Here is a 55438-nt window from a genome sequence, read left to right as displayed (position 1 = left end):
CATTCCCGATATTAACCGCTGGCTCGAGGTTTTTACCCGCGAAAGGATTGATCTCAATACAGTTTGGCGGAGACTCATATCCGGGAACCCGGCGAAGCCGAAACTGGCAACTTCATGAAGTCGATAAAAGCGCGCATCGCCGCCGGCATATGTCGCCGACCGGAGAAATAGAGATGAAAGCCAATGAACGGCTTGCACCAAAGATCCAGCACGCGAATGAGTGCTCCAGCCTCAATATGGGGCAGCGCCACACCCTCAGTCAGATAGGCAAGCCCCACACCCTGCAGGGCGGCCGACAGCAGCATGTCGGTGTCGTTCACCGTCAACGCGCTTTTCACATTGACCTCAAAAGCGCCATCGGGCCCTTCGAACCGCCAGGGTTGTAATACACCGGTTTCGAGCCAGCGATAGGTGAGGCATGGTAGTCTGGTCAGATCGGCAGGAGACTCAAGCTTTGTGTGTGCGCTCAGAAAGTCTGGCGTCGCGACGACGACCATGCGAAGATCCGGTGTCAGTGGCACCGAGATCATGTCCTGATCGACGATCGCGCCGGACCGAACTCCAGCATCATAACCCTTGGCGATAACGTCCGTGAGGGCATCGTCTATCGCAAGATCGAGACTGATTTCAGGATAGGCCTCCCGAAAGGCGGCCAGCCGGGGCATTATGATAAGTTGTGCCGCTGCGCGTGGCAGGTTGATCCGTAAACGACCGCGCGGCCGTTGTTGAGAGACTGTAACATCGTGCACAGCGGCGTCGACCTCGGCAACCGCGGGGCGAAGTCGATCAAGCAGGGCTTGCCCGGCTTCGGTCGGAGCGACGCTGCGGGTCGTACGATGAAGCAACCGAGCACCGATACGCTCCTCCAGTGCACGCAGACTATGGCTCAATGCGGACGGAGAGATGCTCAGGCGGCGAGCCGCCGCACGAAAGCTGCGCTCCTGTGCAATCGCCATAAAGGCCATCAGTTCCGCATATTCCGAACCGCGCATACTGGTGATTCCTGTTCAACACCCCGTTCACTTTATATATCATTAATACATCTATCGATCAGCGTCATATTCATCGTCGTTGCCCACTTCAGAGGGCCGATTTGGGATAAATGATGACAATGAAACAATGGGAAATGACTGGTATCGGGCGCGAACAACTCGTTCTTTGTGAACGTCCGATACCAGTGCCGGGACCACGTGACGTGCTTGTGAAGGTCCGTGCAGTTGCGCTCAATCATCGCGACAAGATGGTTATCGAAAGCGGGCGGGGCCTGCCTTTGCAGTTCCCGTTCACTCCGGGATCCGATCTGGCTGGTGAAGTGATATCTCTGGGTGAGGCAACGGACCGCTTTTCTGTCGGCGACCGTGTGATCTCCTGCTTCACGCCGGAGTGGATTGACGGCACTCGGCCTGGGACGGGGCGGATACCCGCGTATCGGACGCTTGGCGGGTTCTATCCGGGCGTGCTTGCGGAGTACGTTGTCCTGTCCCAAGAATGGCTGACAGCAGCGCCTGCCACGCTTGACGACGCGCACGCCTGTACGCTCCCGTGCGCGGGCGTCACCGCGTGGTTCGCGTTGGCCGAGCGCGGCCGGGTGCGTGCTGGCGAAACAGTGCTGATTCTGGGAACGGGCGGTGTTGCCCTGTTCGGTTTGATGTTTGCCAAGCTGCAGGGGGCAGAGGTGATCGTGTCGACGGTCCCGGATAAGGTCGACCGCGTACGCGCGCTCGGTGCGGATCAGATCGTGGACCGAAACCGAACTGACTGGCTCGATGACATATACGCACTGACTGATAATCGAGGTGTGGATCACATCCTTGAGACGGTCGGTGGCAATCATCTCGGCTGCTCAGTCGAGGCGGCAGCAATAGGCGGACATATCTATCAAATCGGGGCGCTGGCCGGCTTTGATATCTCCTCGCCTGTTATGCCGTTGCTGATGAAGGACGTTACGATCCATGGCATAGCCACGGGACATCGTCGCGCTCTCGAGAACATGGTGCGTGCCATTGATCGCAATCATGCTGTACCTGTGATCGACAGCCGTTTTTCTCTCGCCAGTCTTCCGCTGGCTCTGGATCGTCTCGACAACGGACCGTTCGGCAAGATCGTAATCGAGTTGCCTGACGAAGTGCGATGTCAGGAAAATTTCTGATGCCGACTTTTTCTGAAGATTGATGATCAAGGCATCTGATTATTAAGTCTCTCAAGACACGAAGTCAGCCAGCGCACCACGCAACTTCTCGCCAGCATACCGTAAACGGCGGCTTTTTTGTCCAAACGAAAGAAAGGCGACCTTCCGCTCTCCCCCCCAGAGCTACCTATATCCGCACTGTAGCCTTTGAGCGGTCAGGCCGCAGTCGCCACCGTGCCAGATGCGAGCTGAAGTTGCTTGATGTCATTGCCGTGAGCAGACATATCATCATTGATTTTCCTTTCGCGTCGTCGGTTCGATGTTCCTTCCGGGGGCGGTTTGTTGCCTTCCGATTAGAGGCAGCAGGCGCAGAGGAAAGCAGCGGGGTCAATGTTTTAAACTGCGCGGCCCCGACCTTCACGATCTGATCTGAGGTGCGACACGATGTCCGTATTTAGATTACACGTTCGCCCTGGCGGCGGGTTTGCGTCGATGGCTGATACCTTCGCTTACTGCCTAAAACAGGGCATCTTGGGCGTTGGTTGGCTGGTGGATGAGATTCAAGAAACGGCGGACTGGGATACGTTCTATAAGGTTGCCGTAAACATCCACAAAGATCTAAAGACCTGCGCCTACATCAGGGAGCGCGTCCAGAAAGACGATCTCGTCTGGACCCGCGACACCCAAGGAAACTACTATCTGGCTCGCGTCCTCTCCGGCTGGGAGTACTTCACCACTAACGAGTCCAAGGACAGTGGGATCGACATAGGCAACATTTTCAGGGTCACCTTTGAGCGTCTGACTATCGATGAAGTGCCTGGGAAGGTTGTTGCCTGCTTTAGGCCCAACCGGACGATTCAAGCAATCCACGATCCGACGGCGGTAGCTTATACTAAGTTCATCTGGAATCGGAAAACAGGGGGTGCGATCTATAAATTCGACCTGAAACTGATCGATAACCCCGACATCTTCTCTTTGCTCGACTCAGAAGAGGTAGAGGACTTGGTATTTCTTTATCTCCAATCGCAACGTTGGTATGTGGTTCCGAATTCTCGCAAGGCAGACAAGATAGCCTTCGAGTATGAAGTGATTTCTCCTGAGACCGGCAAGCATGCACAGGTTCAGGTAAAAACCGGAAATACCTCCCTAAACGTCGATGAGTATAGGAACATGACCTTCCCGGTCATCTTATTCCAAAGTAACGACCGATACCATGGTAAGCCGACACCTAACGTGACATGCATATCGCGAGGTGAGTTGGAAGGTTTCCTCAAGCAGACTGAGTGGTTGCCTGCACGCTATCGACACAAGATGAATATGTTAAATGCCCTGGACGAAGAGGAGTGAAGCTCAATCGTTTCGCGTTGAACCGAGAAATCGAGCTTCGCGCCGGAGCGTCTGCTAATGTCGCTTGAACAATCTATAGCGGACAGTCCACTCCCCCCTCTTAGCTGCCCACAGGTGGCTATGTATCGTGATGAAAAACCGGCCATTTAGCGTGAACATTCACAGCTAGGAGGCCCCATGAAGCGCGATCGCAGATGTAGGGTCTGTCGGGAAACAGATGTTTTTCGACAGGGAATAATAATTTTTAGCTGTCTTGCACTGGCAATCTGTCCTCGGTTGAGGTCTGCCGCTGTCTCAGGATATCCATAGCGATAATTCAGTTTTGGCGCGTCGCGTACCGTTGGACAGAACGCAGCCTATAAATATAGATATTGTTTCGAGTGCTTCTGTAAAAGATAAGTGTTCCCTCACCCCTGAGGCATAGTCTGATAGGTATTTTGGAGAGCGTAATGGACTCAGCAAAAGTGATAGCCTGCCACGTACCGTGGGTTTCGGCTCATGGCTTCGCGATTTTATCCGGGATATGGGCCGTCATAACTGGAACACTTGCATATAATAATGCCCAAAAAGCAGCTCTCTACGATGCTGTCCTACAAGATAGAGTGAACAACAGCAGCAATAATAGCACTGGCAGTATCACCGAAGAGGATAAATTAAAAAAGAGATTCTCCAAAATAAGTTCGCTGGATTATAGGTATTTCATGCCTGTATCCATGATTGTTGCTCTTGGGGCAGCCACGTTCTTAAGCGACGGTTTAAAGTCCCTATATGCTTATATCGGACTCCGATATTGGATATGTACTGTAGTTATTATTTCCTTGGCAGTTGCCGGTTTTTTTTGGTTTATTGACGCAACGACGGAAGAAAACTCTAGAAAGAGAAAAATCTTTCTCGGTTTAGCGTTGGCAATAATTACTCTTGTGCTTGTATTTTCCGTACCGTTATTTACGGGAATAAGTCCCCTTCAACAATTCCTTTATAAGGTCATCGGAATATTCGTTGTTTCAGTTCTGGGTTTCTTGGGGTACTACGTTTTTCAGGCGATCAATCCGTATTACAACAAGCATAAGTGGATTTTTTTCTATGCCACCCAAATTTTCAATACGATAGTCTACACTAGTGTTCTATACGGAATTACAATATTTGCGTACAATGTAGCTAAAAAATATATACACTAACAAATGCTAATTCGAAACAAAAATAAAATCACTCGCGTTATAAGGTATAAATATCATCAGGCAGAAGACAAAGGATTGACCGAAGGTCAGATGATGAACTGGCATGTGGCACTCCTCAATTTGATTTCCGGTACATCGAAGACCTCTAAATCCGACTGAAGACACTGCTGGCTTAGCTTTTCGATATCTTTGTCAGTCGCACAATGCTGCCCGACTATCCTCCTGTGATCAAACAGGAGGATCAGAAATGACAGATACAGAGAGCAGTGGGCAGCGCGTGTTGGAGATCACGATATATGGGGTCGTGTTGAATGTTCTTCTCGATAACGTAGATGCCGTCATGGAGGCCGAGCCTGACGAAGACATGCCAGAGAATCTGTTAGCTCTGCTGTCGCTCCGGAACCAGCCGTTTATGATTCACGCGGTCCTGGACAATTACATCCTGAACAAGCTCGGAAAAGAGTTTGGAGCGCCGGTAAGCGCAGACGAGATCCTCTCGATCGCAGAAGAAGACGATCCGTATTTCGGCACGTTGCTTGCTGCCGCTGCGGGTTCAGACATCATCACGCATCCAGATCCGTCCGCTACACCTTATTCGAACGCTCGGGTCTCAGTCGTAGAGCTTGAAGCGCCGGCAACTCGCCAATGAATGTCGAAAACCTGTCGGAGAACGCGGTATGACCGATCAGGCGATCCTCATGGCTCCCGATGAGGCATCACTCAAGGCCCAATATATCTCGGCGTTAGAGCGCTTCGTCGACGATACGAATGCGATCCACAAGGCGGTAGAGGCAGACTTGTGCTGGTTTCCGGATATGCTTGCCCTTGCTGGACGAGCCAGAGTGATTGCCGAGGACCTGGAGAGAAAACAGACTGATTCCTTTGACCCATGCGATTTCGGTAATCACCCTGTTTGAGGGGCGGCATCGAGCGCAAAGCCTGTGGATTTATGGACAGCCGTTCCACGGCCGCTCGCGTCCTGCTGGACAGCCCTTTCGGCTGACCACAGGCGCGGCTCTGCCCACAAGTCCACAGGTTCAACATCAACAGGAATCTCTCTATTTTTGAAATAAGATCGGTCGAACCGATTACGCTTCCTATCGAAAGTCCCGAGCCTTCAGCAGCTCCGATCCCTGAAGCAACGGCGTTCGGTCTTCCAGACTGAGCACAACAACATGGATCACATCGCCCTCTTTCTGAAGCCTGCCCTTACAGGCCAGAAGACGGGACGCGAGAAGAGGAAGCCGGTGCTTCTCCTGCACGTCTTTCCAGACAATCAGATTGGCCGTGCCGGTTTCATCTTCGATCGTGACGAACATGGTGCCGTTCGCCGTTCCCGGCCTCTGCCGCATCAGGACAAGACCCGTGAGCTGGATCCGGCGCCCATCCCGCAGGTACGGCAAATCTCCACAGCGCACGATCCCCTCTTTTCGTAAGCCTTCTCGGAGAAACGCGACGGGATGCCCGTTCAGACTGAGTCCTGTCGCCCGGTAATCCTCATGCACCAACGCCCGCTCTGACATCTGCGGCAGGACAATCTCCGGCTCGATCACTTCCGGCAGTGGAAAGTTCCGCCCGCGATCCGCCGCGTCGAACAACGGCAGGGCCGTGTCTGCCAACCCCTTGATCGACCAGAGCGCGGCGCGGCGCATCTGACCAAACACCCGGAACGCGTCCGCTTCCGCCAGACATTCCAGGGCCGAGACCGGCACATCGGCACGGCGCCACACATCGTCAATACTCTCATAATCCGGCATCCGAGCCGCAATCAGGGCCGCGCCGTGCCCGTTTGCAAGCCCGCGCACCATACGAAAGCCCATCATTACGGCTTTACGTAAAGACGTACCGCTACGTTCCAGGGTGCAATCCCATCGGGAGGCATTGATACAGATCGGCCGGACCTCGACCCCATGGCGTTGCGCGTCCTGAACAATCTGCGAGGGCGCATAAAACCCCATGGGCTGACTGTTCAGCAGGGCGGCGCAGAACACATCCGGGTAGTGATGTTTCATCCAGGCGGACGCATAGGCGATCAGGGCAAAGGAGGCGGCGTGACTTTCGGGAAAGCCATAGCTGCCAAACCCTTCGAGCTGCGCGAAGGTCTGCTCTGCAAAGTCCTGCTCATACCCGTTGGCCAGCATCCCGTTGACCAACTGGTCCCGGAACGGCGACACGCCCCCTGTCATTTTGAACGTGGCCATGGCGCGACGGAGCTGGTCCGCCTCGCCTGGCGTAAAGCCTGCACAATGGATGGCCACCTGCATTGCCTGTTCTTGGAACAGCGGCACGCCCAGTGTTTTCCCAAGGATCCCGCGCAGGGTCTCGGACGGATAGGTGACAGGCTCCAGTTTCTCTCTCCTGCGGAGATAGGGATGAACCATATCGCCCTGGATCGGTCCCGGCCGGACGATCGCCACCTGAATCACCAGATCATAAAAGGTCCGTGGCTTCATGCGCGGGAGCATCGACATCTGCGCCCGGCTTTCGATCTGGAAGGTGCCGAGCGTGTCCGCTTTCTGGATCATGCGATAGGTCTGTGGATCCTCGGCCGGGATCGAAGCGAGATCCATGCAGGTCTGATACACGGTGTGCAGCAACTCGAACCCGCGACGCAGGCAGCCCAACATTCCCAAACCCAGAACATCCACCTTCATGAAGCGCAGCACGTCAATGTCGTCTTTGTCCCAGACGATGATCTGCCGCCCGTCCATAGCGGTTGGCATCAGGGGGACGAGTTCGTCCAGGCGATCCTCGGTCAGCACAAATCCGCCCGGATGCGTCCCAAGCTGGCGCGGGAAGCCGAGAAGCTGGCGGGCAAGATGATAGGTGAGGCTGAGGCGGCGATCTTTCAGGTTCAGGCCAAGATCGGCCGAACGCGCCTTGCACAGATCGGGATCCGCGAGAGAGGAGGCGATGTGTCTGGAAAGCTGACCCGTCAGATCCTCCGGTAGCCCGAGTACCTTGCCAACTTCTCGCAATGCGCCCTTGGGCTGATAGCGCTGCACCGTCGCGCACAGGGCCGCCCGGTGACGGCCATAATGCCGGTAGATCCACTGGATCACTTCTTCGCGGCGGTCACTCTCGAAATCCACGTCGATGTCGGGCGGTTCCTGCCGTTCGGCCGAGATGAACCGCTCGAACAGCAGGCCCGAGCGAACCGGATCAATACTCGTGATTCCCAGGACGTAGCAGACCGCTGAGTTCGCAGCAGATCCGCGCCCCTGACAGACAATCCCGAGTGAGCGGGCATGACGCACGATCGTATTCACGGTCAGGAAATACGGCGCGTAGGCCAGAGAGCCGATCAGCCTCAGCTCATGGGCGATCTGCGCCTCGACGTCAGGGGGCGCCCCGGCCGGATAGCGTCGCGGTAGTGCGGCTTCGACCAGGCGTGTCAGTGTGTCCTGCGCGCTTTCGCCTGTGCGTTCGGTTTCGGTCGGATACTGATACGTCAGGTCATCGAGACTGAAAGCACAGGCCCCGGCAATCCGTCGCGTGTTGGCCAGGGCGTCCGGAAAAGCGGCGAAGAGGCGTGCCTGTTCTTCCGGGGCTTTCAGATGGCGATCGGCATGAACGTGACGGCGGTTGCCGAGAGCATCGACCGTGCAGCCTTCCCGGATCGCTGTGACCACGTCCTGAAGAACGTGCCGGCGCGCATCGTGGTAGAGAACATCTCCCGTCACAACACAGGCCAGACCGCGCGCTGTGCAGAAGCCCGCGAGCGCGTGAAGCCGCGCCAGATCTCCCGGCTGCCTGAGCACCGTCAGCGCGACAAACCGGGTCTCTTCTTCGCCTGCCCTGTGTCCGGGCAGATCCAGCAGGCTCTGAACGTGCCCGGGAAGTGCTGCCAGATCCTCGGGCGGCAACAGGATCAGGAGGAGATCCGGTGCCGCTCCGACGAGATCTTCCCATCCCAGAAGGAACACCTCCCGCTCGCCCCGATGATGGCCAAGGGTCAGGAGCTGGCACAGACCCGCCCAGCCCGCACGGTTTCGAGGATAGGCCAGGAGCGCACTGCCGTCACGTAGAGCCAAACGGCATCCGGGTAGAAGACGAAGACCGGCCTCGCGCGCTGCCAGATGGGCGCGGATCGCTCCGGCCACAGTGTTCCAGTCGGTCAGACCGATCGTGTCATAGCCCAGGGCTTTCGCCTGAAAGATCAGTTCATCCGGCTGGCTGCCCGAGCGCAAGAACGAAAACGAGGACGTGACCTGCAATTCGACATAAGGCGCGCTCATGGCTCAGCGGCGGTGCGGATGCGGGTGTCGGCTGCTATCAGGCGCGTTGCTGGTGGGAGCGCGCATCACGACAAATCCGGATCGTTCGAGATAGGCGACCAGACGCTCGGCCACCAGACGGGCCATCAGCTCGGCGGCGTCATGCGTGCGCCTGCGTCCATCGTAACACAACGCGTGCATCAGGACTTCGGCCACATCCGAAGTGCTGGCCGGGATCAGATCATCGCGGGAGTCCATCAGAAGACCCCCTGTAGAAACCAGTCGCCCGAACCGGACCAGGCATGGGCTTCGTCGCCTTTGCGAAACAGCCACAGGCGCAGGCCGGTCGTGGTCTCGACCTGCCAGTAGTCGCGGATCGCGCCGTAACTTTCGGACGTCTGCCACCATTCTCCCAGCAGACGTTCGGGGCCATCGGCCGCCGCAATGCGGTGCGTCTGCCGCTTGAGGACGAACTGGCGGGGCGCACCGTCCGGAAGCAGGGCAGTCACCTGCACTCGGACGGGCAGATCGAACACAATGTTCGGCCGCGCCCAGAGCATCTGGCTCGCGAGAGGCGGTTTTGCCATGTCGCCTGGAGAAACGCGAGACTGTCCGTCTTCCGGCCAGGCGGAAAACCGAGGCGCGAGCTGGTGGACAGAAACAATCCCCGGACGGTTCAGCAGCCGGTCGATCAGAGTGGCCGGGAGAGCGTGCTCCGAGGATGCCCCGACGTCCGGCAGGACTGACCGCTCAGGTCCCGCTTCCAGCGGTTCGTTCGCGCTGACAGTCAGGATGACGGTTTCAATTCCGAACTCGGGCGCGATCTGCGGGATCTGGTCCTTCAGCAGGCGCGTCAGACGCATGCCATCAGCCGTCGGATCGGACGTCCCCACGCGGACGGCCTGGATGGATCCGTCCACGCGCACACAGAGAAAGTCGAGCTGCCGCGCCCCCTCTCCGCGTGCCACCAGCTTTTCGCAGACAACCGGCACAAGGGCAGCAATCACCGTGGCAATGGCCTCCGGTGTGCTGATCGGCTCGACCAGAGACCGGGTCAGGGAAATCCGGTCCACAGGTTGAAACACGCTGAGCGGGCTGGCCTGCCGTCCCAGAGCGTCATCAAGACAGCTCAGAAGCTCTGCGCCAAAACGCTTGGCCAGAGGCGCGCGAGGGAGGTCTGCAAGGGCGCCAATCGTGTTCAGTCCAAGTCGGGTGAGGCTGGAGAGTGTCTTTTCTGGCAAAGGAAGCGCTGAACAGGGCAACGGCTGCAGCGCCTCTTTCTGCTGACCGGAAGGCACGAGACAGATCCGGTCGATCGCCGAGCGGGCCAGAGCACGTGAGGCCGCGGCGGTATCGCTCAGCGCCAAGGAGCAGGAATGCCCCCTCGCCTTCAGGCGTTCCCTGACGAGATCCAGCATGGCCGTCTCACCCCCATAAAGATGGGCGCATCCGGTGGTATCGCTGTAGAGACCGTCTGGAGCATCGAACGCGGGCAGCGGCGACAGCCAGATCAACCAGGAGCACAGATCGGTCAGCGCGACCCTCTGTGTGTCGGCGTCCTCTTCTGCGGTCAGAAGATCCGGCACCAGGGAGCGGGCCTGTGCCAGCGGCATTCCGGGTGTCAGTCCGGCCGCGAGTGCAGCCGGGCTGACACCGGTGACGGTGTGGCGGTTATGTGCCAGCGCGTGCACAACGAGCGGCCTGTCGGTCGGGAAGTCTTCCGGGCGGGAGAGCTGGAGGCGCTCGGTGCGCCAGAAGGGCATCCAGAGAGCGAGAAAGCGGCGCATGATCTGTGCAGTCGAGGATCCAGTGAGCAGGGCGGCCTCCCCTCACCCGCAGCAGCGCGGCAGAAAGGCGTCGGGAACCGGGAAGCGGCATGGCCAGTCCCGGAAAAAATCGTGGCGCTGAGGAATGAGAGAGGATCCGCCAGCGCGTGGCGCACGCGCAGGGATCTTTCCCGGGAGCGCGCGTGAGGGGAGCCAAACGCAGGAAGAAGCCTGTGTTGCCACTCGCCTCCACAGCCAGATTAAGGCGACGGATTTCCTTGAGGCTTGGGACGTGGCTTCCTGTGATAACGGCCAGTGCGCGCTCTGGCCCGCGCAACACGTCTTCAGCGACAGCGAGCAGGCTGGCCGGGTCCGTTTCAATGCAGACCAGAGTCTCTGGGGACAGACCGGGCTGGTGCAGTCCCCAGGCATTCAGTTCGGCAGGTGTATCGCTGATCCAGAAGACTGGCCCCCTGCCCTCTTGCAGGATGGGAAGCAGCATGGCGAGACTGGCCCCGATCTCCACAGGATCAGAAATCAGGAAGTCATGCATGCTGCCGGTCTTGAGACCGCCGCCGAGATGAGCATCGACGGCAGAGTGCCCTGTGGCGAGTGTGTCACTATGGGAATGGGACAGGTCTCGACGCTCCAGGCGTCGGACCTGCTCGCGCAGTCGCGCCAGGGCGTCCATTGTCATTTATGTTCTCCTTGCGGAGAACATAAAGAGAACAAATTACCGGATGCAAGCTGATTTTTGTTTCAGCGTTTCCCGTAAGCGGCGTACCTACCGCGCCCCTAAACCGAAGAGAAATGCGCTTTTAGCGATCTCGCCATGGCGTGACCTTGCCGTTCTCTAGGTCTGGGGCAGCCACGAACACACCTTTGTCAGCAATAGCTCTCATAATGAATTGCTTCACACTCATGCCTTCTGCGTCTGCGGCTTTGCCGAGTGCGCGCAAAGTGCTTTTACGAACACGCATGTTATGGTTGACTGCTTTGTCGTCGGGTTCAATTTCAGCAGGTGGCAACCGAGGGTTCACACGCCGCGCGGTATTCAGAGCATTTGTGGCTCGATTAGGTTCAGACGCTACATCGGAGACGGCGACCTTGCTGGTTTCTCCAAGTGCTGCAGCGGTGATGCTGCTGGCATCGGTACGCTTTCTAGGTTTAAGCGTCATTTTTCCACCTCATTGTGGGAAGAGGCAGCACTGGATCTAGGTATCCATCCTATCGTTTTTAATTCATTTATAAGCATCGTTACTTCTGCGGCGGCAGATCCCTTCGAAGGAATTTCCCCTGAGTACGAGATTTCACCAAAAGCTGTTCGATGTGAAATTGTTGCTTCCAACGTAGGGATGCCGGCCTCTCGCAGTTCCCGCTCAGCGTGTTTTGTCAAATTGGTCTTAGATAAACGATTCATTATGGCTCTGACTTCTATTTTGCGCCGTGCAGCCGTCGCCAATCCCTTAGCTTGCTTGATGGTTTCTTCAGCTTGATTGAGATCGGCGGCCCCCGCAGTCAACGGAACCAAAATATGGTCGGCAACTGTCATGGCTACTGCTCCGGCCAGATTTCCGAATCCTGCGGTGTCGATCAGTACGAGATCAGACTTATCGTCTAACCCTAGCGCTAGATCGGCTATCGTCCTTTCTGAAGTCTCCGCAATACAAGTGAATGGCGCGCCTTCGTAGGTATTTTTGTGCCAGTCAGACATAGCCTTGGTCGGGTCTGCGTCGATGACAGCAACAGAGAGGCCGTCCGTAGCGCATTGGGCGGCGATGATTTGGCATAGGGTCGTTTTCCCCGGTCCGCCTTTGAATGAAGCAATCGTCAAAATGGGCATGGTTCAACTCCAGATGATTAAACCGGTATATGTGTCTTTACGTCATTACGCAACTACGGATTTGCGTAATGACGTAAAGACATAAAGGCGTCATCACGTATCTTAGTCTTTACGTATAGGCGTAACGACGTAATGACGTAATGACGTAATGACGTAATGCTAACATGTTGTCGTTTTCGATTAGACACGTATGAGGCGCAGCAGCATCATGATTGCAGGCACCCCAGATCTACGGACGACGATAGAACCAGAAAAAAAACGACTGTGAAGGCGTAAAGCCGTAAAGCCGTAAAGCCGTAAATTCGTAAAGCCAAATACGTGTCTGAATAAAAGAAGGTTATGCTCGCCAGAGCCGGGTGTTCAACGATCATTCAAAAAGATGACGAACCATCTACGGTCATACGGACAAGACGTCATTGTCGGGTTTGTAACTACGTCTTTACGTAAATACATAACGCCGTAAATACGAGGTGTATCTAGAAAAGAGCAAGATGAAGAGGCCAAGGGAGGAAAAAGGCAATGGCTGGCCGGGAGCTGCCCATCCCGCAACAGGTGGGTCAACGCGTGTCCTCGCCATGCTCGCCGGCTGCGCCGTCTGCGCGTGGCTGCGGGCCGCGTTGATCCTGCCGCTGCGCGGCACTGTTGCAGTCTGAACAGCCCCCAGCCGGACGCGACGATGTTCAAAAACCAGAAATGGATCGAGCATCATGCGCCGTCATTACCTTCCTTACGTCCCAACACCACGCGGTCGGCCGCCCATGCGGTGGACCGATACGCAGGAGCCCGTCTCCTGCCGCAAATGCAATGAGCACTGGGCTGGCGGTGATCCGGCCCTGACGATCCCGTGTACGGGCTGCAACGCGCCGGCGCATGAGCCCTGCCGTCGCAGTGCGGGGGGCAATGAGCGGGTGTGTGCGTGCCGGGATGAGGCGGCAACCCAGCTTGGACTCCTCTCACGCTGCGACGGCCTGAGCTGGGGCAACCGGCATGTGAAGCCGCTTCTCCTGCGGGACGCTCCGATCGCCAGTGCCCTGATGTGCCGCTCTGTCCGGACAGGTGCCCCGGTCAGCAGGTTCGTGTCATGACGCCGGATCTGACGTCGTATGACAGCATCATCGTGGCCGTGTCGGGCGGCAAAGACGGCCTCGCCTGCCTTTTCGCCCTCCTCGAAGCCGGTGCCCCGACGGACCGCCTGGAACTGTGGCACCACGAGGTGGACGGGCAGGGGCCATCCTTCATGGACTGGCCCTCCACCTCGCCCTATGTGAGCGCGCTGGCGCGGGACTTCGGCCTGCCGCTCTATCGCTCCTGGCGCGAGGGCGGCTTCGAGCGGGAGATGCTCCGCAAGGACGCACCGACAGCCCCTGTTCTTTTCGAAAGCCCTGAGGGTCTGATCCGCGCAGGCGGGCAGGGGCCGAACGGGACGCGCCTGCGCTTTCCCCAGGTCTCCGCCAGCCTGACGACCCGATGGTGCTCCAGCGTCACCAAGATTGACGTCGCCGATCGCTCCCTACGCGGCCAGGACCGCTTCCTGAACCGCCGCACCCTGTTCGTAACGGGCGAGCGTGCCGAAGAAAGCCCAAACCGTGCCCGCTATGCCGCCTTTGAGCCGCACCGCACGGATACGCGGCATGGCACGCGACGTCGCCGTCATGTCGATCACTGGCGACCCGTCCACCAGTGGAGCGAGGCGCAGGTCTGGGACAGCCTGAGACGCTGGAAGGTGATGCCGGCGCTGCCATACCGCATCGGCTTCTCCAGACTGTCCTGTGCCACCTGTATTTTTGGCGATGCGCGGCAGTTTGCAACGATCCGCTGCCTCGATCCTGCCCGCTTTGACCGTCTCGTGCAGTACGAGCAGCAGTTTGGCTGCACGATCAAGCGCACCGTGTCGCTGGAGCAGATCGCCGAGCAGGGCAGGCCGTATGCCGCCGCTCTGGCAGCGCCCGAGCTGGCCCGTGCGTGCCTCTCGGCGCGTCCGATCCCGACTGTCTTCACACCAGCCTGGGAACTCCCGGCCGGAGCGTTCGGGCAGGGCGGGGGGCCAACCTGAAAAAAAGAAGAAAAAACAGAAGGTTGAAAAAGAAGTAAGCGTCCGATCGTGACACGCTGACGACGGCGAATGGGCTGTGCTTTCTTCCTGGAATTCGGTGTGGAGGAGAGACGACGTGGCGGGTTTTGGCCGGGAGTATTGGCAACAGCATTACGATGCGTGGCAGATGTCCGGCCTTACCCGCGCGGCCTACTGCAGAGAGCACAGTTTGGTACCGCGAAGTTTCCGTCGCGGGGTGGCCTGGATGACGCAGCCCGTAGATGCGCAGGATGCATCCGTAGAAAAACAGCCCGTACCTGCGGTCACCGCCAAGAGACACTGGAGAGACGTCTCTTCATCGTCCCTTGAGGGTGACCGCCCTGTCATCATGGCTCAATTGCTATCGGATCGTCAGTTTCGGCGCCGTAAATGGACCCAGGCCGAGCGACAGGACGTTGTGTGGGATTTGCTGCAATCCGGCATGTCCACCTGGAAATACGCCAAGGCGCATAACCTCGCTCCCAGCATGCTCTATCGCTGGCTCAAGGACCTGGCCGAGCCGATCCCCGGCCCACATCAGCCCGCACCACTTACAGATCCACCACCACTTTTCGCGACCGTGCAACTGACTTCCGACGCGACAGCGTCTTTACCGACAGCGACAACGCCCCCGCCACTGCGCGACGTAAACGCCACGGCGCCCGTTTCTTCTGGACAAGACATGCAGATCGGCTTGCCCAACGGTGCTTTCCTGCGCGTCCCTGTGCAGATTGAACTCGCTTCGCTGCGGGCCATTCTTGATGTTCTGGCGACACCCCGATGATCAGCCTCCCACCCCATATCCGGGTTCATGTGGCCTTGGGCTACACCGATCTGCGCAAGGGGATCGACGGGTTGTCGGTGCTGGTACAGGAGACGCTGCGGGCCGATCCGTTCAGCGGGCATGTGTTTGTGTTTCGCGGCCGGAGGGCCGGACTGATCAAGCTTCTGTATCACGATGGCAACGGCATGTGCCTGTATGCCAAGCGCCTCGATCAGGGGATTTTTACGTGGCCGGTCACGCAGGCCAGCCCCGGAGAGCCAGCGACAGTTCTGCTGACCCCGGCCCGATTGTCGATGCTTCTGGAAGGGTTGGACTGGCGGGCACAGGCCCCCGCGCGACGCATACTGATGGCAGGGTAAAACGCGCAGATTTTTCTTGTATAAACCCGCAGAAAACTGCCATTTTATAGGTATGCGGATCGCCCTCGACAGCCTGCCGTTTGACCCGATCACCCTGCAAACCATGGTGCGGGATCTGGCAGGCGCAGTGGATGAGGGACAGACCGAGATTGATCGCTTGCGGCAGATCATCCGGGAGTTCCAGCGCGCCCGGTTCGGTCGTCGCGCCGAGACACTCGAACCCGATCAGCTCCTGTTGACGCTGGAGGCTGACCAACCGTCCCCTATAACGCCAATCTCCACGACACTACTGGACATCAGCAACACAACGCCGATCGTCAAACCACCTCATCGCACAGCCCTGCCAGAGCACCTGCCGCGCACAGACGTGACGATCGTGCCCGACGTGACATCCTGCCCGTCCTGCGGTGGCGCACTGCACGACGCAGGCACGACCACCAGCGAAATGCTGGACTGGGTTCCGGCCTCGGTGCGGGTCGTGCGGATCAACCGGCCCAAATGCGCTTGTCGCGCCTGCGGGACGCTGCATCAGGCTCCAGCACCTGAGCGCATCGCCGAAGGGTGTCTCGCCACTCCGGGTCTAATCGCGCATGTGCTGACCAGTCGCTATTGCGATCATTTGCCGCTGTATCGCCAAAGCCAGATGTTGGCCCGTCACGGTGTCGCTCTCGCGCGTTCCACGCTGGCCGATTGGGTCAAGGCCGCCGCCTGGTGGCTGGCCCCGCTGCGCGACCAGCTGATGAACCATGTCTGTGCCGCAGAACGGGTTTTCGCAGACGACACCCCACTGCCCATCCTTGATCCAGGACGAGGCCGGACTAAAACCGGGCGGCTCTGGGCTTACACACGCGACGACCGCGCCTTTGGGGGTAATGTCCCGCCAGCCGTGGTGTTTTATGCGACACCGGATCGCACGTCCTCCTGGCCTGCCCGCCATCTGAAGAACTATCGCGGCATTCTGCAAGTTGACGGTTATGCCGGGTTTGAGCAACTGACACGAGACGGAACAGTCCATCTGGCAGCCTGCTGGGCGCACACGCGCCGCAAGTTTTATGAGCTGCACCAGACCGGATCACCAATCGCAACCGAGGCTTTGGTGCAGATCCGGTCTCTGTATGAGATTGAGGCATCCCTTCGGGGGTTGCCGCCCGATCAGCGACGAACCCTTCGGGAGGAGCACAGTCGGCCGCGTGTTGAGGCGCTGGCACTCTGGCTCCGACAAAAACTGACTTTGCTCCCCTCCCGCGCCAGACTGGCCGAAGCGATCCGCTATGCGTTGAACCGCTGGGACGATCTCGCGCGGTTTATCGAAGACGGGCGCATAGATCTCGACACCAACCCGGTGGAACGGGCCATCCGACCTGTCACGCTTGGCCGTAAGAATGCTCTATTCGCGGGCAGCGAGGGCGGCGCTAACCGGTGGGCGATCGTGGCGTCATTAATCGAAACGGCCAAGCTCAATGGGATCGAACCATTTGGCTGGCTGCGTGACGTGCTGACACGCATGATCGATGGATATCCAGCCGCACGTCTCAGCGAACTGCTTCCATTTCCCCAAAGCGCCAACGAATAATATTTTGGACTAAAATTAGTTGTTTTTAGGTTAATACTTAATAATTATATAATTTACCATCTATTAAATACTTTTAAAGACTGTCGAATTGTACTTTCTATGTATGTCGAAAGAGAGCAGTAGAAACGCCACTTTTATTAAAGGTATTATCGCTACCATTTAGGTTTCAGGATATAGCGTGATCTCAATTTGACTTAGCAGCCCTGAGGGAAACTCTTCCGAAAGTGTTCAATGTAAGCTGCTTCGGGTGGAAGGTTCATCTCCGAGCGTCTGGCATCAAGTATTTTCGAGTTGTCACCACCCTTATCCATCGAATAAGGCGCCAGCTGATGATCACGACAGGACAGTTGCGATCCATAGTGTTGTTTTCCTGTCGTCGCGAGCATTACGCGATCAGACAAGAGAGCATAATTCTGCTTCGAAAACTGACCCGACTTCGCCAGAGGTTCGAGTTTTCGAAGTGCCATGACTTGAAAGGCTGGATCCTCATCGGCGTGCTGGACCAGCAACCACATGAGCATTGCCGGCTTTCGGCCAGCTTTGATCGCAGGAGACCATCCCTGCGTTTCCAGAATGTGCCGCCCCCAATGACTGTTGACCCAATCAACATTAACTCCCTCGAGAATGCTCTGCATACGCAAAGCAGACCGAGTTGCTGCATCAATGCCTGATACGTCGTTTAGTGCGGCGCCCATCATGACAAACCGCCACATCTGGTCCGGCACAGTGTGAAGAGTAAGTTGCTCCTCGAACGTGTCTTTATTGGCATCGCTGTCCAAGCTTCGGACGGCCATGTTTACGGCTGATTTATAAGTCTGGAAGTAAGGTTGACTGCGAGCCAATGCATCGTGAAAAGCATCCCAGGTTTTGAAATTTGCGGGCACATCGGACGCAAACGCGATCTGAGTGCACAGATGATCCTGATAACCTCTTTCTTCATCAACCTGAGCATTAACCCCGAGTTTTTTCAGCTCTTCGTTTTCCGAATGAGCAGCCTCTTTCATACACAATGTGCCGTAAGCCTGAAGGGCTTTCCAGTTGGCAAGCTGTTGTGTCGATGCCCCGGCAAAGGCCCCGCGGATAAATGCGTAATCACCAGCTTCGAAATTACCATTATGGATGTACGTCGCCAGAAAGGGTGGCGGTGCTGCCGCAGTCAGAAATGCAGAACAGGTCCCCAAAGCGAGAAAATGATATAGCATGCGGAACTGGGGCATAGTCATATTTTCCTGACGTTGGCGTCATACAGTACGATAGTTTTGTTTTGACTTCAGATCAATGAGATCTGCCTCCTTTATCGAAGATTGATACTATCTTTCACCTCTCGAAGGTTCTGTTACGAACAACGTATTCGCTTGATGAGGTAGTGATCCACGTATCCGGCTTCCGAAAGAAATCTGGCATTTTCAGCTTGGGTCTTAATAATCACCAACACATTCTCCCCAGCCAGACCCGCGCGTTTTCGCGTACCGTCTCCGTAATCTCAAATAGCTCGACTTACGTCCGACATGAGACAAATGCTGCCGTCAATCGTGCGATCGTCGGACGCTTACAAAAAGAAGAAGAGGGGAGGGGGGCAGCACAGGCCAGCCCGCCCTGCAAGAGGTGGGTCCGTCCGTGTCCTCGCTACGCTGCGGGCCGGGCGGTCCCGACGCTGCGCGTCGCTCTGGCAGGTCGTGCTGTCCTGCGCTCGCCGGAGAGGGTCAGGAAAGGAAATAAAGACGATGTCAGAGACCCTCGAACGCCCCGCACAGGCGCACGCTTTCGACCTCAAACAGGCTCACAAGGAAGGCTGGACGCTCCTCGAAGGATGCGGACCCGAGAACGACGAGACGCATCTGGTGGGTCTGCATTGCAGCGATCCGCAGGCCTGGTGGCGCGTGGCGAGGAAGGCAGGCGAGGGTTCGACCTACCACCGTGAGGCGCTGGCCCGCCTCTCCGAGAACGAGCGCGAGCAGATCCGCCTGCGCTTTGGTCCCCTCTGACCCCGCGCTGATCCGGGAGGCCTGACGCCTCTCTCCCCGAACTGATCCTGTTTTCCGGCCCCCCGGTCTGCCTCCGCGCAGTACCGGGCGCTGCCGCTTGTCCGGAGTTTTTCCATGTCCATGTCCCAACTGAGCTTTTTCGATACCTCAGCACTCGGCGGCAGCCAGTCCAATCTCTACTGGGGTGATCTTCCCGGAGACCGCGCCCTTGAGGAAGCCGCCGCTGCGGTTCGACAGGCGACACAGGCCGCCGTCCTGCCGAAAGTGGATTTCGTCCTGAGCGGAACGCGTGGCCTCGCCCAGGGCTGGAAAGAGCGTGCGCGGGACAATCTTGCGGCGATCCGCCTTCTGGCCACGCTGGAAGCAGAAGACCGCAACGCCAGCGCCGACGAGCAGGTCGTCCTTGCCCGTTTCACAGGGTTCGGGGCCGGAGAGCTGGCCAACAGCCTGTTCCCGCGTGCCGGAGAGACCTTCCGGGCAGGGTGGGAAGAGATCGGCAGCCAGCTTGAGGCACTGACCAGCCAGCAGGAGCGGGCGGGTCTGGCACGGGCCACGCAGTACGCCCATTACACGCCTGAGCTGATCGTCCATGCGATGTGGGATCTGGCGGCGCAGATGGGGTTCCGGGGCGGCCGTGCGCTGGAGCCGGGCTGTGGCACCGGACTCTTCATGGCGAGCGTGCCTCCGAAGCTGGCCCCGAAAACCGCCTGGACCGCAATCGAGAATGACCCGCTGACAGCCCGCATCACGCGCAAGCTGTTTCCGAACCAGTGGGTCCGGTCGGAAGACTTCACGACGGCCAAGCTCGCGGAACGCTACGATCTGGTGATCGGCAACCCGCCCTTCAGCAACCGCACGGTCCGGGGCACGGACGAGCTGGGACGCCTTGGCCTGTCCCTGCATGATTATTTCATCGCCCGGTCCATCTCCCGTTTGCGTCCCGGAGCTGTGGCGATGTTCGTGACGTCGCGGTGGACGATGGACAAGTCCGATGCCGGCGCACGGCGCACGATCTTCGAGACCGCCGATTTCGTGGGTGGCGCACGGCTGCCAGCCGGGGCCATGCGCGACGATGCCGGAACGGATGTCGTGGTGGACGTGCTCGTGTTCCGCCGTCGCGCACCGGGAGAGGATGCGGGCGATGCGACATGGCTGGACGTGGCGGCGCTGGAGGACACCGATCAGGGCGAAGGCCCGTTGCGGATCAACCGCTATTTCGCGGAAAACGGCCAGCAGGTTCTCGGTCGGCACGACTGGACGAGCGGTCAGTTCGGCCCGGAATACACCTGCAAGGCCAACCCGCTCCAGATGCTGGACGAGGCCCTGCCGCTCGCCCTCGGCCGCCTCTCTTCGCTGGCCCGCTTCCCGGCCCCGCAGACGCTCGATGTTGCGACGGTGCAGGACAATCATGCCGCCGAGGTCGGAACGGCCGCAGACGGTGCCCTGCTCAAAGAGGGCAGTTATCTGCTGCACAAAGGCGTGCTGCACCAGATCATCGACGGCGAAACCGTGCTGGTAAAGGTGAAGAAAGGCGAGCAGAAGGAAGGGATTTTCCAAAAGCACGCGGCCATCATCAAGGGTCTGATTCCGGTAAGGGACGCGGCCCGTCTGGTGCTGCGCGCCCAGGTGGAGAACCTGCCCTACAGCACCCATCAGGCGGATCTCAAGCGCGCGTATCAGGCGTTCAGCCGTCAGTTCGGGCCGATCAACCTGACGAACACCACGACACGGGTGGATGAAGAGACGGGAGAGGAGAAATCCACACAGCGCCGCCCGAACCTTCAGCCATTTTATGATGATCCGGATGTGTGGCTGGTCAGCTCGATCGAGGAGTATGACGAGAAGAGCCAGACCGGCCGTCCGGGACCGATCTTCAGTGAGCGCGTCATTCAGGCCCCGTCCGAGCCTGAGGTTCACGGCGCCCATGATGCGCTGGCGGTCTCCCTGCATGAGACGGGTGGCGTGGATGTCGAGCGCATGGCGGAGCTTCTGGGCCGCCCCGGTGAAGAAGTGCTCGCCGAACTCGGATCCTCGGTCTATCTCGACCCGATCCGCAGCACAGGCGGCCGTGAGGTCTGGGTGACGGCAGACGAAGCCCTGTCAGGCGCGGTCCGCACCAAGCTGGCGCAGGCCCGGGAGGCTGCCGAGCGCGACCGACGCTATCTGCGCAACGTCGCGGCCCTTGAGGAGGTCCAGCCCGAAGACCTGCGCCCGTCCGACATTACCGCCCGCCTGGGAGCCCCATGGATCCCGGTGCCGGACGTGGAGGCCTTTGTTGCAGAGGTTATGGGGGTTCGCACGACCATTCACCACACGATGGAGGTGGCGACCTGGAGCGTGGACAAGAGCGGGTTTTCCGGCAAGGCGGAGGCCACCTCGGTCTGGGGGACGCAGCGCCGTCATGCCGGGGATCTGCTGGACGATGCGCTCAATCAGGCCAGCCCGAAAATCTGGGACACCTGGCGCGATGTGAATGGCGAACACCGTGAGCTGAACACGAAGGAGACCGAGGCGGCCAAGGAGAAGCTGGCCGCAATCAAGACCGCGTTTGAGACATGGGTCTGGCAGGACACCGACCGCGCCGAGCGTCTGGTGCGGCTGTATAACGATGCGTTCAACAACCTTGTCCCGCGCACGTTCGACGGCTTTCACCTGAAACTGCCGGGAGCCAGCATGGCGATCAGCCTGCGCGACCATCAGAAGCGGGTGATCTGGCGGATCATCGCCAAGGGCAGCACCTACATGGCTCATGCGGTGGGGTCCGGGAAGACGTTCTCGATGTGCGCGGCCGTGATGGAGCAAAAGCGCCTCGGCCTGATTTCCAAGGGCATGATCGTGGTGCCCGGACACTGCCTTGCGCAGATGGCGCGTGAGTTCATGATGCTCTACCCGAACGCCCAGATCCTCGTGGCGGACGAGACGAATTTCGTGAAGGACAAGCGCCAGCGGTTCCTGGCCCGGGCCGCCACGGGAAACTGGGACGCCATTGTCATCACGCATGACGCCTTCAAGTTCGTGCCGGTCGAGAGCGCCTTTGAGCAGGAGATGGTCGAGGACCAGATTGCCTCCTACGAAAGCCTTCTGGAGAATGTGAGCCGCGATGACCGACTGTCGCGCAAGCGCATCGAGCGCCTGAAGGAGGGGATGGAAGCCAAGCTGAAAGCGCTATCCAGCCGCAAGGACGATCTCGTGCATCTCGGTGAAATCGGGGTGGACCAGATCCTCGTGGATGAGGCGCAGCAGTTCCGGAAGCTGTCTTTCGGCACAAACCAGTCCGATCTGAAGGGGATCGACCCGAACGGCAGCCAGCGCGCCTGGGATCTGTTCGTCAAAACGCGCTACCTCGCCAGGCGCAATCCCGAGCGTGTACTGGTCATGGCGTCAGGCTCGCCGATCACCAACACCCTGGGCGAGATGTTCTCGATCCAGCGCTTCATGGATCTGCCAGCCCTTGTCGAGCGTGGCCTGCACGAGTTCGACGCCTGGGCCGCAAGTTTTGGTGAAACCCGCACGGAGCTGGAGCTTCAGCCGAGCGGTCTTTACAAGCCGGTCACGCGCTTTTCGGAGTTCGTGAATGTCGCCGATCTGATGGCGATGTATCGCGACTTTGCCGACGTCGTGCAGCAGGACGACCTGCGACGCTACGTCAAACTGCCCGAGATTGCGGGTGGCAGGCGTGAGATCGTCGTGGCCGATAGCGGGGACGCCTTCCGCGAGTATCAGAAGACGCTCGCCGAGCGGATCAAGAAAATTGAAGAGCGCACGGGCAAGCCCCAGAAGGGCGACGACATCCTGCTGTCCGTCATCACCGATGCCCGGCACGCGGCAATCGACCTGCGTTTCGTGCGGAACTGGGCGGATAATGACAACAGCAACAAGCTGAACGTCATGATCCGCAAGGTCTTTGAGATCTGGCAGAACACGTCCGCCAATCGCTACACCGACCCCGAAACGGGGCGGGAATACGAGCTGCCCGGTGCCACGCAGATGATCTTCTCGGACCTGGGCACGGAATCCGCGCTGGAGACACGCGGGTTCTCAGCCTATCGCTGGATCCGCGACGAACTGATCCGTATGGGCGTGCCGCGCGACGAGATCGCCTTCATGCAGCACTACAAGAAGAGCACGGCCAAGCAGGCGCTCTTCCGCGACATGAACTCCGGGCGCAAACGCATTCTGATCGGATCGTCCGCCACCATGGGAACGGGCGTGAATGCGCAGCAGCGCCTGATCGCCCTGCATCATCTCGATGTGCCCTGGCTGGTCTCGGACATCATCCAGCGCGAGGGCCGGATCGAGCGGCAGGGCAATCAGAACCCGGTGATCCAGCTTTACGCCTACGCCCTGAAAGGGTCGGTGGATGCGACGAACTGGCAGATGCTGGAGCGCAAGCAGAAGTTCATCTGCCTTGCGATGTCCGGAGACCGGACCATCCGCCGTCTGGAAGATGTGGGGGCGGAAGCCAACCAGTTCGCCATGGCGAAGGCCCTTGCGTCGGGAGACGAACGTCTGATGCAGAAGGCGGGACTGGAGGCCGAACTGGCCCGCCTGGAGCGCTTGCAGGCCGCGCATCACGACGATCAGTATAACGTCCGTCGTGCCATCGACCGTGCCGAGCGTGACCGTGAGACGGCGCAGGCCGTGATCCCGCGTCTTCAGAACGACATCGCACGGCGCGAGCCGACACGCGGTGAGGCGTTCCGTCTGGTGCGTAAGGACCGGGAGATGACCGAGCGTGAGAAGGCCGGTCAGTGGCTTCTCTCGCAGGCCCGTCTCGCCGCGAAGTCCGGGGAGAAAGGCAAGTGGACCCTTGGCACCATCGGCGGCTTCGAGATCCTGTGCGAGACCTGGCGCACCCGCTTTGACGGCGAGGAGACGTGGGACGCGACACTTTGTCTTGTGCTGGACGGGCGGATCCTCGGCATGGACTTCGACCGCGAGACAAGCCCGGTTGGGCTGATCAGCCGCATCGAGAACGCGCTGTTGCGGTTCGAGGCGGAACTGGCGGATGCGCGCCGTCAGGTGGAGGAAGCCGAGCGCAAGCTCCCCGGCTATCGCGCCCGTGTGGGGCTGGCGTTCCCGGAGGCGGCTTTGTTGCAGGAGAAGCGCGAGGCCATGGCGGCCCTTGAGGCGGATCTGGCAGCCGATACGCAGCGCCGCGAGGAGGCGGAAAAGGCCGAGCTGGAAGCTGCCTGAAATAAAAAAATATAGTCAGTTATGGGGGGATAGTGTTGAAAAAGTCGCGCTTGCTTTGAGAGTGAAGCACTGATTCACTCTTTGCAGGAGGAACCTGCAAATGATGGGTGATCGAACGAAAATACAGGAGGCACTGTTCTACGAGTTCCGCCTTGAAGATCATGTGCCAGCTGGCCACCTGTTGCGTTCAATTGATCGCTTTGTCGATCTGGACGGCCTGCGTGAGCATCTTCGCCCATTTTACAGCGGCACGGGGCGGCCTTCAATCGATCCTGAGCTGATCATCAGGATGTTAATCGTTGGCTACGTGATGGGTATTCGATCCGAGCGACGGCTATGTGAAGAAGTCCATCTTAACCTGGCCTACCGGTGGTTCTGTGGCCTTGGGCTCAACGGCCCTGTGCCTGATCATTCGACATTCTCGAAAAACCGGCACGGACGCTTCCGGGAGAGTGATCTGCTTCGCCAAATGTTCGAAATGACCGTCCGGCAGTGCATCGCCAAGGGACTGGTGGGCGGTGAAGGCTTTGCGGTCGATGCCAGCACGATCAAGGCCGACGCTAATCGGCAGCGCAGTGTTCCGAGCCCAGATAAACTGACGATCGAGGCAGCCCAACGTGCTGTGCGGGAGTATTTCTCGGTGCTGGACGATGCTGCATTTGGGTCTGCTACGCCCGTGCAACCAAAATATATCTCTCCGGTCGATCCTGCGGCACGTTGGAACGCTGCAAGCGGTGGCCTTGCTTATTATGCCTACTGCACAAATTACCTCATTGACCTTAAAGCGGCTGTCATCATGGATGTAGAAACCACGACAGCCATCCGGCAGGCCGAGGTTACGGCGCAACGCAGAATGATAGAGCGTACGCAGGAAACATTTGGAATATGGCCCGAAAGGCTTGCTGCGGATACAGCTTATGGATCCGCTGAAAATCTTGCGTGGCTGGTTCATGAGCGTGGCATAGAACCTCACATTCCGGTCTTCGACAAATCTGCCCGGCAGGAGGGGACTTTCGAACGTCGAGATTTCACATATGACCATGTGCATGATCTTTACATCTGTCCTGGAGGCCAAGAACTGAAGCAGCAGTGGCGCAAGATCAACTCGGATCAACCAAACGCCCCTCCCGACAACCTACTTCGATACCGTTCGTCGAAACTGGCGTGCGACGTATGCACTCTCAAACCGAAATGCTGCCCCGATCAGCCCAGTCGTAAGGTCCTGCGCTCCATCCATGAAGGCGCTCGTGATCTGGCCCGCGACATTGCCTTAACCGACGCCTATATTGTCTCCAGACGAGAACGAAAGAAGGTCGAAATGCTGTTTGCTCACCTCAAGCGCATTTTGAAGATCGATCGGTTGAGGCTCAGAGGACCAAACGGCGCCCGTGATGAGTTCCATCTCGCCGCAGCTGCCCAAAATCTCCGCAAAATGGCGAAACTGATACCCCCCGGAACACCTGCCTTATCCACCTGAGGCAAGAAAGCTGCACTTATGTCGAAGTAGCTTGGCAACACTTTCACTCTTCACCATGAGTTTTTCAACACTATCGGGGGAAAGCGGAATGTCGGCTTTGTGTAGGGCGATCGGTAAAACCGGACATGCACACGGACGACCCTCGCGAAGGCTTTCACCCCATTCCGATCGTTCAAATAAACCGTGAGACATTCTGAAAGCCGACATTTGCTCATGAATCAGCCAAGCGCCAGTTAATTGATTCAGTGTACGTGTTCGAATCCCACTTGGTCCGCCAGCCCCGCCGATTGTACGCTATACTATACTACGCTACAGCGACCAAAACACCGCCAATCACCGTATCATTTGCTACGCTGATTTTTCAGTGGTTGTTCCCGTCGGTTCGTTCAGGTGAGTGCTATACTCGACAGGTCGGTAGCAGCATCAATCGGTGTGCCTGCTTCCTTTCGCTCCGAATATCGATCAACGAGTTGCGCGGCATGCGGACGAAGCAGCACGGTGAAGCGCACCAGCTCCTCCATCACGTCCACGATCCGGTCGTAATAGCTGGACGGCTTCATCCGGCCGGCGTCGTCAAACTCATTGAACGCCTTTGGGACCGACGACTGGTTGGGAATCGTCACCATCCGCATCCAGCGGCCGAGGACGCGCAGCGTGTTGACGCTGTTGAACGACTGCGATCCAGCCGACACCTGCATAACGGCGAGCGTGCGGCCCTGCGTTGGGCGCATCCCGCCCATCGACAGCGGAAGGTGATCGACTTGCAGCTTCATGATGCCGGTAATCTGGCCGTGCCGCTCGGGGCTGCACCACACATGCCCCTCAGACCACATCGAAAGATCGCGCAGCTCACGGACGGCCGGGTGATCGTCTCTTGTCACTTGATCGGGCAGCGGCAGCGTGGCGGGGTCAAAAATGCGCGTCTCGCAGCCGAAGAATTGCAGCAGGCGGGCCGCTTCCTCGATACAGAGACGCGAATAGGATCGTTCCCGTAAGGAGCCGTAGAGCAGCAAGATACGCGGCGGCGGATCACCAGAGCCCAGCCCGAGGGCGGGACGTTGGCGCGCATAACGCCGATCGAGCACGGGCAGATGATCGGGGTCGGAGAGCGTGCGGAGCGGCATTACAGACTGAGTCTTATGGCGAGTGCGGCGAGCGTCATCAGCAGCACCGGAATCGTCAGCGTCGCGCCGACCTTGAAGTAATAGCCCCAGCCAATGCGGATGCCCTTCTGCCCGAGGACATGCAGCCACAGCAGCGTCGCGAGCGAGCCGATCGGCGTGATCTTCGGCCCGAGGTCGCAACCGATCACGTTGGCGTAGATCATCGCTTCCTTGATCGTGCCCGTGGCGTGCGTCGCGTCGATCGACAGCGCCCCCACCAGCACGGTCGGCATGTTGTTCATCACCGACGACAGCAGCGCGGCGATGATGCCGGTGCCGAACGCCGCGCCCCACACGCCGCCTTGCGTGGTGCGATCGAGCAGGCCGGCAAGATGATCGGTCAAGCCAGCATTCCGCAGGCCGTAGACGACCAGGTACATGCCGAGCGAGAAGATCACGATCTGCCACGGCGCGCTGGCCAGCACTTTGCGCGTCTGGATGACGTGGCCGCGCGCGGCGATGATGAGCAGGAGGACTGCACCGGCAGCGGCTACGGCACTAACCGGCACGCCGATGGGTTCGAGCAGGAAGAAGCCGGCGAGCAGCAGGGCAAGAACGACCCAGCCCGCCTTGAACGTGGCATGGTCGCGGATCGCATCACCGGGCGCGCGGAGCTGCGCCACATCGTAGCTCGCCGGTATGTCGCGCCGGAAAAACAGCAGAAGCGAGACTAGCGTCGCCGCGATCGACGCGAGATCGACCGGCACCATCACCGAGGCATAATCGGCAAAGCCGATCCGGAAGACGTCGGCCGACACGATGTTGACGAGGTTGGAGACGATCAGCGGGAGACTGGCCGTATCGGCGATGAACCCTGCCGCCATCACGAACGCCAGCGTCGTCTTGTCCTTGTATCCCAGCGCGCGCAGCATCGCGATGACGATCGGCGTCAGGATCAGGGCCGCGCCATCATTGGCGAACAGCGAGGACACCGCCGCACCGAGCAGCACGATCAGCACGAATAGCCGGCGACCATGCCCCCCGCCCCAGCGCGCGACATGAAGTGCCGCCCATTCGAAAAATCCGGCTTCATCGAGCAACAGGCTGACGATGATGATCGCGACGAACGTTGCGGTCGCGTTCCAGACGATACCCCACACCACCGGCACGTCGGAGAACGAGACGACCCCGACGAGCAACGCGATCGCCGCTCCGGCCAGCGCGCTCCAGCCGATGCCGAGGCCCTTGGGTTGCCAGATGACGAGCGCGATCGTGACGACGAAGGTAGCAAGGGCGAGCAGCATCAGGGGATGCGCTGACCCGAGACGTTCACGACCTTTTCGCCGTCTTCCTTGGTAAACGCCCCCTGTTGCGGCTCGGGCAGCAGATCAAGGACCGCTTCGGAAGGTCGGCACAGCTTTACGCCGAGCGGTGAGATGACCAGCGGCCGGTTGATGAGGACCGGATGCGCCATCATCGCGTCCACCAGTGCGTCGTCCGACAGCGACGTGTCGCCCAAGCCCAGCTCCGCATAGGGCGTGCCCTTCTCACGCAGCAGATCGCGGGGCCTGATCCCGGCGCGATCGATCAGCTCGACCAGCAGCGCGCGCGAGGGCGGCGTCTTCAGATATTCGACCACATGCGGCTCGAGGCCGGCATTGCGGATCATCGCCAGCGTGTTGCGCGACGTGCCGCACTCGGGGTTGTGATAGATCACGATATCGACGGCCACGGGGCGTCCTTTCAACAGCAGGGGGTGAGTTCGGCCAGGAGCGGCGCGCACAGTTCAGACGAGCCGGCGCAGCAGTCTTTGACGAGGAACAGCGTTAGCGCGCGCAGCCCATCCAGATCGGCCCGGTAGATGATCGACCGACTATGCCGTTCGGAGCGCACAATGCCGGCGCGCGCGAGAATGCCGAGGTGCGCAGACATCGTGTTCTGCGGCACGTCGAGTTGGCGAGCAATTTCGCCAGCAGCCAGGCCGGCTGGTTCGTGGCGGACAAGCAGACGGAACACGTCGAGGCGCGTACCCTGAGCGAGCGCCCCAAAGGCGGCAATGGCAGCTTCTAATTCCATATATCCAGCATATTGGATATATTGGTCTCTGTGCAACTGTTTTTGATGGACGGGCCTTGATCGTCTTTAGAGCAGTTCCCTACGATCCGGGACCGATCAACACGGGCGATGCCGGTAATCATCACAGTGCGGCATTAGAGGGCTATAGCGTAGACGTAGTGCTCATCATCATTGGGCGTGGCCCGCATGATGAGATTCGAACCTCGACTGGGTAGAATGCGGGTGCAAGTCCGCTATCCGTCTTTGCGGGAAGAGCGTTGGATGATTCATGTCCGCTACGCGGAAAACGACTCGAGCAAATGTATGTCTGAGAAGTAGGCGTATCCTGCCTGTCTGCTCCTGTATCACTGAACTGACAGGCGGATTAGGGGGGGAACGGAAGGTCCGATATTGGAGAATGTCCCTAGCAAAGCAGACCTCGACTGCTCCTTCATGAGCATCGTGATGGCACTTGTTAGGCCTAGGACTCATGTGAGCGGATGAAATCGACGAACGCGCGGAGCGGCGGAGGTAACTGGCGGCGGCCGGAATAGTAAAGCATGGGTCCTGAGAAGGGTGCGGCCCAGTCTTCAAGCACCACGTCCAGTGCACCGCTGCGGATGTGCGGAGCCAGCCAGTCTTCGAACAGACAGACGATGCCCAGACCCGCTATCGCAGCTTCTACCAGGAGATCGCAGGCCGATCCAGGTTGAACCAGTAAAGGCCCTGGTGGATCGAGGCGAATAACCTCACCGTCTTTCTCGAACTCCCACATGGCTGACGCGCCACCGGAGAAGCGAAGGCGCAGACAGGCGTGTTCCAGCAGCTCACCTGGATGCTGGGGACGTCCTTTCATGGACAGATAGGATGGTGCGGCCACAGTCAGAAGGCGCTGGGTTCGCGGCCCGATGGGGACTGCGATCATGTCCTGTTCTAGACGCTCTTCATAACGGATACCTGCATCCGCGCCAGAGGCGAGAATATCAACAAAACTGTCCTCGACCGTGACTTCCATGCGGATTTGCGGGTAAGCGATCAGGAAAGGCGACAGAATGCCCGGAAGTACGGTCCTGGCGATATTGGCCGGCACATTGAGACGGATCGTCCCCGCAGGCTGATCGGTTTGCGTATGAACCGTATCGAGTGCGGCGCTGATCTCGGCAAGAGCAGGCGAGAGCCGTTCGAACAGTCGGGCACCTGTTTCAGTGAGCGAAATGCTACGCGTGCTGCGATGAAGCAGGCGGGTACCAAGACGGGTTTCTAGTCGCCGTAAAGCGTCGCTAAGCCTCGATGCTGACGAACCTGAAACGCGCGCAGCTTCGCGAAAACCTCCCGCACGCGCAACGGCGACGAACGCCGAAAGATCATCAAGCTCGAGTGACATTGTGCGGTTTTCCGTACAGCTCGTTCAGATTTGACCAGCTTATCGATCATTTGAACGTAGTCCATGTTTGGTATGCACCTTTTATCAAGGAGATACTAATGAGCAGTCGCGCCAATGCCGGAACCTTTATACTCGGCGACCGCGTTGTGAACCGTATGGGCTACGGAGCGATGCAGCTTGCTGGCCCTGGTGTTTTCGGGTCGCCGCGGGACCGTAAAGCTGCCGTTGCAGTGTTACGAGCTGCTGTCGAAGCTGGCGTTAATCATATCGATACCAGCGATTTCTATGGCCCACATATCACCAACCAGATCATTCGCGAGGCGCTGCACCCTTATCCTGATGACCTTGTGATCGTGACCAAGGTCGGCGCGCTACGTGGTGAGGATGCATCATGGAAGCCAGCCCAGAGTGCTGAGGACCTGACCAGAGCCGTGCATGATAATCTGCGCAATCTGGGACTGGAACGGCTTGATGTGGTCAATCTGCGACTGATGGGAGACATTCATGCTCCCAAAGAAGGGTCGTTGGCAGAACCGTTTTCAGCACTGGCTGCTTTGCGTGAACAGGGTCTTATCCGCCATCTTGGCCTCAGCAATGTAACTGGCGCGCAGGTGGCCGAAGCGCAAACGATCGCACCAGTCGTCTGCGTCCAGAACCATTACAACCTCGTCCACAGAAAGGATGATGGCCTGATCAATGCTTTGGCGGCACAGGGGGTAGCCTATGTTCCATTTTTCCCCTTGGGTGGGTTCAGCCCGATCCAGTCTGATGCCCTGTCCCGGGTTGCAGGCGATATCGGGAGAACTCCGTTGCAAGTGGCGCTGGCCTGGTTGTTGGCCCGGTCACCCAACCTGCTTCTCATCCCGGGGACTTCGAACCCCCTTCATCTGACCGAAAATCTCGCGGCAGCAACGCTGGAACTGTCCGCTGATGTTCAGGCGCGCCTCGACACTATTGCTGCCCCTTAATCTTCGAACCAGAATCCATCTGAGACGTGATACTGCCGGTTCACCGCTTGCAGTATCACGTACCTAGCTGTCAGCTAGGCTCAGGACTCATAGCCAGAAGATGACGGTTGCAGCGAGGCAGATGGCTGAGAAGAAGACATTCGGGCATCTGTCATAGCGTGTTGCGACCCTCCGCCAGTCCTTGAGCCTTCCGAACATAATCTCGATGCGATTACGGCGTTTATATTTTCTCTTATCGTATTTGACCGGTTTTTCACGAGATTTCCGTCCTGGAATGCAGGGCTTTATCCCCCTCTCTTCCAGGGCGTCCCTGAACCAGTCGGCGTCATACCCGCGATCGCCTAACATCCACTGTGCCATAGGAAGACTGTCCAGCAGGACAGCGGCACCGGTATAATCGCTGACCTGTCCCGCCGTCATGAAGAAGCTCAGCGGTCGTCCGTTCTGATCGGTGATCGCATGCAGCTTCGTATTCATGCCGCCTTTTGTCCGTCCGATCAGACGCCCTGGATCCCCTTTTTTAGCCGCAGGCTTGAAGCCGTGCGGTGTGCCTTGAGATACGTCGCATCAATCATAATCGTCCGAGGCTCGGCTTTTGCAGCAGACAGGCCATCCATCATCCGCATGAAAATGCCCATGTCGCCCCAGCGCTTCCAGCGGTTGTACAACGTCTTATGTGGACCGTATTCCCGGGGTGCATCACGCCAGCGCATCCCATTGCGGTTCACGAAAATGATCCCGCTCAACACGCGACGGTCATCAACGCGAGGTTTGCCGTGGCTCTTTGGGAAAAAGGGCCGCAGACGATCCATCTGTTCATCCGTCAGCCAAAACAGGTCGCTCATCTCCAGTCTCCTCACAGAGCCTGAATCAGATTTCCGTAATCAAATCAATGGGTCCTGAGCCTAGAAAGTCGGCAGGAGCAGTACCGCTGTCCTCTTATAGCGTCTCGGCTATTGTGGGCTACAAAGGAGGGCGAGGTGAATTTCAGCGCGGCCTGTCCACTTACCTAAACAGGCCGGAATCATTTGAATCAGATAATCACGCGAGATCGAGATTATGCGGCTTGTCCGGGAGTTTCCTTGGACGCTCGTCTTCCTCCGCCAGGCCGAATGACAGATCCGCGGCTCGGAAACTACCAGTTCCGGAGCCAAACAGAATTCCGAAGGCTATGTATACTGCGGTATCAGGGATCCCTATCGTAACACGCCGGCTCACCCATCCTGTCGTGCCCGTGACCGGTCCATCAAAACCTCCGTCCAGCCCGAGATTATCAAACTCCAGAGGATCCCGACCATGTCCGCGCGCAGAGATCCATATCCGACCGCTGCCGGTCGCATTGGTGCATCTTATCTGCGCACGAAGACTCACCCGTTTGCCGCAATACTGCCTCGCAGAGATGCGCTGCATGACTGTCAGAAAATCCCCGGGCTTTATAGCCTCTGTGGGCACACGCAATGTCCGGTTTTCGATCAGGAGGGCTGGTCCATTTTCAGGACCGTCACCAGCCAGAAGATTGCTGCGGAACAGATCAGAGCGACCGCTTGCAAACCATCCGTCCGGAAGTCTGTCTCCGTCCTTTGATCCATAAGGTGTCGGTTCGGTTCTTGTTTTATCGGCTTCCAGGTGGGCGGCCACGACATTCCAGTCATTGTAGCCCAACTGCTTAGCAACCAGCTCCAGAGAGGCAGAATGGCTAAGTTTCACATGCCGTTCCGCAAGTGCTTCGCGCAAAATGCGGGCCATAGTCTTTGGATTTGGGGTCTGCATTAGTCACGTCTCCGTCAGTGACGAACAACGGCTTGTGGTCAGAGCCTGCATTCCCGACTTCCGTTCGCCACATCCGAAGGGTATGTGCAGATACGGATCAACGCATTCACCGAACCAGAAATCTATCCCGGCGCAGGCGGCGGGCTGCGCTAAAAGCCCGCTCGCACGGTGCATGAAAATACGTCTTCAGACAAGAGCGCCAGACATATAGCTCAGGGCCCATAGCCAGAACATGAACGTTGCAGCAAGATCGATGGCCGATGCCGATGTCTGCTTTCAGGAAACCAGATCGGTTGCCGAAACGGCAGGAATGAGGGCGTCTGCCGCCTGTCCGCTTCACGTTTTTTGAGCGGACAGGCAGATCAGGGGGGAAACGGAATGTCGGCAGTTGGGCGGTAGGACCGGAAAATCGGTCATTCGCGCAATCGATTTTCACGATACAAATGGGCGTCTCCTGAAGATCACCTACTTCGTCGGGGGAGAGCTGCCCGCCCCGTGAGACGCCGCATATATGCACTCGTCATGCCAGCGATAGGTTCATGGTCAGTGCCTGAGGGACGGAGCAGAAACTGCGGCTGGCGCGAGGTTGAAGCGCTATTTCTTTTTGGAGGAAATTGCTTCAGACCGCCTCCGTTCTTTTACTTTGCCTTCGTAAAGGCATCGCGCAGGAAATGCGTTGCCTGGGCGATTGCGGCGGTGGATGCCGGCGTCTTGGCGAGCGCATTGAGCATAACGAAATCGTGGATCGTCGCGTTATATCGGGTCGTTATGACAGGCACACCGGCTTCGACCAGGCGTCGGGCGTAGGCCTCGCCCTCGTCACGCAGGACATCGTTTTCATCTGTGATGACTAGCGCTGGCGCCTGCCCGTGCAGGATGGAGTCCGGCGTGTTCAACGGCGAGACATGCGGCTGGGCGCGGTCAGTACCGGCAGGCAGATACTGGTTCCAGAAATAATCCATGGCTTTCGCTGTCAGCCAGGGGCCACCGGCGAACTCGCGATAGGATCCATCATTCATCGCGGCATCGGTTACCGGATAGAACAGGAGCTGGGCTACGGGCCTGGGTCCATGCCGCTCCGCAACGAGGGCGGAGACGACCGCAACCATATTACCGCCGACGCTGTCTCCGGCGATGGCAATGCGGGATGGATCGATCCCGAATTCGACCGGATGACGAGCGACATACTCCAGAACCGCATAATCCTGCTCGATCGCAGTTGGATAACGCGCCTCGGGCGAGCGTTCGTAATCGACGAAGATCACCACCGCACCGCTGCCCGCCGCCAGGTCGCGCACGAGGCGGTCATGGCTGGCTGGGCCGCCCATCACCCAACCGGCACCATGATAATAAACGATGGCGGGCGCATGGTTCGGGGCGTCGAGCGGGCGATAGATCCGGATGCGCGTGCTGCCGGTCGGGCCAATGGGAAGCACGCGATCGGTAATCCGAGCAGAGGGAGCGGTGACCTTCACCGACGCCTGCGCGCCGTCCAGTAGCGCACGGGCATCGTGCGGCGACAGCGACGGGATGGCCGGGGCGTGGGCGTCGGCGAGGCCGTTGAGGAAATGCTGGGTCGTGGGCTCTAGCACGGGGGCGGCGAGCGCGGGGGCAGCGGCAATAGCGGTAGCCAAGGCGATGGCTGTGGAGAGGCACTTCATGATGGAAAACTCCGTATCGATCAGGCTGCGATCGGCCTGTGAGGCACATCAATATCGTGCGCGACATTATCGCTCAATATCAGAAAATGCATGACTCCCATGCATTAACATCGCCCAAGATTTGATATTGTGCGATATAATGGCTCTACTTATGGAGGACGATATGAACGAAGACCCATCCACACCTGATCTGTCGAATTTCGTGTGCTTCTCGCTGTATGCCGCGAGCCACGCCTTCAATCGGCTATACCAACCGCTGCTCGAGCCGCTCGGTCTCACCTATCCGCAATATCTAGTAATGACCGTCCTGTGGGGCAGTGACGGCAGACTTGTCGGCGAAATCGGATCACAACTCGATCTGGTCAGCTCCACCCTGACGCCGTTGCTCAAGCGGCTGGAGGGCGCTGGCCTTGTGGAACGCACCCGCGACCAGAAGGACGAACGACAGGTGCGCGTTCGTCTGACGGAGGCCGGTCGGGCCCTGCGCGTTCAGGCCGAGACGATTCCGGCTTGTGTGTTAGCGGCGACCGGGCTGTCGATCACCGAACTGCGGGACTTGCGTAATCGGGTCGACCGGCTGCGCCAAGCCGTCAGCTCTCCGCGTGCCCCGGGCTGCAAGTCCGACGATCATTGAGCCTGTCACCCGTCAATAACCATTTCCAGAGAGACTGGTCTTGAGTTCCCCTACGCCCTAACATAGACGAGCGGGGTCATCGCACTTGGCCGCCGGCACATACCGCGCATTTTAGGCTGGATGCTCGTGATGTTGGTCGTGATCGGCAACAGCCTATTCTCGCAAGCCATGAACACGTCTGCTTCAGAGAAGCGAAGGCCGACGTTCTGGCGTCCGACATGAGGCGTATCCTGCCTGTCTGCTCCTGTATCACTGAACTGACAGGCGGATTAGGGGGGGGTAAACGGAATGTCGGTTATCGGGAAGGAATGACCGGAAGCGGCCATTAATAACCTCCCGTTCATGACGGCTACCGACACGCCCTGCCAAACATACTTGAATCGTAACCTCCCGATAGCTGGTTCTGACTTAGAGAACGGTAAACGATCGAGACGAGCGAAGTTCAGATCAAAAAATTACAGCCGTTACTTAGAACGCAACAGTATCGGTGCAACCTCATTCTCCCATTTAGCGCGAAGCTGTCGCGAGAGGAACTCGATGAATAGTCGCACTTTCGCAGAAGCGAAGCGGCTATGAGGGACGATCGCATGGATCGGAGCATTCGGAATTCGGACGCTCGGTAGCACGATCTCCAACCTACCGTATCGGATGTCGTCAGCTACATCCCATATGGCCTTCATAATAATGCCGGCCCCCTCAAGCGCCCAGACATGGGCGAGATCACCGTCGTTGGTTGTCAGGTCGCCGCGCATTCTGATCTGGCGGCCGTCGGCAAAGGTCCAGATGTCAGATGGGGGAGTTCCGAACAAGATAGCGTCATGTTCTCCGAGAAGATCTAGAGCATTAGGTCGCCCTTTCCGATCGAGATAGGATGGGGCGGCGCAGAGCACATATTCGTTTGGACAAAGAGTGCGGGCGATGAGGCTAGAATCAGCGAGCGAACCAAAACGGATTGCGACGTCGAAGCCCTCATTTATCAGGTCAACGAGCCTGTCACTGGCATCGAGGTGAACTTTCACACGCGGATGATCGCGCTCGAAGGAGTGGATCAGTCTCGCCATATGGCGCCGGCCGAAGGCGAAAGTCGTCGTCACGCGCAACAGCCCGACAGCCACATTCTGCCCCCTGGACGCTTCGGCCTCGGCTTCGATTACATCGTCAAGGATGCGGGCAGCGCGCGCATAAAATGCCTTACCTTCATCGGTCAGTGAGAGCGTGCGCGTCGTGCGATTGACGAGGCGCACGCCCAAGCGTTCTTCCAGTCCGGCAAGGCGCCGTGAAACGGCAGTCAGCGATTGGTTAAGCGACGCTGCGGCTCCAGTGAGGCTACCGCCCTCAGCAATGCGGACGAAGGTGATGAAATCGGTCAGCTGGTCGGCCATAATATTGCTCTTGCCGCAAGAATGTATCCCGATAAAGCTCGATTATCACGAATACCTCAACGCCATAGATTGTCAAAAGTGTGCAATCGCGCGTGTTCTCCGGCGAAGCCCGCCTCAACGAGGAATGAAAATGAGTATAAAAAATGTTGTCCTGATCGCCGGTGTACATGGCGTTTCCGGTAAGGCTGCGGCCATTGCCTGGTCGAAAGTGCCTAACACGAAGGTTTATGGCCTGTCGCGTCGAAACGCGGACCTGCCCGTGGGCGTCGAGGGCATCGTGGTAGATCTGCTCGATCGGGCTGCTGTCGAGGCCAAGCTAAGCGCCCTCGCCGACGTGACCCACATCGTGTTTGCTGCTTACATCGAAAAGGCCAGTGCGACGGAACGTTCGCAAGTCAATGTTGCGATCTTGCAGAATCTAGTCGAGGTCGTGGAGAAAGCGTCGCAGACGCTCCAACACGTCGTATTCTATCAGGGAGGCAAGGCCTACGGCTCCGATCTCGGCCCGTTTAAGACACCCGCTCGTGAGGACGATCCGCGCCTCATGTCGCCGAACTTCTACTACGATCAGGAGGATTTCCTGCGTCGTCAACAGGTCGGTAAAGGCTGGCATTGGACCGCGCTGCGGCCTGAGGCGATCATCGGCTATGCCACCGGCAACCCGATGAACCTTGGCGTCGCAATCGCCGTTTATGCTGCGATTTCGAAGGAGTTGGGCATCCCACTGCGCTTCCCCGGTACACCGGAGGCCTATCGAGCACTCTATCAGGTGAGTGCCGCAGACGTGCTTGCAGACGGCACCGTCTGGGCAGGCCGCACCGATTCCGCCAAGGACTCCATCTTCAATCTGACGAACGGTGACCAGTTCCGCTGGCAGTATATGTGGCCGCGCATCGCTAAGATGTTCGACATGGAGACGGCCGAGCCTGTGCCAATGCCGCTAGCGTCTTACATGAGCGACAAGGCCGATCTGTGGGCCAGCATCGTCAAAAAATATAGCCTACAGGATATTCCCTATAACAAGTTAGTCGCCTGGAATTTCGCCGATTTCATCTTCTCCAGCGGCTTCGACAACGTCTCCAGCACCATTAAGGTGCGCAAGGCCGGGTTCGATGGCTGCATCGACAGTGAGGACATGTTCCGCACCTTCTTTGAGCAGCTGCGCGCCGAGAAGGTCATCCCCTGATCTGCATTGCCTCCTTGTCTGGCGATGTTTGCATTTTACCGGGAACGCCGCCCGTATCGTGGTAGCTCCAAATCGCGCCTAATCTGGTTGCCGAAAGGCAACCATCGCCTACGTCCCAAAACTCGTTCTATGTTGCTTTGTGCGACAATGTCGGCTGTTGGTCACCTGCAACGATCGCTGGAATGTCCGACATGAGGCGGAAGCGGTCACTTTACGGATAGCGAGAAATGCTCCGTGCCGTAGGCAGAAGGTCCCTGAATTGCGTCAGTACAGGACGCATGAACGCGTCACTGAACTGCCCAATGGATGAGGTTTGCTGCAAATAGTATGAGCTGGCAGTCGGATCCAGATTGTACTCGTCGAGTACAATCCACTGACGCAACGCCTGATCAAGGCCAGCACGCTTCTTTTCGGTGGTCGGCACTTCAACCGCGATGCGGGTTGCAGACGGCTGTTTTGTCGTCAGGGGCAGCAGCAGGACATACTGACGATCATCACGACCTATAAAGACTGCGGCCACGGCCGTTGGACGATCCTTGCGTCCTTCTGTTTCGCCATTCCCGCTCTGCCAGTGCCAGAGATAAGGATACCGCAGCACCATGCCGGGCCGGAAAGTCTGGCTCATGGTTCTGTGCGGGTTTCCAGCAGGTACCCGTCAATCGCATTTGCTACGTCGTGAGCCAGATCCTGAGGCATTTCCGTAGTGGCACCGGCAGTACGCTCTGGTGCGCTTCCTACCAATGCCTCGTATTGTTCGACACTCAGCATGACCAACCGTGGTTTGCCGCGCTGATTGATTGAAATTGGCCCTTGCAGGGCACTGGCAATGATGTCTCCGGATTTGCGGGACAGATCGCTTGTCGAGAATGTGCGCATGTCCTTCTCCTTTATTTGTGTAAAATACAGCATTTACAGATTTGATGCAATTTCCGAAGGAAGAGTGCTTTGAAAGGGTGAAGGACAAGAAGGAAAAGAGGGGCTTTCACGAACCAGCCAGCCGCGCAAGGCTCAGGCCGGGCGCGCTGCGCGCGGCCTTGCGCGGCTGGCTGGCCCGTGACGCGGGAGGGACATCTGAAAAATTATAGAAAGAGCGTCCCATGGCCGAGCTTCGCCGCGTCGATCCGAAAACCCTTGTGCCTAACCCGAACAATCCGCGCTCTTCCATCGGCAGTCTGGAGGAATTGCGCAAACTCGCCCTGAATATCAAGGCGATTGGCATCCTCCATCCTCCGGCCGTCCGGGAACTGGAAGACGGACGCCTGATGATCGTGGCAGGCCACCGACGCACGGAAGGCGCCATCTATGCAGGTGTTCCTCTGATCGACGTATATGTCGGCGATCAGAGTGAAGATCTCGATGCCCTGGCCGCCGTCAGCGAGAACTTCGTCCGTCTGGACATGACGGAGCCGGAACAGTGGAACAGCGTCACCCGCCTGCGTGAGCAGCTTGGCTATACAGATCCGCAGGTCTGTGCCGCCCTGATGGTCACGCCGAGCTATCTCAAGCGTCTCAGTCTGCTGGCGAAGCTGTACCCGCCTATTCTGGATGCCATCGCCCTCGGCCGAGGCCCTGACGAGCGGCAGCGCAAAATCATCGCGCAGGCCTCACTGGACGAGCAGCGTAATGCATGGGCGGAAATGTTTTCCGAAAGCGTCGAAGACGACGAGGATCCGGCCGAGTACCGCGTGAAGGCCGAAGATCCGCAAGACACCGTGGCCTGGGGCGCGCTGGCCCGGAACCTCGAACAGAAGGAATGGTACGCCCGCGATGCCCGGTTCGGCGACGAGCTGGCCCGCAAGCACAACATTGTCTGGATGGAGGATCTGTTTGCCGAAGCCAACACAGACAGCCGCTATACGCTCGATGCCTCGGCTTACGCGGCCGCACAGCAGGACTGGCTGGACAACGAGCGGCCCGAAAACTCCATCGTCCTGACTTCTGACGAATACGGATATGCCCGCGCCCCCGAGGGCTTCATCACCATGGGCACCTGGATGGCGACACAGGAGGGGGAGGTCATCGGTTACGGCCTCAATCCTCGAACCCTGAAGATCGTTGAAGAACGCTGCCGTCCTTACAGCGCCGCGAAGGTTGACTACTCGGGCAGCCCTGCCACGCCAGAGGCCCCGAAAGAGCGACCGGACGTCTCCGGGACCGGCCACAAGATGATCGGCGAGATCCGCACCGTCGCTTTGCGCGAAGCCCTCGGCCACGTGTCCGAGACGGCCGATCCGTGGGAGCTGATCGCCGCCCTTCTGCTGGCGCTGGAAGCCGAGAACGTCCGTGTGCATGGTGATGCCAGCGGAAACAACTGGTCAGAACCAACCGCGCGCACGCTCGCGATGGCTGACCTCTTCCCCGAAGGCAGTCTTGTCCGCGATGAAAAGCTGATCCGCCGCCATGCCGTCACCGTCCTGCAAAGCGTCCTGAACTGCGACGTGTCGATGCACAGCGGCAGCGGCCTGCCCGCGCAGCTCGTGGGCGTTCTGTTCGGAGCCGACCAGAAGATGCCGAGCATGGCCTTTGAGGCATTCCTCAAATGCTACAGCAAGCCCGGCATTACCAAGGCCGTGCAGGCCGAAGGCCTTGCCCCGCAGAATACGGGCAAGGAGATGCGTGCGGCCCTGATGAATCATGTCGGGGAAGGCCACTGGCTGCCCGAGGTCGCGTCGTTTGCGCAGGCGCAGGACGTCTGGACGCAAAAGCAGAAGAAAAAACAGGAGAAGATCCGGGAGCTGGAGAGCGTGGTGGACGATGAGGACCTGGACGAGATGCCTGAAGATGATTTCGAGGAAGCAGCCGATGATGAGGCCGACCTTTCGAGCGGCCCTGTCATGTCGGTGACGGAGCCTGACTCCGAAGAGACCTTCTCTCTGCAAGCGCCTGAGATCGAGCCCGAGCAGACGGAGCACAACGAGGCCATGCAGTTCATGCGGGACCATCTCGAAATCGTGGTCGTGGCCTGAAGCCGGGAGAGGGGAAAGAAAAGGAAAGGCGGGGAGGGGCGCTGCCATCGCGCTCCGTCCGGGTCAAAAGGTGGCTCCTCACCGGCTGCGCCGCCTCCGGTGCCGGCGCACGCGCCGCTTTTGACCCGGCCGTCCCGCGCTGACGCTGGAGAAGACATCACGAAAATCCAAAGGAAAAGGATCAGACGATGTTCGTCCCCTCTCTCGTTACCGTTCAGGTCGGCACCCGCGTTTACACCCATCTCTACAGCCGGGGAGCCGGGATCGTCATGGCCGTTCATGGCAAGGAAAGCCCGACCACCGTCCGGTCCCTGTCGCGTGGCGGGGCCATCGTGTCGGGCGGGAGCGCCTCCTATGACATCGTCTTTGCCTGTGGCTCGATCTCCCGTCGTCTGCCCGAGGCCATTCTGCGCGGTGTCCAGTGGCGGATCGAAGCCGACAAGGGACTGGCGAGCGCTGAAGAGATCGCCTTCCTTCGCACCCATGCCGCAGAGGTGGAGGCCGAGAAGGTCGCGGCTGAGGCACGCGCCAAAGCGGAACATGCCGCTGAGGTCGCAGCACTCCGCGTCAATCCGGACTATGCCCATCTGGAGCAGGGCGACGACAGCAGTGGCACGCTGGCCGCCAAAAACATCCGTCGGATGCTGAAAAAGGCGTTCCCGAAGGTCAAGTTCTCCGTCCGCAAACGCGATTACGGCAGTGTGACCGTGCAGACCGAGGAGGATCTGAACGAGACGGCGACCGAAACCCTCCAGGCCATCACCTCGCGGTTCAAGTCCGGATATTACGACTGGCAGTCTGACTGCCACCTGACGAGTAACAGTCCCTGGCAGGACGTGTTCGGCAGCTCCGAATATGTGAGCGACTGAGCCTTTTCTTTTTTCGTCCGCCCTTCAAGGCCGCCCGCTCCGGGGCGGCCTTTTCCATTTCTGGAGCCTGACATGCCCGTTTTTATTGTGACGCTCAGCGAGCGCCAGCTTCTCTCAGATCGCGTCAACTTTGAGGTCGAGGCCGAGACGGCCGAGGCAGCCGGTCAGCTCGTGCTGGACGCGACGGCCGACGAGGCGAGCGAGAGCGGGCTGCGCCCGGTTCGCCTGCCAGACGGTCAGAAGGCCGTTCTCGAACCTGAAAACGTGGACGGTAACGAAGTCTCCGTATCTGTCCGCCCGGTCGATCAGCCGGACGCCGTGGCCACGCAGCTCGGTGCGTGCTGGCATCTGGATCTCTCCGCCCCTGAAGCGCGCCGCCTTCTGCCTGTCCTGACCGGGGCCATCGTGGACGAGGACGATCCTGTGACGCGCGCGCTCTGTGCCCGTCTGGCGCGACAGGTCGCCAACCTCGCGCAGTAGGAGACGGGAAAAGAAAAAGGGGGAAGGGGAAAAAGGGAGGGCAGGCACCACACCGGAGCCTGTCTGGCAAAGGGTGGGTCGGCCGTGTCCTCGCTGCGCTGCGGGTCGTCCGATCCCGCTGCGTTGCAGCGCCTTTGCCAGCCAGTCCCCGCTGCGGTCGCCGGAAAGGGTCATGGAAGAAAAAAGGAGAATGACATGGCCGACATTTCCGATCTGCGTCCCCGCAACCGCACAGAATGGCTCGAAGTCGCGGGCTTCGTAGGAGGTGCAGCGCTGTTTGCAGCCTTCATCGTTCTGGTGGTGGTGCTTCCCGCCTTTCTCTGACCGATCCGAGATCAGCCGCCCTCACGGGCGGCCGTGTCCTGTGTGGAGATCACCATGCCGACATACACCCTGGCCGCCATCCCTGCGGCCTCTCACGGGAGCCTCATCTCCTGTTCATCCCCCTACCGCTACAGACAGAAACGGATCGAGGCGGCTGACCTTGCAGGGATCCGGGCGGCAGTAGCCGAATACGGTGCACGCCTGCACGACGACTACCCGGACGCCTCCTTTCTTGTGTCTGTGACACCCGAGCGTGGGAGCGATCATCCCGAGGGCTTCTGCGACGCCCGCTGGAAAGGGTCTCTGGGCACCGAACACTGGATCAGGGTGATTCCTGAAGAGACGCCGTTCAAAGCCTACCTCACTCAGGTCGAGGCGATGCTCGCCCATGAGGTGCGCTCATGAACGGGCCTGAGCCAGCGTCCATCGCGTGTCCCGCGCTGCGACGGCCGCCGATCCAGCCTCAGGGCCTGACGGCAACGCAGTTCAGCGACGCGGCCGAGAAGGCGAAGATCGGAAACGCGCTGCTGTCATTCATCGCACGCGGGTTTCCGCAGAGCGCATGGAACCGCACGCTCTACAACCGCCTGAGCCAGATGTTCGGGCATATCGCCCATTACGACATCCACGGCTTCTGGGGGGCGCAGTTCTCTACGACACAGGCGCGTCTGGGCTTCCTGCGCGGCATCGTCCTGTACGGCTGTTATGGCGATCCGGCCTGGACCTGGTCGGACGTCGAGCGCGACATCCGCAACCGCCTCATCGGCAGCGGCCTGATCGAGGCCTACACGCGCGCCCTTGCCGCCGAGCAGGAGGCGCGCGACCGGGCCGATCTGGCGCGTCTTGCAGACCGCTTCCGGATTGCCCTGCCAACCACACATCAGTCTCCCCCTGCCGCGCCCGTGCAGGCCGAGCTTTTCTGACACGGGCCAGCGAAAAGGACAGAACAATGGTTCAGACCCTCAGCCTTGCCATCGTCATTGGCAACCTTGGTGCGGATCCGGAGATCCGCACAGGGCAGGACGGACACCGCGTGGCTCTCTTCCGTCTTGCGACGGACAGCCACCGTACCGACACGCACACCGGTCGCCGTGTCCCTCAGACCGTGTGGCACAGGATTGTCTGCCACAACGACTTTCTGACAGATCTTCTGGAGCGACGCGCCCGCAAGGGCCAGCTCGTGTTCGTGCGCGGCGCTTACGAGCCCCGTCCCCGCACAGATCAGGCGCCCCCTGAGACCGAGATCGTCGTGAGCGCCCAGGACGGAGATGTGATGATCCTTACCGATCCGGGACGCTGACGTCCTCTTTCTTCGAAACATGCACGCAAACCGGCCATGCAGCCGGTCTTTTTATACCCGCTTCCTGAATGAGACGGGTTTCAGGAGGCTTTATGTTCTATTCGACGCCCGCTCCCCTCACAGTTCCCCGCAGTCAGGCGCGCGCCCTGAGCGCCCGCCTGATGGCAGAGGCCGTGTTCCTAGAAGACACGGATCAGTCCCTCATGCTGCCATCGCGTCTGACGGCCGGTTTCCGCCGCAAGGCCGCGACGCTGCGCCGCCGCTCGCAGGAAAAGCTCCTGGACAGCCTCGATCGTCCGGAAGGTGTGGCATGAGGATGGCGACCATGAACCGCCGCGCGTACTCACGCCGTTTCTGGGAGGGAAAGACGCGGTTCTCGCAGGCCGTGAGACGGACACTGGCGGAACTGGAGCGACAGAAAGGGCAGACGAAGAAGGACGAAGACGGGATGGCCGACACAGGGTCTTCGAAAAAAAACTGAGGCAGAGTGCGTTAGTCGCAGATGGCACGGGCAGACTGGGGACACTTCTTGAAGGATCCGTTCATGCCGAACCATCAGACGTTGCCGCTTCAACCACCCCTTGCGGGGTGGCACGGAGCTGTGTTCCGACCTCGCCGTCATGCGATCAGTGTGACAGTCACGGTCCGAGGGTCTCAAGACAACCCTTCGGGCTACAGACCGCGTCTTTCGTCAAAAGAGGGCCGCGTTCATCGCAAGACGTTGTCCCGCGCTGCCCGCAACCCGCTTTTGTCGATCCGCAGTCTTCCGGTCCTGACACCCTCGGTCCGCAACTGTCGTGTTCCTGGCAGGACGGGACGAGAAAAACGTCTCCACACATCTCCTTTCAGCGGCAACACCGGGGGCTGCGCTGCCCCCGAAACCCCCGCAGGACGAACAAGAAAAACTGGTTTTTGTCGCTCGGGACGCAAGAACTATTCCAATCAATCAAGTAAATATATTCCGCGATATTCCGTTGTATTCATTGGATATTGTGACGTATATTTACTATACTTTCCACAGATCGAAAGTAACGGACGTTCGGGAGGATATTCCGCCATGGCTTACCAGAACACGCCCCAGCAGATGAACGAGGAACTCCAGAAGTTCCGTGACGAGATCAGTTGCATCGTTGTTCTGGAGCAGGCCGGTTACAGGTTCGTCCGCTCCGAAAGCTCGGCCCGTCACATGCGTTTCCGTCGCCAGAAGGGCGAGAGCATCATCGTGACCCATGGCGGCAAGGGCTGGTGGGATCCGCACAATTCGTCTTCGATCGTCAAAGGCTCGGTCATCGACCTGGTCCGCTTTCTCAATCCCGGGATGTCCCTTGGCAACGCACGCGTGGAACTCCGTGGAATGCTTGGCCTGACGCCGAGCGGGGCTGAGTACATCGCAGAGCCGAAAGAGCGCAAACCCGCACGCGATCCAAACTATATGTGGAAGAACCGTCAGGCTCCCCAGCCGGGGTCGGCTGCCTGGACCTATCTGACCCGCGACCGGGCTTTGCCGGAACGTATTCTCCATCTCGCGAACCAGCAGGGTCTCCTGCGTGAAGGCATGAAGGGCACGGCCTGGTTCGCCCATCACAACAATGCGGGCGAGCTGACGGGCATGGAGATGCGCGGGCCGGAATATCGTGGTTTCTCCTCGGGCGGCGGTGGCAAAATGCTCTTTCGGATGAGGACTGGCGAAAAAGGAGTGAAGCCCGTTCGTCTGGTCATCGGTGAGTCCGGCATCGACGTCCTGTCCTATGCGGCCATGGATCCGTTCTTCGCAGACCCCAGCCTGTATGTCTCGACCGGAGGCGGCATGAGCCCCGAAGCGATGGAGGAGTTCCGTGCTCTTCTTGGTACGATCGAGGCTGGCGGCCGCGTCATGATCGTCGTGGACGGCGATGCCCAGGGCGACCGTTACGAAGAGATCTATGCGCCCATGATCCGCGAAGCCGGGCTCAAGCCCCTGCGGTACTCGCCCAAAGGCGAAGACAAGGACTGGAACGCTGTTCTGCAGCGCCGCGCCCGTCAGGACGTGGCGGCATGAAGCAGAGCAAATCCCGTCTGAGCTGGCAGGCCGTCACACTGATCCTGTGGCGGCAGGACGCAGAGGCCATCAGGGTCTGGAAGAGAACCGGTCTGAGAACCTCGGCCCCTGAAGTCTTCTGTGAGGCGCAGACGCCCGAAGGTCTGGTGCAGGGGGTCGTCATCGGCGGCGATCGCCTGAACGACGGCTGGGACCGCGACGGCGAGCTGATCGTCTTCACCCGAAAATCCACGATCGTCCGTCTGAACGGACCTGAACTCCCAACGCTCACCCTGTCAGCCTGCCCCAAGGCTTTTGAGGACGTCATGATGTATAACGACACCCGCTCCGCGGCCCGCCAGCATATCGACCATATGGTTATCAAGACCGGCCTGACCTTCAACATGCTGGGCCATGAAAAGGCCTCGGCGATCTGGATGGATCATGCGCGCCGCCTCGGCTGTACGGATCCTGAAGCGCCTGAAATGCCGGTTCCGCATCAGCTTGTGTGGCTGGGTAGCGGCCTGAACCGCGCACTGGCCCTTGTGATTGCTGGACGATGGGATGGTCCTCATGAGGGCTTTAACCTCTATCATCCGCTGACCCTTTTCACCGACAGCAGCAATATCGTTCCCGTCGAGGATCCCGTCGCGTCTGAAGTCTATCCCGTTGAGCAGGTGCCGGCATGACCTCTTATCCGCAGACCCTCGCTCCGGTTCTGGATCCGCTGACCTCTGTGCAGCGTGAGGCCGCCATGGCGCTTGGCCGGGTTCTTGTGCTGGCCGGAGCCGGAACGGGAAAGACCAAGACGCTTACGGCCGGTGTGGCGTGCCGGATCCAGATGTATGGGATGCGTCCGTCGCAGATCCTGTGTGTGACCTTCACCAACAAGGCCGCGCAGGAAATGCGTGAGCGCATCACCAGTGTCCTGGGCGAGGGACAGGCTCCGTTCTGGCTCGGTACGTTTCATGGCCTCGGCGCGCGGCAGCTTCGGGCCGAGCCTGAGGTGGCACTGTTACACTCCGGCTTCGATATCCGCGACGCGGACGATGCCACAGCGCTGATCCGCCGCCTCATGAAGGCCATGGACCCCGACACTGTGCCCGAACCGGACACAGGCAAGAAGTGTGACGTTCGGCAGGTCAAGAAGATGGGCGAGCGGATCGGGCATATGAAGGAAAACCTCGTGACACCTGAGGCCGCACCGGCCTGGGTGCGCGGGCTGATCGAGCGTCGCCGTGCCGCCCGACAGATGGTCGATGTCGAAGGCTGGGAGTTCGCCGTTCGTCTGTACCAGATCTATCAGGCCACCCTGCGCGAGCAGAATGCCGCCGACTTTTCCGACCTTCTGATGTGGCCGACACTGGCGCTGATGAACGACAGAGCCTATCGTGCCAGGTGGTCGCAGCGCTTCACATCCGTGATGGCCGATGAGTTTCAGGACGTGAACCATGCACAGATGCTGTGGCTCACCTATATGTCTGAATACTCACGGGAACTCTTTGCCGTGGGCGATGATTCGCAATCAATATATTCTTGGCGTGGGGCCAAAATCGGCTTCATCCGGAACTTCGTTCGGGAGTTTGATGGAGCGAAACTGTTCAAGCTCGAAGAGAACTTCCGCTCGACGCATCATATCCTCCAGGCCGCCAATGCCATCATCGCGCGAGACCCGGGCCGGATCCCGAAGACGCTGTTTACCCAGAAGGGCGATGGTCAGAAGATTGAGGTGCTCACCTACGATTATGCGTCAGATGAGGCCGACGCGATCGCGGCCGAGATGGGACGTCGTGCGGCAGAAGGCGTCGCCTGGCACGACATGGCGATGATCTACCGGATCAACCGTCTGTCCCGTTCCCTGGAAGAAGCGCTGCTCAAGGCGCGGATCCCTTACGAAATCATCGGCGATGTCGGCTTCTATCACCGCTCCGTGGTGAAGGACGCGCTCGCCTTCCTGATGCTGGCGGCCTGTCCGGACAGCCGCCAGTCCGATGAGGCGTTCCGTCGCGTGGCCAACGTGCCCAGGCGCGGCCTTGGCGCCAAGGCGCTTGGCCAGATCGAGCAGGACGCGCAGGACCGCGGCCTGAGCCTGTGTGCGGCCGTCACCACGGCAACGCTGCCAGCGAAAGTGCGTGACAGCCTGCTGGCCTTTCGTGAGACGATCTCCCGGATCGGGCAGATCCCGGACATGCGGCTCTGTGACCGCCTCGATACGCTCCTGAAGGAGACCGGCTACTATACGATGTGGCGGGAGGCCGCGTCCGAAGAAGGGGAGACGGCCTTGCAGAACCTGTCCGAGCTGGTCGGGCTGGCCGAGGGCTTTACCCGGCTTCAGGATCTTCTGGAGCACGCAGCCCTGGCCACGGCCTCACCGAATGAGCGCGGGCGTGATCGGGTGCAGCTCATGACCATGCACCGGGCCAAGGGGCTGGAGTTTCCCCACGTCTTCCTGCCTGCCTGGGAGGAGACGGTTTTTCCGGGGATGGGCGAGCGGAACTATGAGGAAGAGCGCCGACTGGCCTATGTGTCGCTGACCCGCGCCATGCAGCAGGCCACGATCAGCAGTGTCGGCTATCGTCAGGGTGTTTCAGCGAGGCCGTCAGGCTTCATTGAGGAAATCCCTGCCGAGCATCGCGTGACAGGCTGGCTGCGCCAGCAGGGGCAATCGAAGACAAGAGAGACAGGGGGCCGGTTCCGGCACACCTTGGCCGCTCTCGATGCGATGGGATTTTAAGGGATGTCCGATCATCACGGGTCTGACGACAGGCCTTATACGTCCCGCCTGCGCAGGACGAAGTCTGGCTGGCTGTATGACTGCGAGGTCTGCGGGAAGGGGGCGGCTTTCGGGTTTACCGGAGTGAAGGGCGATACACATTACTGCTCCGAGCATCGCCACCTGGGGCGAGGCGTTCCCCCGCCGCCCATGCAAAGAACCACGCGGCCTCAGTGATGCATCAGGTTATCTTTCGTATAGACTGCCACACTGCTCAGTTGAGATTTGAAAAAAGGTATTGAAGTGACCTCAGGCATTGAGACAGATTTTCGTTATCTGACAGCCAGTATTGTTAAGAGCTATGTCAGCGCTCAGGACACCCCGGTAGAGCAGCTTCCCGAGCTGATCCGGAGTGTTCATGCAGCCCTTGCCTCCGCAGGCCAGGCGCCTGAAGAGGCCCCGGTAGCTCTGGTCCCGGCCGTCAATCCGAAGCGCTCCGTGTTCGAGGATTACATCATCTGTCTCGAAGACGGAAAGAAGCTGAAACTCCTCAAGCGCCATCTCAAAAATGCTTTTGACCTGACACCGGACGAATACCGCGCGAAATGGGGACTGCCGAGCGACTATCCCATGACGGCTCCGGGCTATTCCCGTCATCGGACCGCGCTGGCGCATAAGATCGGTCTTGGGATCGTGAAAGGTGGCCGGAGCCAGCCTGCACCCGAGCCGGAAGAAACCGAGGTCGAGGTCCGGAAGATCCCGCAGAAGCGGCGCGGACGTCCTGCAAAGGTCTGAGTCTCTTCTGGGAAGTCGCAGAAGCGGTCTTTACCTTTGCAGAGTAAAGCGATCTTTTCAGATCCAGTGAACTGCAAGGACAGACCGTGACCCGTTTTCTTTTTTCTTTCGCCTTGGCAGCAGGCCTTACGGCCGCTGCCCTGTCGCCCGCCATGGCCCTTGATCCGGCTCTTGGGAGTATGGGGATTGCGACCCCGGCACCCATGACCAGAGGCCATGCGGCCTCTGTCCCAACCACATTCGAAGTCATCCCTGACAGTCTTCAGGATCTTCTGAATAAGAACTACCTCATCCATTCCAGCGCCGGCGAGGAAGGCAATATCCTGATCCTTCAGAAGGACAACGGCGCGGCACAGCCCTATACCTGGGTACGGTGCGAGCTGATGGGTGATCACAATGGCAACACACGCCTGACCTTCAGTCAGCATGTGACCTCCACCTGCTGGAAGCTGAACTGATGTGTGATGTCATGCCGGTCTCAAAGACCGGACCGTTCCGTCCGCAGACCCAGCAGGTTGTGGATGCGCTGAACACGGCTTTTCCCGGCCTGTATGCGGGTGTCTGCAAGGCCTCCGATCTGCCGTCAGACGCCGACGAGGCTGAGGATGGCGACGATCTTGAGGATGACGGCCTGCTCAGCGATTTCGTCTTTTTGTCGGATGGATGGGCTGTGCGGGTCGATTACGATCCTGAGGATCCGGATCTCTGTCTCGGTCTGTCTGCGGGGAGCACGGAGGCACCGGCCGACGGTCTGGAAGTCGATCTTGATGACGGTGAGGAAATTCCGGATGGCGTCCTCAAAGACGTCACTGACTTTATTGACGAACAACGCCAGGCCTCGGCAAAACACTGACCTGTCCCGATAAGGGAGGCACCTTTGGCGCTTTCCTTATCCATCTCAGCAAGGAAGGACTGGCCGCGTGACTGGTGAACCGATCTATCCCGCCCCCTGCACATATGAGAGCCTGACCGAGCAGCAGAAAGAGGCTGTTGGTCAGTTCATGTCAGAGCGTCTGAAGCAGAAAACCCGAGGTATTCTCCCGGGAACGCTGCATACCGTGGTCGAAAAGGGACGGACGCATGCGTTCGTCTCCTGGGACGAGCATCACGTTTATGAAGTCAGCCCGATCGCCAGCCTGCGTCTGGTGCTTGATCCGGATGGGCGCCCCCTGGGCTGTCCGAAGGACGGGCTGCTGTATCTTTCTGATGTTGGCGGTGAGGCGGTTGTCCGGATCCTGCCGACAACCCGATATACGGCCGCCGCGATTGGGATTGGCACGGACTAAGGCACTGTGCGCCTATTTTCTTGTATGACGGGCGACGTGCACAATCCTCTGCCACACGCCCATCATCACTCCTGAAGCCTCTTCGCCACTTTGTCTCAGTTCGTTTGCCAGAGCGTCCGGCGATCTGACACTGGACTCTAGGGCCGGGCTGAGGCTGGCGCGTCCGGTGAGGACTACGCGGCTCAGGATCTCCACATCCAGACAGGCCTGCGAGGTGATGGCGCGGACCGCCGCGCAATGGCCTGCGTTCTGGCGGACGGGGCTGTAGATCAGCCGGCCTTCTTCCTCCTTCCCAAGACGTTGGCGCCAGTATTCGTCATTCGGATGCCCGCTCAAACGGCCTGCGAAGTGCTTCGTCTCGATGACCATGAGACCACGGGGCAAAAGGACGAGATGGTCAATCTGGGTCGTGCCATCACCAGAGGCCTTGGGAAGGTGAACGTCATGGAGGCTGGGCCGTCCCAGTTCTTTCAGGAGGGTGCGGATCCTGTCCTCGCCTTTAGCACCCTTGAGTTCAGCCTGAAGGCTCTTCCAGGCCGCGTGCGCACTGTCGCTCCGCTCGATGCGCGAAGGCCCACCCCGGGGCTTCAGCCTCAGGCGAACCATTCAAGAAGATCCTCAGATATATAGAAGCCCTGTAATATCACGCGCATGCCCTCATGTAGCCGATCATGACCTCAGACTACGCATGTCGTCTGCGACTGAAAGATTTGATAAAAATCTAAGATCAGCCGTTTTTTTCTTTGAATAGTATCCAATGGATACTATAGTAAAGATCTCAAAAGCGAGGATCTTTCCATGCCAAAGTTTGACACTTACCGGATGCGCGAACTTGAAAAGGAAGTGCAGCGTCGCGCCACCGTCGAAGCGATAGGACGGGTGACAGATGGCGTTCAGCGCGATGAGGAAGGAAGGGTCCTGCTCCTGGCTGCGCCGTCGCAAGGCTATTTCTCGCTCGAAGACAGCGCCGTCACGAAAAGGGTTGCTGTTTTCCTTGGGGTTACGCCTACGGCCGACGATGTCGCGAAGGCCATTCGTAAGGTCGGAAAGACCGAAGTGGACAGACTGGCTCTGTCAGGCTGGCATTTCTCAACGGGTGAGACGCGCAATCTCGGCAGTGTGAAGCTGGACGACGGGTTTGAAATCGCGACAGAGTGCTCGATGCGGCATGACGAAACGGGGGCAGTTGCGATGCGTGACGACATTCCTCATTATTCCGATCGCATTGAGCTACAGCACAGAACCGGGGATCGTATCCTGTCAGGTGTCTGGATCTTTCCCGACGGTCGCTGTGAAATAGACGAAGCCAGTATGGATAAAATCGGCGAATACGGCGAAGACTTCGACCTCTCGCCGCAGGGGCGGGCCGACGCTACGTTGATCGCTAGCCTTAATCGGACGAAGGCCGGACTTAAGCAGGCAGGTCATTTCAAGCGGGCATGGCTGGGTTATTGAGGGCGGCTGACGTCGAGGGCATTTCTCCTCGGGCAATCCGTCAAGCCCGTCTCGATGCGGGCCTGACACAGGTGAGCGCTGCGTCTCTTGTTCACGTCACACCCCTGACCTGGAAGCGATGGGAAAGTGGTGATCGCACCATGCATCCGGCCTTCTGGGAACTTTTTGCTCTCAAGGTCGAGAGTGGCATATCGAGCGGAATGAACAGAGACGAGCCGAAGTAGAGACAGAAAGGGACAGCACAGGCCGTCCGGTCGCCACAATGGTCCGGCCGCACGCGGCCCGCGCCCTGGAGGGCGCGCCATTGTCCCGGCCAGCCGTCTGCGCCCGCAGGAAAGCATCCAGAAAATGAAAAAGGATGTTCCCCATGGCGACTCACGTCACAACCGTCTTTACCCTCACAGGACCGCAGGATCGTCTGCGCCAGATCGCAGAAGAACGCGCCTACCGCACCTGCGCGCTGGATCAGATGACGTGGGAAGACGACACCACACTGGTGATGACCCTCGAAAGCGGGATCGGAACGTCGTTCCTTGACCACGGCCATGGCCTGTCCGACGAGTATCCGGACGTCAGTATCCGGGGCATGGAATATTTCGACTGCTTTGATGATCCGGGCTTCGTCAAATGGCAGGGCGGGCAGCTTGTCTATGAAGCGGATCTCATCACAGTCTTCGGAATCCTGTTTCCGACAGACGCCACAAAAGACTGGCCGGGCTGTAGCGCCAGCTTCTGGCACAGATCTCCGCCTCTCTCGGTAGCCATAGCCGAGAACTGTCCACACTTTGACCTGATGCCTTTGCGCCAACAGGCAGGGCCAGCGCCGGAATGGGTTGAGACAACGGACGGCTTCGCCACCCTCTTCCTTCGATTGCCCTCAACACCCGATGCGGAGGATGGCGTTGGCGTGATCTTCTATCCGGAGATCGGCAGGAGCACCCTGCTGGCAGGGATCGACCGCTTCGGCGGCGTTGCCCGGTTCCGGCGTCAGTCTTACGGCCAGATCAGTGCCGCGTGCCCGGAGCTGCGGGCTGTCCTGCGGGACCGCTGGAAGGCCAGCGAAAAGAAGAGACGGAAAGCGCGCCAGGAGCGGAAGGTTCTGAGGAGGAAGATGAAGAAAGAGGTAAGCGTCCGGAGACGACACGCTGCGATCCTGCGCGACAGGCTGACGCGCATGATCGATGAATATCCAGCCGCACGTCTCAGCGAACTGCTTCCGTTTCCCCAAAGCGCCAACGGCTTATTGGGGGATGGAGACTGTCCGCTTTCTGATTGAAGCCTGTTATAAGCAGGCGTTCGTATTCATCCCGAAACCTTTTGTTTTGCAAATGCCCGCTATATGCGGATGCCGTTCAGTTTTTCGATCCAATGAGTATGACGGTTCTTGAGGGCGATGTTTCGAATATAAGCGGGGTTATCATTGTCTTTCAGTCGCTCTAGCACTTCGAAATCAAATGCCTCGCATCCATGTGTCACCCACATATCCTGAAGTAATTTGTGCGGGTTGCTCCCATTTCTCAGCGTGAACCAGAGACGGTTTTGAATAGTCGAAAGATCAGGGGCACTACCGACCCACGTATGAGAAGATGCTGCGCATCGGATGAGATAGATGCCAGCTTCGACCTTCCGCTCCTTGTAGGCGTCGATGGCAGCCTTTCGCTCGTTCGCTTTCATATGATGTCCCTTCTCAAGAGCGTGCATCATATCATTCAAACTCACCTCCCACAATATTACCCGGGTATATTGACAGGGTTTTATACCCGGCTCTAATTAAGATGATGAGCACAAATTTTTCCATTCCATGCACGGCCTTCGCTGGAACCCGCCAGATAGCAACGGGCGCACTGATCGACGTAGCCCTGATGATCAAGGCCATAGAGGCTGAAGCGCAGGACCCCATTCTGACATTCAACGACTTGTCCGGCGCGGTCATTGACCTCGACCTCAGAGGCAGTACGGCGGAGATTGTCACGCGGTTGACCGGGGCCAGCGAGGCGGAAGCGCTTGCGTCTGGACATCAGAACGAGAACACTCATGTGCCAAGCCGATCCCGGGGACGCCCTAAACTAGGCGTGGTCGCGCGCGAAGTGACTTTGCTGCCGCGTCACTGGGAATGGCTGGCAAAGCAGCCTGGTGGAGCGTCGCAAGCATTACGCCGCATCGTAGACGAAGCGCGGCGTACAAATGGCGGAAAAGCCGATCGCAACGCAGCGCATGAGCGTACCTATCGCTTCCTGTCCGCCTTGGCCGGTGACCTTGCCGGTTACGAAGAAGCGATCCGCGCTCTGTTCGCTGGCGATTACGAAGCTTTCAACAGCCGGATGACAACTTGGCCACCGGACGTTCGTAATCACGCCATGAAGCTTTTAAAAAAACCTCTCATAGAGGAACAGCAATGACCACGACGTATCAACGCAAACTACGTCTCGCTGCTTTTATTCACCACGTTTGGGACGAAGGAAAGGTGGACGCATCTGACGATTACGTTGCGGAGGCATACACGATCCGTCATGACCCCGGTGATCCGTGGGATGGCAAAACACTTGATCGCGCCGGCTTCAAGGATAGGGTCCAGAAATCAAGAGCGGCCTTCCCTGACCAGAAGTTTGATATTCAGGAATTGTTTGCCGACGGCCAGAATATCGTGATGACCTGGCTATGGAGCGGCACTCATACGGGTGATCTACCTGGCTTTCCGGCGACCGACCGACTGATAAGTATGTCCGGGGCAACGGTTTATACCTTCGATAACAACGAGCGTTTAACCGGACACTGGCAAATCACAGATCGACTTGGGGTCTTCCAGCAACTGCATCGTAACAAATAACGCTGTTTGGTTTGCGGACATCGCAAAACAGGATGATATAATATTGGTTTGATTGCTGTTTAGGGGAAGCGCTATCTTCAAGGTATATGCGGAAAAGCTCTTTCTGGCATAAGGCCAAGTGTGCCTTATCAAACGCGTCCGCTTTGATGAGACTTGAGGCGGTGCTCCGGCGTCTGAAACGAGGGCGTAAGCAGCCGTCAATCGTGCAATTCTCGGACGCTTACAGAAAGAGATCAGGGCGGTAGGGAGCGGTCTTTTGTCTTTCTGCGATACCGATCCTTGGGTGATTTGAAGGGCAGGCGGAAAGAAGGATCGGGGCGGCCCTGAAGGGTTCGCGCG

General features: G+C 58.9%; 59 protein-coding genes. 38 read left to right on the top strand and 21 right to left on the bottom strand.

The genetic code is table 11. From position 1 onward, the window contains the following. Positions 1-74 precede the first annotated feature (74 nt). The gene (locus tag GKO01_RS11900) at positions 75-992 is read right to left on the bottom strand and encodes a LysR family transcriptional regulator (protein WP_099287216.1); all 918 of its coding nucleotides are present in this window, start codon (positions 990-992) and stop codon (positions 75-77) included. A 134-nt stretch (positions 993-1126) separates the two neighbouring features. Between GKO01_RS11900 and GKO01_RS11895 the strand changes: the two genes are divergently transcribed. From GKO01_RS11895 to GKO01_RS11875, 5 genes are all read left to right on the top strand, one after another. Next, the gene (locus tag GKO01_RS11895; RefSeq protein WP_099287224.1) at positions 1127-2149 is read left to right on the top strand and encodes a zinc-dependent alcohol dehydrogenase family protein; all 1023 of its coding nucleotides are present in this window, start codon (positions 1127-1129) and stop codon (positions 2147-2149) included. Positions 2150-2620: 471 nt separating this feature from the next. Then, positions 2621-3475 carry a hypothetical protein gene (locus GKO01_RS16325; RefSeq protein ID WP_244901446.1) on the top strand — a complete coding sequence of 285 codons (855 nt, stop codon included), beginning with the start codon at positions 2621-2623 and terminating at the stop codon, positions 3473-3475. Between the two features lie 449 nt (positions 3476-3924). Next, positions 3925-4653, top strand: a complete 729-nt coding sequence (locus GKO01_RS11885) for a hypothetical protein (RefSeq protein ID WP_099287215.1) — start codon at positions 3925-3927, stop codon at positions 4651-4653. A gap of 247 nt (positions 4654-4900) precedes the next feature. After that, entirely contained in the window at positions 4901-5302 is a 402-nt protein-coding gene (locus tag GKO01_RS11880) for a hypothetical protein (RefSeq protein WP_244901445.1), read from the top strand. A gap of 28 nt (positions 5303-5330) precedes the next feature. Further along, positions 5331-5570, top strand: a complete 240-nt coding sequence (locus tag GKO01_RS11875; RefSeq protein WP_099287214.1) for a hypothetical protein — start codon at positions 5331-5333, stop codon at positions 5568-5570. 180 nt (positions 5571-5750) lie between these two features. Here GKO01_RS11875 and GKO01_RS11870 read toward each other — a convergent pair whose 3' ends face one another. From GKO01_RS11870 to GKO01_RS11845, 6 genes are all read right to left on the bottom strand, one after another. Next, entirely contained in the window at positions 5751-8891 is a 3141-nt protein-coding gene (locus GKO01_RS11870; RefSeq protein WP_099287213.1) for an error-prone DNA polymerase, read from the bottom strand. Between the two features lie 3 nt (positions 8892-8894). Further along, on the bottom strand, positions 8895-9128 hold the full coding sequence (locus GKO01_RS11865) for a PDDEXK family nuclease (protein WP_062106278.1): 234 nt from the start codon (positions 9126-9128) through the stop codon (positions 8895-8897). Beyond that, positions 9128-10657, bottom strand: coding sequence for a Y-family DNA polymerase (locus GKO01_RS11860; RefSeq protein ID WP_244901444.1), 1530 nt, complete (start codon positions 10655-10657; stop codon positions 9128-9130). Before GKO01_RS11860 ends, GKO01_RS11865 begins: the two co-directional genes overlap by 1 nt. After that, entirely contained in the window at positions 10542-11333 is a 792-nt protein-coding gene (locus GKO01_RS11855) for an ImuA family protein (protein ID WP_099287211.1), read from the bottom strand. Before GKO01_RS11855 ends, GKO01_RS11860 begins: the two co-directional genes overlap by 116 nt. A gap of 121 nt (positions 11334-11454) precedes the next feature. Beyond that, positions 11455-11814, bottom strand: coding sequence for a hypothetical protein (locus GKO01_RS11850; protein ID WP_099287210.1), 360 nt, complete (start codon positions 11812-11814; stop codon positions 11455-11457). Then, complete coding sequence (locus GKO01_RS11845; protein WP_099287209.1) at positions 11811-12479, bottom strand: ParA family protein; 669 nt, start codon at positions 12477-12479, stop codon at positions 11811-11813. Before GKO01_RS11845 ends, GKO01_RS11850 begins: the two co-directional genes overlap by 4 nt. A gap of 491 nt (positions 12480-12970) precedes the next feature. On the opposite strand from GKO01_RS11845, the gene GKO01_RS16000 reads away from it, so the two are divergent. The 6 genes from GKO01_RS16000 (at position 12971) to tnpC (ending at position 17266) form a co-directional block, all read left to right on the top strand. Continuing rightward, complete coding sequence (locus GKO01_RS16000; protein ID WP_167383474.1) at positions 12971-13132, top strand: hypothetical protein; 162 nt, start codon at positions 12971-12973, stop codon at positions 13130-13132. A 54-nt stretch (positions 13133-13186) separates the two neighbouring features. Further along, positions 13187-13564, top strand: a complete 378-nt coding sequence (locus GKO01_RS15795) for a hypothetical protein (protein WP_145994759.1) — start codon at positions 13187-13189, stop codon at positions 13562-13564. Then, positions 13561-14532 (top strand): phosphoadenosine phosphosulfate reductase domain-containing protein, encoded by a 972-nt coding sequence (locus tag GKO01_RS11835; protein ID WP_174694290.1) that lies wholly within the window; start codon positions 13561-13563, stop codon positions 14530-14532. Before GKO01_RS15795 ends, GKO01_RS11835 begins: the two co-directional genes overlap by 4 nt. A 115-nt stretch (positions 14533-14647) precedes the next feature. Further along, positions 14648-15334 carry an IS66 family insertion sequence element accessory protein TnpA gene (gene tnpA, locus GKO01_RS11830; RefSeq protein WP_244901443.1) on the top strand — a complete coding sequence of 229 codons (687 nt, stop codon included), beginning with the start codon at positions 14648-14650 and terminating at the stop codon, positions 15332-15334. Then, a complete protein-coding gene (gene tnpB / locus GKO01_RS11825) occupies positions 15331-15693 on the top strand; it encodes an IS66 family insertion sequence element accessory protein TnpB (protein WP_099287207.1) in 363 nt (120 codons plus the stop codon). Before tnpA ends, tnpB begins: the two co-directional genes overlap by 4 nt. A gap of 52 nt (positions 15694-15745) precedes the next feature. Continuing rightward, a complete protein-coding gene (gene tnpC / locus GKO01_RS11820; RefSeq protein ID WP_099287206.1) occupies positions 15746-17266 on the top strand; it encodes an IS66 family transposase in 1521 nt (506 codons plus the stop codon). A gap of 194 nt (positions 17267-17460) precedes the next feature. Here tnpC and GKO01_RS11815 read toward each other — a convergent pair whose 3' ends face one another. After that, positions 17461-18483 carry a DUF6624 domain-containing protein gene (locus GKO01_RS11815; RefSeq protein WP_099287205.1) on the bottom strand — a complete coding sequence of 341 codons (1023 nt, stop codon included), beginning with the start codon at positions 18481-18483 and terminating at the stop codon, positions 17461-17463. 507 nt (positions 18484-18990) lie between these two features. On the opposite strand from GKO01_RS11815, the gene GKO01_RS11810 reads away from it, so the two are divergent. From GKO01_RS11810 to GKO01_RS11800, 3 genes are all read left to right on the top strand, one after another. Next, positions 18991-19251 (top strand): hypothetical protein, encoded by a 261-nt coding sequence (locus tag GKO01_RS11810; protein ID WP_099287204.1) that lies wholly within the window; start codon positions 18991-18993, stop codon positions 19249-19251. Between the two features lie 114 nt (positions 19252-19365). Then, on the top strand, positions 19366-24447 hold the full coding sequence (locus GKO01_RS11805) for a DEAD/DEAH box helicase family protein (RefSeq protein ID WP_099287203.1): 5082 nt from the start codon (positions 19366-19368) through the stop codon (positions 24445-24447). A 100-nt stretch (positions 24448-24547) separates the two neighbouring features. Next, positions 24548-25924 (top strand): transposase, encoded by a 1377-nt coding sequence (locus GKO01_RS11800; RefSeq protein ID WP_099287202.1) that lies wholly within the window; start codon positions 24548-24550, stop codon positions 25922-25924. A gap of 386 nt (positions 25925-26310) precedes the next feature. Here the strand turns inward: GKO01_RS11800 and arsH are convergent, their stop codons facing one another. From arsH to GKO01_RS11775, 5 genes are all read right to left on the bottom strand, one after another. Next, on the bottom strand, positions 26311-27048 hold the full coding sequence (gene arsH, locus GKO01_RS11795) for an arsenical resistance protein ArsH (RefSeq protein WP_099287201.1): 738 nt from the start codon (positions 27046-27048) through the stop codon (positions 26311-26313). After that, complete coding sequence (locus GKO01_RS11790; protein WP_456303733.1) at positions 27048-28328, bottom strand: arsenic transporter; 1281 nt, start codon at positions 28326-28328, stop codon at positions 27048-27050. The genes arsH and GKO01_RS11790 overlap by 1 nt, the downstream gene beginning before the upstream one ends. Before the next feature lie 2 nt (positions 28329-28330). Continuing rightward, positions 28331-28759, bottom strand: a complete 429-nt coding sequence (gene arsC / locus GKO01_RS11785; protein ID WP_099287199.1) for an arsenate reductase (glutaredoxin) — start codon at positions 28757-28759, stop codon at positions 28331-28333. Between the two features lie 11 nt (positions 28760-28770). Further along, positions 28771-29103: an ArsR/SmtB family transcription factor gene (locus tag GKO01_RS11780; RefSeq protein ID WP_099287198.1), complete on the bottom strand. Its 333-nt coding sequence runs from the start codon at positions 29101-29103 to the stop codon at positions 28771-28773. A gap of 460 nt (positions 29104-29563) precedes the next feature. Further along, positions 29564-30466: a LysR family transcriptional regulator gene (locus GKO01_RS11775; protein ID WP_099287197.1), complete on the bottom strand. Its 903-nt coding sequence runs from the start codon at positions 30464-30466 to the stop codon at positions 29564-29566. A 98-nt stretch (positions 30467-30564) separates the two neighbouring features. Here GKO01_RS11775 and GKO01_RS11770 point away from each other — a divergent pair, with 98 nt between their 5' ends. Continuing rightward, entirely contained in the window at positions 30565-31434 is an 870-nt protein-coding gene (locus tag GKO01_RS11770; protein ID WP_099287196.1) for an aldo/keto reductase family oxidoreductase, read from the top strand. 87 nt (positions 31435-31521) lie between these two features. Here the strand turns inward: GKO01_RS11770 and GKO01_RS11765 are convergent. The 3 genes from GKO01_RS11765 to GKO01_RS11755 all read right to left on the bottom strand — a co-directional run bounded on the left by GKO01_RS11765 (position 31522) and on the right by GKO01_RS11755 (position 34865). After that, positions 31522-32279 (bottom strand): IS5 family transposase gene (locus GKO01_RS11765; RefSeq protein ID WP_099287195.1). Its coding sequence is split into 2 segments (ribosomal slippage): positions 31522-31946 and positions 31946-32279, totalling 759 coding nucleotides; the frame shifts between segments, so codons are not numbered across the junction. Positions 32280-32475: 196 nt separating this feature from the next. Further along, the gene (locus tag GKO01_RS11760) at positions 32476-33204 is read right to left on the bottom strand and encodes a glyoxalase superfamily protein (RefSeq protein WP_244901442.1); all 729 of its coding nucleotides are present in this window, start codon (positions 33202-33204) and stop codon (positions 32476-32478) included. A 638-nt stretch (positions 33205-33842) separates the two neighbouring features. Continuing rightward, the gene (locus tag GKO01_RS11755) at positions 33843-34865 is read right to left on the bottom strand and encodes an alpha/beta hydrolase (protein WP_099287194.1); all 1023 of its coding nucleotides are present in this window, start codon (positions 34863-34865) and stop codon (positions 33843-33845) included. A 163-nt stretch (positions 34866-35028) separates the two neighbouring features. On the opposite strand from GKO01_RS11755, the gene GKO01_RS11750 reads away from it, so the two are divergent. Further along, positions 35029-35499, top strand: a complete 471-nt coding sequence (locus GKO01_RS11750; RefSeq protein WP_059431499.1) for a MarR family winged helix-turn-helix transcriptional regulator — start codon at positions 35029-35031, stop codon at positions 35497-35499. 464 nt (positions 35500-35963) lie between these two features. Here the strand turns inward: GKO01_RS11750 and GKO01_RS11745 are convergent, their stop codons facing one another. Next, on the bottom strand, positions 35964-36881 hold the full coding sequence (locus GKO01_RS11745; RefSeq protein ID WP_099287193.1) for a LysR family transcriptional regulator: 918 nt from the start codon (positions 36879-36881) through the stop codon (positions 35964-35966). 130 nt (positions 36882-37011) lie between these two features. On the opposite strand from GKO01_RS11745, the gene GKO01_RS11740 reads away from it, so the two are divergent. Then, positions 37012-38067, top strand: coding sequence for an SDR family oxidoreductase (locus tag GKO01_RS11740; protein WP_218017437.1), 1056 nt, complete (start codon positions 37012-37014; stop codon positions 38065-38067). Positions 38068-38278: 211 nt separating this feature from the next. Here GKO01_RS11740 and GKO01_RS11735 read toward each other — a convergent pair whose 3' ends face one another. Continuing rightward, complete coding sequence (locus GKO01_RS11735) at positions 38279-38692, bottom strand: hypothetical protein (RefSeq protein WP_244901441.1); 414 nt, start codon at positions 38690-38692, stop codon at positions 38279-38281. Further along, entirely contained in the window at positions 38689-38943 is a 255-nt protein-coding gene (locus GKO01_RS11730) for a type II toxin-antitoxin system prevent-host-death family antitoxin (RefSeq protein ID WP_099287192.1), read from the bottom strand. Before GKO01_RS11730 ends, GKO01_RS11735 begins: the two co-directional genes overlap by 4 nt. Positions 38944-39164: 221 nt before the next feature. Here GKO01_RS11730 and GKO01_RS11725 point away from each other — a divergent pair, with 221 nt between their 5' ends. The 16 genes from GKO01_RS11725 (at position 39165) to GKO01_RS11655 (ending at position 50817) form a co-directional block, all read left to right on the top strand. Beyond that, positions 39165-41033, top strand: coding sequence for a ParB/RepB/Spo0J family partition protein (locus GKO01_RS11725; protein ID WP_099287191.1), 1869 nt, complete (start codon positions 39165-39167; stop codon positions 41031-41033). Between the two features lie 188 nt (positions 41034-41221). Beyond that, positions 41222-41902, top strand: coding sequence for an LPD29 domain-containing protein (locus GKO01_RS11720; protein ID WP_099287190.1), 681 nt, complete (start codon positions 41222-41224; stop codon positions 41900-41902). A gap of 72 nt (positions 41903-41974) precedes the next feature. After that, the gene (locus tag GKO01_RS11715) at positions 41975-42382 is read left to right on the top strand and encodes a hypothetical protein (protein WP_099287189.1); all 408 of its coding nucleotides are present in this window, start codon (positions 41975-41977) and stop codon (positions 42380-42382) included. Positions 42383-42577: 195 nt separating this feature from the next. Beyond that, the gene (locus tag GKO01_RS16485) at positions 42578-42706 is read left to right on the top strand and encodes a hypothetical protein (RefSeq protein ID WP_264784645.1); all 129 of its coding nucleotides are present in this window, start codon (positions 42578-42580) and stop codon (positions 42704-42706) included. A gap of 54 nt (positions 42707-42760) precedes the next feature. Next, positions 42761-43111: a hypothetical protein gene (locus tag GKO01_RS11705; protein WP_099287188.1), complete on the top strand. Its 351-nt coding sequence runs from the start codon at positions 42761-42763 to the stop codon at positions 43109-43111. Beyond that, positions 43108-43629, top strand: coding sequence for a hypothetical protein (locus GKO01_RS11700; RefSeq protein WP_099287187.1), 522 nt, complete (start codon positions 43108-43110; stop codon positions 43627-43629). The genes GKO01_RS11705 and GKO01_RS11700 overlap by 4 nt, the downstream gene beginning before the upstream one ends. A gap of 26 nt (positions 43630-43655) precedes the next feature. Continuing rightward, positions 43656-44006, top strand: coding sequence for a single-stranded DNA-binding protein (gene ssb, locus GKO01_RS11695; protein ID WP_099287186.1), 351 nt, complete (start codon positions 43656-43658; stop codon positions 44004-44006). A gap of 92 nt (positions 44007-44098) precedes the next feature. Continuing rightward, positions 44099-44320, top strand: a complete 222-nt coding sequence (locus GKO01_RS11690) for a hypothetical protein (RefSeq protein ID WP_099287185.1) — start codon at positions 44099-44101, stop codon at positions 44318-44320. An 11-nt stretch (positions 44321-44331) separates the two neighbouring features. Further along, positions 44332-44487, top strand: a complete 156-nt coding sequence (locus GKO01_RS15995; protein ID WP_167383473.1) for a hypothetical protein — start codon at positions 44332-44334, stop codon at positions 44485-44487. Between the two features lie 576 nt (positions 44488-45063). Then, positions 45064-46044 carry a DUF3991 and TOPRIM domain-containing protein gene (locus GKO01_RS11685; RefSeq protein ID WP_099287184.1) on the top strand — a complete coding sequence of 327 codons (981 nt, stop codon included), beginning with the start codon at positions 45064-45066 and terminating at the stop codon, positions 46042-46044. Continuing rightward, positions 46041-46712 (top strand): hypothetical protein, encoded by a 672-nt coding sequence (locus GKO01_RS11680; RefSeq protein WP_099287183.1) that lies wholly within the window; start codon positions 46041-46043, stop codon positions 46710-46712. Before GKO01_RS11685 ends, GKO01_RS11680 begins: the two co-directional genes overlap by 4 nt. Beyond that, positions 46709-48757 (top strand): ATP-dependent helicase, encoded by a 2049-nt coding sequence (locus GKO01_RS11675; protein ID WP_099287182.1) that lies wholly within the window; start codon positions 46709-46711, stop codon positions 48755-48757. Before GKO01_RS11680 ends, GKO01_RS11675 begins: the two co-directional genes overlap by 4 nt. A gap of 282 nt (positions 48758-49039) precedes the next feature. After that, the gene (locus GKO01_RS11670) at positions 49040-49531 is read left to right on the top strand and encodes a MucR family transcriptional regulator (RefSeq protein ID WP_099287219.1); all 492 of its coding nucleotides are present in this window, start codon (positions 49040-49042) and stop codon (positions 49529-49531) included. Between the two features lie 86 nt (positions 49532-49617). Beyond that, complete coding sequence (locus GKO01_RS11665; RefSeq protein WP_099287181.1) at positions 49618-49989, top strand: ABC transporter substrate-binding protein; 372 nt, start codon at positions 49618-49620, stop codon at positions 49987-49989. Beyond that, positions 49989-50384, top strand: coding sequence for a hypothetical protein (locus GKO01_RS11660; RefSeq protein WP_099287180.1), 396 nt, complete (start codon positions 49989-49991; stop codon positions 50382-50384). Before GKO01_RS11665 ends, GKO01_RS11660 begins: the two co-directional genes overlap by 1 nt. Before the next feature lie 67 nt (positions 50385-50451). Next, on the top strand, positions 50452-50817 hold the full coding sequence (locus GKO01_RS11655) for a hypothetical protein (protein ID WP_099287179.1): 366 nt from the start codon (positions 50452-50454) through the stop codon (positions 50815-50817). Between the two features lie 12 nt (positions 50818-50829). Here the strand turns inward: GKO01_RS11655 and GKO01_RS11650 are convergent, their stop codons facing one another. Beyond that, the gene (locus GKO01_RS11650) at positions 50830-51423 is read right to left on the bottom strand and encodes a nuclease-related domain-containing protein (protein WP_099287178.1); all 594 of its coding nucleotides are present in this window, start codon (positions 51421-51423) and stop codon (positions 50830-50832) included. A gap of 192 nt (positions 51424-51615) precedes the next feature. Here GKO01_RS11650 and GKO01_RS11645 point away from each other — a divergent pair, with 192 nt between their 5' ends. The 3 genes from GKO01_RS11645 (at position 51616) to GKO01_RS11635 (ending at position 53548) form a co-directional block, all read left to right on the top strand. Next, a complete protein-coding gene (locus GKO01_RS11645; protein WP_099287177.1) occupies positions 51616-52272 on the top strand; it encodes a hypothetical protein in 657 nt (218 codons plus the stop codon). Then, positions 52257-52496, top strand: a complete 240-nt coding sequence (locus tag GKO01_RS16550) for a helix-turn-helix domain-containing protein (protein WP_099287176.1) — start codon at positions 52257-52259, stop codon at positions 52494-52496. The genes GKO01_RS11645 and GKO01_RS16550 overlap by 16 nt, the downstream gene beginning before the upstream one ends. A gap of 143 nt (positions 52497-52639) precedes the next feature. After that, a complete protein-coding gene (locus GKO01_RS11635) occupies positions 52640-53548 on the top strand; it encodes a hypothetical protein (RefSeq protein ID WP_244901440.1) in 909 nt (302 codons plus the stop codon). A 59-nt stretch (positions 53549-53607) separates the two neighbouring features. Here the strand turns inward: GKO01_RS11635 and GKO01_RS11630 are convergent, their stop codons facing one another. Further along, complete coding sequence (locus GKO01_RS11630; RefSeq protein WP_231878015.1) at positions 53608-53976, bottom strand: GIY-YIG nuclease family protein; 369 nt, start codon at positions 53974-53976, stop codon at positions 53608-53610. Between the two features lie 71 nt (positions 53977-54047). Between GKO01_RS11630 and GKO01_RS11625 the strand changes: the two genes are divergently transcribed. Next, the gene (locus GKO01_RS11625) at positions 54048-54671 is read left to right on the top strand and encodes a DUF2239 family protein (protein WP_244901439.1); all 624 of its coding nucleotides are present in this window, start codon (positions 54048-54050) and stop codon (positions 54669-54671) included. Then, positions 54668-55099 carry an ester cyclase gene (locus tag GKO01_RS11620; RefSeq protein WP_062106965.1) on the top strand — a complete coding sequence of 144 codons (432 nt, stop codon included), beginning with the start codon at positions 54668-54670 and terminating at the stop codon, positions 55097-55099. Before GKO01_RS11625 ends, GKO01_RS11620 begins: the two co-directional genes overlap by 4 nt. Positions 55100-55438: the final 339 nt, after the last annotated feature.

It is taken from the genome of Gluconobacter kondonii, assembly GCF_002723995.1.
Lineage (GTDB): Bacteria > Pseudomonadota > Alphaproteobacteria > Acetobacterales > Acetobacteraceae > Gluconobacter > Gluconobacter kondonii.
This window is presented reverse-complemented; position numbering and strand designations above follow the sequence as displayed.

Excerpts from the sequence above, each read along its gene's own strand:
- GKO01_RS11635 (WP_244901440.1), top strand. The coding sequence starts at position 52,640 with ATGGCGACTCACGTCACAACCGTCTTTACCCTCACAGGACCGCAGGAT.
- GKO01_RS11705 (WP_099287188.1), top strand. The coding sequence starts at position 42,761 with ATGCCGACATACACCCTGGCCGCCATCCCTGCGGCCTCTCACGGGAGC.
- GKO01_RS16550 (WP_099287176.1), top strand. The coding sequence starts at position 52,257 with ATGGCTGGGTTATTGAGGGCGGCTGACGTCGAGGGCATTTCTCCTCGG.
- GKO01_RS11650 (WP_099287178.1), bottom strand. The coding sequence starts at position 51,423 with ATGGTTCGCCTGAGGCTGAAGCCCCGGGGTGGGCCTTCGCGCATCGAG.
- GKO01_RS11770 (WP_099287196.1), top strand. The coding sequence starts at position 30,565 with ATGAGCAGTCGCGCCAATGCCGGAACCTTTATACTCGGCGACCGCGTT.
- GKO01_RS11700 (WP_099287187.1), top strand. The coding sequence starts at position 43,108 with ATGAACGGGCCTGAGCCAGCGTCCATCGCGTGTCCCGCGCTGCGACGG.
- GKO01_RS11755 (WP_099287194.1), bottom strand. The coding sequence starts at position 34,865 with ATGAAGTGCCTCTCCACAGCCATCGCCTTGGCTACCGCTATTGCCGCT.
- GKO01_RS11870 (WP_099287213.1), bottom strand. The coding sequence starts at position 8,891 with ATGAGCGCGCCTTATGTCGAATTGCAGGTCACGTCCTCGTTTTCGTTC.
- GKO01_RS11680 (WP_099287183.1), top strand. The coding sequence starts at position 46,041 with ATGAAGCAGAGCAAATCCCGTCTGAGCTGGCAGGCCGTCACACTGATC.
- GKO01_RS11685 (WP_099287184.1), top strand. The coding sequence starts at position 45,064 with ATGGCTTACCAGAACACGCCCCAGCAGATGAACGAGGAACTCCAGAAG.
- GKO01_RS11740 (WP_218017437.1), top strand. The coding sequence starts at position 37,012 with ATGAGTATAAAAAATGTTGTCCTGATCGCCGGTGTACATGGCGTTTCC.
- GKO01_RS11865 (WP_062106278.1), bottom strand. The coding sequence starts at position 9,128 with ATGGACTCCCGCGATGATCTGATCCCGGCCAGCACTTCGGATGTGGCC.
- GKO01_RS11660 (WP_099287180.1), top strand. The coding sequence starts at position 49,989 with ATGTGTGATGTCATGCCGGTCTCAAAGACCGGACCGTTCCGTCCGCAG.
- GKO01_RS11860 (WP_244901444.1), bottom strand. The coding sequence starts at position 10,657 with ATGCGCCGCTTTCTCGCTCTCTGGATGCCCTTCTGGCGCACCGAGCGC.
- GKO01_RS11855 (WP_099287211.1), bottom strand. The coding sequence starts at position 11,333 with ATGACAATGGACGCCCTGGCGCGACTGCGCGAGCAGGTCCGACGCCTG.
- GKO01_RS11800 (WP_099287202.1), top strand. The coding sequence starts at position 24,548 with ATGATGGGTGATCGAACGAAAATACAGGAGGCACTGTTCTACGAGTTC.
- GKO01_RS16325 (WP_244901446.1), top strand. The coding sequence starts at position 2,621 with ATGGCTGATACCTTCGCTTACTGCCTAAAACAGGGCATCTTGGGCGTT.
- GKO01_RS11645 (WP_099287177.1), top strand. The coding sequence starts at position 51,616 with ATGCCAAAGTTTGACACTTACCGGATGCGCGAACTTGAAAAGGAAGTG.
- GKO01_RS11730 (WP_099287192.1), bottom strand. The coding sequence starts at position 38,943 with ATGCGCACATTCTCGACAAGCGATCTGTCCCGCAAATCCGGAGACATC.
- GKO01_RS11880 (WP_244901445.1), top strand. The coding sequence starts at position 4,901 with ATGACAGATACAGAGAGCAGTGGGCAGCGCGTGTTGGAGATCACGATA.
- GKO01_RS11720 (WP_099287190.1), top strand. The coding sequence starts at position 41,222 with ATGTTCGTCCCCTCTCTCGTTACCGTTCAGGTCGGCACCCGCGTTTAC.
- GKO01_RS11735 (WP_244901441.1), bottom strand. The coding sequence starts at position 38,692 with ATGAGCCAGACTTTCCGGCCCGGCATGGTGCTGCGGTATCCTTATCTC.
- GKO01_RS11900 (WP_099287216.1), bottom strand. The coding sequence starts at position 992 with ATGCGCGGTTCGGAATATGCGGAACTGATGGCCTTTATGGCGATTGCA.
- GKO01_RS11835 (WP_174694290.1), top strand. The coding sequence starts at position 13,561 with ATGACGCCGGATCTGACGTCGTATGACAGCATCATCGTGGCCGTGTCG.
- tnpC (WP_099287206.1), top strand. The coding sequence starts at position 15,746 with ATGCGGATCGCCCTCGACAGCCTGCCGTTTGACCCGATCACCCTGCAA.
- GKO01_RS11775 (WP_099287197.1), bottom strand. The coding sequence starts at position 30,466 with ATGTCACTCGAGCTTGATGATCTTTCGGCGTTCGTCGCCGTTGCGCGT.
- GKO01_RS11675 (WP_099287182.1), top strand. The coding sequence starts at position 46,709 with ATGACCTCTTATCCGCAGACCCTCGCTCCGGTTCTGGATCCGCTGACC.
- GKO01_RS11760 (WP_244901442.1), bottom strand. The coding sequence starts at position 33,204 with ATGCAGACCCCAAATCCAAAGACTATGGCCCGCATTTTGCGCGAAGCA.
- GKO01_RS11805 (WP_099287203.1), top strand. The coding sequence starts at position 19,366 with ATGTCCATGTCCCAACTGAGCTTTTTCGATACCTCAGCACTCGGCGGC.
- GKO01_RS11625 (WP_244901439.1), top strand. The coding sequence starts at position 54,048 with ATGATGAGCACAAATTTTTCCATTCCATGCACGGCCTTCGCTGGAACC.
- GKO01_RS11850 (WP_099287210.1), bottom strand. The coding sequence starts at position 11,814 with ATGACGCTTAAACCTAGAAAGCGTACCGATGCCAGCAGCATCACCGCT.
- GKO01_RS11815 (WP_099287205.1), bottom strand. The coding sequence starts at position 18,483 with ATGCCCCAGTTCCGCATGCTATATCATTTTCTCGCTTTGGGGACCTGT.
- GKO01_RS11875 (WP_099287214.1), top strand. The coding sequence starts at position 5,331 with ATGACCGATCAGGCGATCCTCATGGCTCCCGATGAGGCATCACTCAAG.
- GKO01_RS11780 (WP_099287198.1), bottom strand. The coding sequence starts at position 29,103 with ATGGAATTAGAAGCTGCCATTGCCGCCTTTGGGGCGCTCGCTCAGGGT.
- GKO01_RS11895 (WP_099287224.1), top strand. The coding sequence starts at position 1,127 with ATGACTGGTATCGGGCGCGAACAACTCGTTCTTTGTGAACGTCCGATA.
- GKO01_RS11630 (WP_231878015.1), bottom strand. The coding sequence starts at position 53,976 with ATGATGCACGCTCTTGAGAAGGGACATCATATGAAAGCGAACGAGCGA.
- GKO01_RS11690 (WP_099287185.1), top strand. The coding sequence starts at position 44,099 with ATGTTCTATTCGACGCCCGCTCCCCTCACAGTTCCCCGCAGTCAGGCG.
- GKO01_RS16485 (WP_264784645.1), top strand. The coding sequence starts at position 42,578 with ATGGCCGACATTTCCGATCTGCGTCCCCGCAACCGCACAGAATGGCTC.
- GKO01_RS11845 (WP_099287209.1), bottom strand. The coding sequence starts at position 12,479 with ATGCCCATTTTGACGATTGCTTCATTCAAAGGCGGACCGGGGAAAACG.
- GKO01_RS11885 (WP_099287215.1), top strand. The coding sequence starts at position 3,925 with ATGGACTCAGCAAAAGTGATAGCCTGCCACGTACCGTGGGTTTCGGCT.
- arsH (WP_099287201.1), bottom strand. The coding sequence starts at position 27,048 with ATGCCGCTCCGCACGCTCTCCGACCCCGATCATCTGCCCGTGCTCGAT.
- GKO01_RS16000 (WP_167383474.1), top strand. The coding sequence starts at position 12,971 with ATGAAGAGGCCAAGGGAGGAAAAAGGCAATGGCTGGCCGGGAGCTGCC.
- GKO01_RS11810 (WP_099287204.1), top strand. The coding sequence starts at position 18,991 with ATGTCAGAGACCCTCGAACGCCCCGCACAGGCGCACGCTTTCGACCTC.
- GKO01_RS11745 (WP_099287193.1), bottom strand. The coding sequence starts at position 36,881 with ATGGCCGACCAGCTGACCGATTTCATCACCTTCGTCCGCATTGCTGAG.
- ssb (WP_099287186.1), top strand. The coding sequence starts at position 43,656 with ATGGTTCAGACCCTCAGCCTTGCCATCGTCATTGGCAACCTTGGTGCG.
- GKO01_RS15795 (WP_145994759.1), top strand. The coding sequence starts at position 13,187 with ATGCGCCGTCATTACCTTCCTTACGTCCCAACACCACGCGGTCGGCCG.
- GKO01_RS11715 (WP_099287189.1), top strand. The coding sequence starts at position 41,975 with ATGCCCGTTTTTATTGTGACGCTCAGCGAGCGCCAGCTTCTCTCAGAT.
- GKO01_RS11750 (WP_059431499.1), top strand. The coding sequence starts at position 35,029 with ATGAACGAAGACCCATCCACACCTGATCTGTCGAATTTCGTGTGCTTC.
- GKO01_RS15995 (WP_167383473.1), top strand. The coding sequence starts at position 44,332 with ATGAACCGCCGCGCGTACTCACGCCGTTTCTGGGAGGGAAAGACGCGG.
- tnpB (WP_099287207.1), top strand. The coding sequence starts at position 15,331 with ATGATCAGCCTCCCACCCCATATCCGGGTTCATGTGGCCTTGGGCTAC.
- GKO01_RS11620 (WP_062106965.1), top strand. The coding sequence starts at position 54,668 with ATGACCACGACGTATCAACGCAAACTACGTCTCGCTGCTTTTATTCAC.
- GKO01_RS11725 (WP_099287191.1), top strand. The coding sequence starts at position 39,165 with ATGGCCGAGCTTCGCCGCGTCGATCCGAAAACCCTTGTGCCTAACCCG.